Below are 57,671 nucleotides of genomic sequence, written 5' to 3'. Positions count from 1 at the left end.
TCAATATTAAGCTTTCATTATTTCCTCTATCATCTTTTTCAGCTGTGGCAATGCCTTAGAGCTGCTTTCCTGTACAGAGGTCTGTGTTTTCATTCCTCTCATGATATGGTGAAAATAAGTATTATCTTCAGGATTGATCATAACGATATGTTTTGCCCGGATTTTTACCGTTTCTACTATATTGACCGGCAACGTTGTGGAACCTGAAGTTCCTACCACGAACAGGATATCGGTATGCTCCGCAATGTCATAAGCGGTATCAAAATAATAATATTTCTCATTATAGGACTCGTCAAACCATAAGGTATGAGGTCTGAGCCAGTTTCCGCACTTTTTGCATTTTAATCCGTCTGTATCTTCAGGGGTAAGGTCTTCTGTATATTCTTTTTGTTTTACATTTTCCGGAAAATCAATGGGCTCGCTGCATTCTTTTGAACAGCGTACGGTCTGCTTGTTTCCATGAATTTCATAAACGTTCCGGGTTCCGGCTCTTTGGTGAAGACCATCTACGTTTTGGGTAATCAGCTTAAAGCGGTTTCCTAAAAGCTTTTCTATCTCTGTAAGGGCATAGTGGCCTTCATTCGGTTGTGCTTCAGCGATCAGTTTTTTCCAGAAAAGATTATACTGCCATACTTCTTCGGGTTCCTGGCTGAAATACCTGAAAGTTCCGAATTCCTCCGGACGATGATATTTCGTTCCTTTGATCCAGATCCCGTCTATGGAGCGGTAAGTTGGCAGACCGCTTTCTGCTGAGATTCCGGCTCCGGTGAGGAATGTGATATAGCCTTGCTTTTCTTTGATTATTGTATTTAAAATTGATTGTAATTCTTCCATGGTTTATTTTTTTAAAAAACAGAAACAGGCCGGTGCTGAACCTGCAATTCTCCTCTGAGTGGAGCGTTTTTCCAGTTAAACTACTGTTTCTGCAATATTTTACGATTCTGCTTCAAGAAGACTGAAATATTCATCAGCTGTTAAAGGTCTTACAGCTCCTTTCGGTACTACTTCTTTTTCCATTTCACAGATGAGCAGATCTCCCTGTCTTTTCAGGCATTTTATATGAGGAATAATATTCTCATGAATCCTGAATGTGGAAGCGATGGCAGTCAATGCATTGTTTTTATACCGGGATTCTATCCACAGCCAGTGTTCTTCTGCTGTAGACGGACACCAGCATTTTACCGCATATGAATACAGTTCCCTCATCCGGAAAGAGTGTCTGAATTTTGTATTCTCCACTTCATATACTTCATAATAATTGGTTCTGCGTACCGCTATTTTATTTCCGTCTTTATCATATTGAAAATAATTCACCAGAATCTTTTCCTGGTTGATCTTCTTTGCTTCAAGCTTTTTCATCAGGGTTCCAACACCAAAATAACTGAAACAGAAGAGTCTGAAATCCGTATCATAATGGGTAAAGAATTCTTCATAGGTAATGGGTTCTGTCTTATTCCATATTTTTTCTATGTTATTTAAAACCTTTACAAAGTTGGGTGAGTCGTAATTATTCCATTCTCTTTCGTATTCACGGGTAATAAAGTTCTGAAAACTTTTATGTCTCAGCTTTAAAATAGACACCAGTTTTTCCAGCGGGTGGCCAAAGTGTTGATATAGCTGATTCGACAGAATTCGTGAAATATAACATTTGTCTTTTGTTATATACATGTTATCCTTCACTTTAAAATAGATCCGGTCAGCCAGATTCTCAAAGCCATCATTCTTATTATAGAGATAATGTCCTATCCTTTTTAACGAAGGCAGTTTTGAGCTTTTCTGCTGGTCCTTCATCATATAGCCGATGTATTCCAGAGATTGGTAATTAAAGCCCATATTACTATCAACAAAACCGTTTATTTTCTTCAGATGATCAAATTCACAATATCTGCTCATCATTAAATTACCTACTTCCAGAATATTTTTAGCCAGAATCTGATGAGTAAAGAAGCTCCCTGTTACAATCTGTAATTCCGTCAGATAACAGGTTTCAAAACCATGATTCTGGAGACATCCGTTTACAACTCTCAAAACCGGAAATTCCGCTCCTGCATGCTGCCTGATAAGAATACTTCCTGATTTTTCCAATAAGGGAAATTTGACAAAAGAATTATTCCTGATCTCAATATTTCCTGTTAATTCTTTCAATTCAGGAAAACATACTTTGGTTTTATCTATGATCAGATTTCCGGTCATTTTTTTCAGAACCGGAAAATCATGCTCAAAATCCGGATATTTCTTCTTCCGGGGCTCTATTTTAAACCGGCCCTGGATACATTCAAGATTAGGAAAAGAAATATTTTCACCATAAAGACTGATTCTTCCCTGTATTTTCTGATGCTGAAAAACGATATCATCTGCGAAAACATCTACATTAAACACACCGTCTTTAGGCAGAAAATCTACCTGATACTGATGATTGACAGCAATTGTTCTTCTTACAGCTGAAAGTTTTTTATTTCCGGTATATACGGTTGCATTTTTGAGCTCAATACTTCCGTTAATTTTTATTGTGTTTTTAAATCCGAAATTGATAATGCATTTAAAGTCGCCTTTCACTTTTTCAAGCTTATCCAGCACTGCAGGACCATGCATGGCAAAACTTCCGCCTATTGTTTTAAGCCGGGGAAGTTCACAGTTTCCTGCGTCTATTGAAAGATTTCCGCTAATGCTCACCAAATCCGGGAACCTGCAGCCTTCGCCACGCAATATCAGATTACCGTCTATTTCCGTGAAAGCAAAAGTCATGTTTTTGGCATAGACCTCTATAGACGAATATTCACCCGGAAGTATTTTCTGCACATCTTCTGCAGAGAATATCTTATATCTTTTTATGGTATCAGTCGTATGCATTTTCGTTAATTTGGGTTATCGGGTTGTATTCCTGCTGAATATATTTCACAAAATACGGGCTCTCTATGCGTAGCATTCTATGTTCGTTATGGGTAATGAAAGCATCGTCTTTTATAAAAAACGTTTCAGTACTGTCATTACGGTCGATTACTTTATAGTCTGATACTTTCATCATATGCTGATTGCTCGTTTTTTCAAGGCAATATTCTTTGTAATCCTTTACGTGTGATTCAAAATCTTTGATTTCTTTTCTCTTCTCCCCGGTCTTTCTTTTGACCGTTATGATTTCAGGTTGGGTTTCGGGAGCTGTTTTTTCCTCTACCTTTTTCTCTGTTTTTTTCACCGGCTTCATTGGCTTCTGAACTGATCCACGTTTGATCGGGACAGGAACCTGAACTTCATCGATGATTTTAAAATACACTAATAATTTTCTAAACATGGCATTATTTTTTTAAAGGTAAAAGAAAACCGGGATCGAACCGATAATGTATTCCTTAGGAATAAGTTTTTCCCTTTTAAACTATTTCTTTTACTCTATAAGTTGGGAGACAAGCGGGATTCGAACCCGCATCGCTTCCGGGTAAGGAAATGTTTTTCCGTTAAACTATGATCTCCGTAATCGGGAGTACAGCAGGCACCGAACCTGCGACCTCTGCCGTGCAATGGCAGTATTCTTCCCTACTGAACTATGTACTCCTGTGAAACGTACGGGACTTGCACCCGTAACCTCCACCCTCAGGGGCAGTGTTCTTCATTAAACTATCGCTTCTTTATATGGCTGTCATCCTGTTTTTACCAGGTATGAATTTTATAATTCTTCAATAAAACTCCGCTGAAACATTTTCCATTAATACCTTCTATAACCGGATGTAAAATTCTCGCTGCTCCGTCTACAGAATCCAATGGCGGGATATATCCCTGCTCAAACTGTTTTTTTCTGAGACTTTCCTTAGCTCCTGTAGAAATCCATCCCACATCAACGGCTGTCATATAGATCTGATCGTTTTCAAATTCTCTGGCAGAGGTAAGCGTCATCATATTGAGTGCTGCCTTCGTCATATTGGTATGCGGGTGATATACCGTTTTGTTTTCATAGCTGAAGATTCCTTCTGAAGAGGTTACATTGATGATGAACTTTTCTTTATGGGATGAATTCTTCATCAGAGGCTTCAGTTCTTTGATCAGAAAATAGGGTGCTATATGATTGATGAGGTTTACTTCTACCAGTTCATACATAGAAACTTCTTCCAGTGTTGAATTCCAGCTCGTTTTCTCCCGGTTATCCACGGGTTGCCCGAAACGGGTAAGGGCCACCTGGGTCATTTCATTCTGTGCATATTCCAGTTTTGTCATTTCATGAGAAATTTCTGTACAATTCGGAACCAGGTTGTGAAGATCTTTAAAATCCATCAGTTTTTCTTTTTCACGTTGTACAACCGGAAGATAATATTCATCGGGATACTTAATCGTCTGAGCAGCATTATTGATCAGGATATCCAACGTGTCAAAATTGAATTTATAAAAGTCTGTAAACTCCTGAATCGCTTTAAGATTTCTAAGATCCAGCCCATAGATCCAGAGTCTGTCTTTCCAGTTTTCATAATCTGTTTCCTGCTGCATAAGTTCCATAGCCAATGCCGGGAAACGGGTTGTCAACACCAGATTGGCTCCACTTCTCAACAGCTTCAATGCTGTGGCAAAACCTACTTTTACTCTTCCGCCGGTAAGGATTACATTCCGCCACGTGAGGTCAGCTGTTTCAAACCGTTTTTCATAATTTTCTCCTGCACACTGAGGGCACAACCTTGAATAGAAAGAGTGGGCATACTGATAACTTTGGTTACAGCAGTAGCAGTTTTTAGGGATTTGAAGTTTAGTAAGTTTTACCTCATCCTTTTCATCATCATAAAAAGCGGAAACCCCGGCCAATGCTTTCTGCATCAGTACAGAGCCTGCATTCACAGCAAGATCATGAGACTTCATTTCCGAGTACAATTCATGACGGTTCTGTTTTTTGGCATTCTTATGAATTTTGGTAATCAGCCCTGAGAACGTTTTATTATCAGGATTCCGGAAAGGCTGATCTTTCAATGCATGAAGAACCTTGAGACATGCTTCCCATTCTTCGGCTGAAAATATTTGTTCTGAAAAATCCATAGTTTCCGTTTTTATATCTGCAAAACTATGAAAGTAGTGCGCAATGTTTTTACGCATTAAAAAAATATTCCTTAAAGGTTAAAAATAAAGCGATAAGCGCTCTTATTTAAACACTTCAGCGCAATTCAGAAATCGAAAATAATATGGGGAATAAGTTCACATAAGGAAATGAAGGCTAAGCACTTTCGTTAATGAACTTTTCGAGGAAACCAATCAGTTTTGTACCGCCATGACCCCAGCGGATTCCATGCCCATCTTTTTCCCTTGCTTCAAAGACAAGTTCGTGTTTGTAATGGAAAAATACATTCCACCAGGTAGTATGATCAAGGATCTGACGGATCTTTGCCATCACTTTCTCCTGTTTCTGCTGATTGTTTCCTTTAATTTCGCCCCAGAAACCGTCATCCATTCTTCCGATGTGTTTTTCCCACGCTCTCTGAGCAATTGTCATCTCGGAATTGAAGGGTTCTTCACAGGCTTTGATCAATACGCTCTTCAAAGGGGGAACTGCATTTTCATCCCGGATACTTGCTGAGGTAAGTCTTTGCCCAAGCACATTCAGCCAGTCCTCAAACGGAATTGCTTCCAGCATTCCCGCCTTCACCTGATCAGGGTTGTTGCTTTCCAATGCCGTAATGAATTTTTCAAAGCTCGCCTGTCTGTCAATTTTTATTTCTTCATTGAAATATGGCAGATCCCATTCTAAAATACGGTTTTTACCATGCTGTATATTGTCTTCCAGGTTTTTCAAATGCTCTTCTGCCAGAACAGCCTGGTATTTTTCTTTCCATGCATCTGAGATCAATGGAATATATTTTCTGATCTGATTCATTTTTACACCATTTTAATGAGGTTAACGGAAAGGTTTTCTTCTCTGATCAGATATCCGATGAGGTTAAACCATTCTCTGCAATGATCCAGGATCCATGCATCGGAAGAAATAATAATCCCTGCGCTTTCTGCCAGATATTTATCCGGATTATATTGTAATTCTGCTTCCCAGTTAAGCGTATTTTCTGCTGCAAAATCAAGAATGATCTGCCTGATTCTTCCACTGTTGGAAACCGGCTGATCAAAGATCCACACCAGCTTATGGATATGGTTTTTGTTAAAAAATGAGGCTACAGCTTCCACAGCTCTTAAGGTTTGATTTACCCTTTTATAAGTTCCATGAACACCGGAAAGGTCCCGGAAACAGCCGTCTGCACCTTCAAAAATATACGCTCCGGAAAGTAAGCTCTCCAGCAGGATCAACACATTGAACCCGTCAAGATAAACGGTCTTTTCTTTAAGATCTGAAGCTTCCAGCTGTTTTAATTTCCGGTTGTGGATCTGCATTTCTGAAGCTGATGCTCCTCTTAACGCCTGTATTTGCCGGGTCTTTAAGCGGTAGCGGTTTCCTACAAGTTCAGATGCCGCTTTTTCCGGATATTCTCTTGTCAGCAGATACTGCATATCCTGAACGGCAGCTCTCAGTTTGCTGAGTTGTTTTTCAGAAGCGAATAAAGTGTCGTCTCCTGTATTTTTTCCACGGTTCCTGTTATTCATGCTCAAAAATAGAGTTTTTGAAGAATTTTTAATATTTCATTGTAAAGATAAAGGTCTTTTACATAAAATTCCCCAACCCAGCCTTCGTCTGTGCAGATATCAGAAATGCAGTGTGGTAGTCACAAAGAATCTTTGGGTGACAGGCATACAATACGATTTCTTTCAACCCATGATCAGATCTGTTATATTTTCTACAACAAAAGAGAGGTTTTATACAATGGATTGATATTTATTCGGGATAAGTTTGCAGAGACTTAAAAATACCCTTATGAATACACTGAAAAAATTATGTTATCTGTCTGCAGCAATGCTTTTGTCAGCATCTTTTGTTGCATGTTCTGATAATGATGACGAAATGATCATTGAACAGCAGACCCCCTCACAGGTTTTATCTTCTACACCATGGGAAACCACAGGAGCTAAAGATAAGAATGGAAACAGCGTGGCTTTAACGGATGCCAGCGTTGCCGGATATGTTGGTTTTGCCTACTTCAAAGCTGATGGAAAATTTGCGATCTACGGGTTGAATGATGTATTGAGATCCAGAGGAACATGGTCTGTAGACGCACAGGGAAAAACAAGAACGATCGCTGCCTTGAATCCTGACGGAACGACTATTTTCACCCGTGATGTGGAAATCCTTGTATTGAATAAAAATGAATTTACATACAGAATCCGTCCTAACTCAGCTGACCCGTCTGTTTATTACGATATCATCCATACAAGAACTTCACATGCAGAACCGGGCAACGGTCAGCTTACTTTAGCTTCCACGCCATGGGAAACTACCGGGGCAAAAGATAAGAACGGGAATACTATTGTTTTAACAGATCCCAGCGTTGCCGGATATGTAGGATATTCTTACTTCAAAGCTAACGGAACTTTCAAAATCTTCGGTTTAAATGATGTGCTGAGATCTCAGGGAACATGGAGTATTTCTGCTGACGGAAAGAAAAGAACCCTTGTAGGCCTGGATAATAACGGAGCGGTTATTTTTACCCGTGTTGTGGATATTCTTGTCCTGAACGACACTACGTTCACCTACAGAATTACGCCTGACGCCACCAACAACCCAACTGTATTTTACGACATCATCCATACTAAAGTTGACCATAAGGAGCCTTAGTAGTGATTATTTTTTTGATAATAAGGAAAAACCTGCTTCATATGGAGCAGGTTTTATTTTATGAGGGTAATCAATTCAACAAATCATTACCGGCCAATTTCATTGCTTACATATAATCTTCCCACCATTTTTTCCAGGCGGTATTTCCAAGGTTTTTCAGATCTGCTTTTTCTCCTATTTTCGGGAGGGTAATTGGTATATCATTTTCTTCTGCATATTTTGCTGCCAGTTGCAAGGGTTCGTACCATGCATGCTGTGCCAGTTTGAACTTTGAATTGTGCACAGGGATAAAATTTTTGGCTCTCAGTTCCTGTATTTCAGTCATAAGCTGTTCCGGCAGGGTATGAATGTAAGGCCACTTTTCGTTGTACTGTCCGTTTTCCATCACGGCAAGATCAAACGGTCCGTATTTATTTCCGATTTCTGTAAAATGGTTTCCATATCCGCTGTCACCACCCAAAAAGAGGTTCATGGAAGGTGTTTTCAGTACAAAAGAGGTCCAGAGTGAGATGTTCCGGTTCAGCAGTCTTCCGGAAAAATGTCTTGAAGGGGTCAGGGTAATTCTGAAACCTTCTGCAATATCAATGCTTTCCCACCAGTTTTTTTCAATAATTGTATCGATATCCCAGCCCCAGTACTCAAAATGCTGTCCGGTTCCCAATCCACAGATCACCTTCCCCACTTTATTTTTTAGTGCCTGAACAGTTTTATAATCCAGATGGTCCCAGTGGTCATGGGAGATCAGCAGAAAATCTATCTCCGGCATATGTTCCGGCTTATAGTAGTCTGCTCCCTGAAAGGCTTTAATAGAGCCTGGCATCGGGGAAGCATTTCCACTGAAAACGGGATCAATCAGAAATTTTTTACCATCAACCTGTATGAAGTAAGAGCTGTGCCCAAACCAAACCAGAACATTTTCTTCCGGCTGAAGGTTCTTCAGGTCTGTTACTACAAAAGGAAGTGCAGTTGCCGGGGAAGTATTTTCGACTTTGCATAAGCTTTGAAGAAGTGCTTTCGTCATACTTTCCCCTTCCAGCAAAGGCGGGGTCGTCAATATATTCTGAAATCTTCCGTTAAGATAATTGGGAAGTGTGCTGAAATATTCTTTTCTTTTCTCATCGGGGAATTGCCCGAGTTGCTTTACTAAATTCATCTTGTTATTTTTTTACATTCTGAGTCTTTCTTCTTCCAGATCCAGCCTCGTCAGATAGTGTCTGATATATTCTTCATCAATATTCGGATTACGCCGGTTTTCTGCCCTGAGCCAGATACGCTGCTGTTCAAGGGTTTCAAAATAAATCTCTTTGGACTTGTCAGAGAACTTGTGAACGGAATCTTCTTTATCTTCCTGCTCCCAACGGTCCATCAGCCTGTTAAAATATTCGTTTTCACTTCTTCTTTCTTTATAATTTTCATTCAGATACCTTAAAGCAACACGGCGCATTTCTTTCCGCAAATAATGTTCTGATTCTTCTTCAGACATATATCCGCTTTCCGTATCAGATAATTTGAGTTTTTTGATCAGTGCCGGCAACGTCAGCCCCTGAATGATGAGTGTAGCAAGGATAACGATAAAAGTAATGAAGAGAATAAGATCACGATGGGGAAAAGGCTGTCCGTTTTCCATCACTACAGGAATGGATAATGCTGCAGCCAGGGAAACCACCCCCCGCATTCCGGTCCAGCTCATCAGGATGGGCGCTTTCATGCCCGGGTCTCTATCCGCCACATTAATAAAGTTTCTCATGATCAGGGTAACGAAGACGGCTCCAAATGAAGCCAGAAAACGTACAATAATCAATACTGCAGTTACTAATAGCCCATACCCTACTGCTTCAGACAAACCAATTCCTTCTTTATCCAATCCTACCATAATTTCCGGCAGGTCCAGCCCGATCAGCAGAAATACAATTCCATTGATCAGGAATACAAAGCTTTCCCAGACATTGGATCCTCTCAACCTGGATTCTGAGGTCCGGAATATTTCATGTCTTCTGACAGAAAGGAACAATCCTCCGCTTACCACCGCTAAAACACCTGATGAGTGAACTTCTTCAGCCGCAATATACATTACATAAGGGGCTACCAGACTGAGTATGGCATCCATATTGACATCGGTAGGAAATATTTTTTCTATTTTCAGAAAGATAAAAGCCAGTACAACGCCTATTCCCAGGCCTCCGAACACCATCCATCCGAAGCTTACTGCAGCATCCTGCCATATAAACTGTCCTGTGGCTACTGCTACCATAGCAAATCTGAAGATGATCAGAGAGGAAGCATCATTGAATAAGCTTTCACCTTCCAAAACGGTAGACATATTCTTAGGAACTTTTACAAATTTTAAAATAGCTCCGGCACTCACTGCATCCGGCGGCGATACAATACCACCTAAGACAAATCCTAATGCGAGTGAAAATCCGGGAATATAGGAATTGGCAACAAATGCCACTGATATGGCAGTGAGAAATACCACTATGAAAGCAAAGCTGGTAATGATACGCCTCAACTTCCAGATTTCTTTCCATGAAACAGCAAAAGCAGCTTCATACAATAATGGGGGAAGAAAAATAATGAATATGAGCTCAGGATCTATTGTAACAGCCGGAAGTCCGGGAATAAAACTGATCAGCAATCCTGCCACAACGAGTATAATGGGATAGGCCACCTTTAAGCGGTTGGCCAGCATAATCGAGCCGATAATCACCAGGACCAGTCCTAAGTAATAAATAAAGTTTTCCACCATGTTTTTTCAATTAATTTTTAAACCCGATTCCTGAGTTCTGTGTTTTTATCCGGTAACAAATTTTAATAGAAAAATAAATATAAGCATAAGATTTTGAGATTTGAAAATAAAATGAATCTGATTTACATTATCATTATTTTCTACCTCTTATTGACAATATATCAGCAGCCCGGTATCTAGAATTGTACAATGGCAAACATCAATCCTAAACTTATCAGCAATATAATGCCCGTTACGATGGCAGATTCCCCTACGTGTTTCAGATATTGTCTTCTATCAAATGTAAATTTTTCCGGATGAATGGAAAGTTCTTCAAATACAAAGGGATCTATTCTCAGATCCGGTCTGAAGCGAACGATCCCTTCTATGAAACGGGCTCTTAAAGCTCTGCTATTTTTGGTGTAATAGGAATATCCGGGATCCGTTTCGTTAAACAGAACTTTAGTTGTATCCCCATTCACTCCAAGAGTGATCACCCATGTTTTCCTGATCTCTGTAAGATGTACATCATAATCGTTTGAAAGGTACGATTGTCCCAGCTGACTGTAAAGAATCTCCTTTCTGCTTCCATTTAATTTGTCGTAATGAACACCTTTATCATCCACTGTAATTTTTATCACAGATTCTTTTCTTCCCTTTTGCATAAAACGGAAAAACCGGTACATTGCTACGGCCCAGACAGGATAGTACAGAATCGCCACCATTCCCAATACCGCAACTTTTTCGCAGACTAAAAAAGGAAGTACGGCCAATATTATAAACATCAGCAACAAAATGGCGATTCCGAAAATTCTTAACAGCCATGTCACGATCCATCCCGGTTGGGAAGCTAATGGCAAAAACTCTTCCCTTATATTCTCCTGCATCTGATCAATATAAGAAAAATAACAGAAATAAAAAAGAGCCGCAGCGGTACACTGATGCTCTTTGCTACAAAAATTGAAAATAAGATATGAAGATTGAAACTAAGAAATGGTATGTGTTTTTTCTGTAGTGACTGCATAGGTATCTGAGATCACATTATCTACAAACCTCCACTCTGCCACCGAATTTCCGGAAGTAAATTTCACATGCAGATATCCTCTTTTATAGAGATTGGCATAATCCAGATCGTCAATCAACAGGGAGAATGCATTAGCCAATTCTATAGCCTGAGACGGATCGGATGTTATTCCCAGATATCCTTCCAATCCCGGTGAAGACACTGAACTGCAGGCTAACTCGGTTCCTATAAAATTCCCCTGAGCATTGGTAAGTTTTCCTAACCAGGCATTGTGGGTATCACCAGCCAGGACTACAACATTTTTCCCTGCCAGCATAGCATACAGCTGCTCTCTTTCCATAAAGTAACCGTCCCAGGCATCCAGATTATAAGGTAATGTGGTGGTAATTCTTGCAATTTCCTGTGGAGTAAGCGTAGGATCCTGCTGCTGATGTCTTTTTTTCAGCACTATAAGTTGGGCCAATGTATTCTGAAGTGTCAGCATGGTAGCCGGCTGTGCGCTTCCCAGTTGCTTGATTTCTGCTAAAATACGGTTCAGCAGCATCAGCAATTCCGCAGGAACCATCATTTTAGTCATCAGGATCTGCTGCCCCAGAACTTTCCATTTGGCAGTATCTCCATTGATCTGGGATCCCAGCCATGTCATCTGCTCACTTCCGATCAGCTTTCTGCCTGTGCTTAAGAAATCTGTTTTAAATTTCACCTGGTCAAAATTTCCGGCACTATCCAGATAATCTGAATATTCCATCTGTCTATCTCTGGCGATCACTCTTGTATCCATCATATACAGCGTAAGAATGTTCCCGAAACTGAAACTTCTGTAAATTCTCAGATCTTTTCCTGTTTTAAGGGGAATATATTCACTGTAGGCCTGGAAAGCCGCCATTTTTCTCGCCTGGAAATCTCCTTCATCAGGCTGATGATTTTCGGCCCCTGACTTATAAGTATCATTAGCAAATTCATGATCATCCCATACACAGATAAAAGGCTTTTTCTGATGCAGCAGCTGCAGATTCTTATCGCTTCTGTATTGTCTGTATCTTTCCCTGTAATCGCTGAGGTTCAGGATTTCCCTAGCCGGCTGATGGGCTCTTCCCAGCTGGTTGGTGTAAGGATTGGTTCCGTATTGTCCAGGAGCATATTCATAGATATAATCCCCAAGATGCACCACTACATCTGCTTCAGATTTGGCAATGGCTCCATATACATTGAAAAGTCCGGCGGGAAAGTTGGAACATGATACCACAGCCATTTTCACCTCGTTTACAGTATCTGTCTTGGAAGGTAATGTCAGGGTTTCTCCCGTTACGCTGGCCTCCTTTGTTTTACCATTATAAAATCTATAGAAATATTTTGTATTGGAAGGTATATTCTGGACATCTACCGCTATCGTAAAGTCATTGACCGCCGTTGCACTGGCCTTTCCTTTTCTTACTATTTCTGAAAAATTACTGTTCCTGCTTATTTCCCAGGTAATTTCAGCATCTGCACCTGTTGAATATCGGGTCCAGATAATTACGCCTCCGGCTGTAGGATCAAAGCTTGCCACTCCGGATGCAAAGCCCCCGTTTTTAAGATCATCGGGAGCATTTTCGTTCCCGGTAAAATCATCAGTGCAGCTTTCAATCAATGGAGCAATAAAGATTCCTCCGGCTGCTAACAGTGTATTTTTAAGAAACCTTCTTCGGTTAAGTTGGTTGTTGTTTTTCATCATTACTTTTTTTGCAAAGCAACGTTATATGGAGAAGAAGACTGTTAACTGTATTTTAATTATTTCTTATGAAATTTTTAAACGTATGTTTGATTCCATATAATCTCAGAAGAGTTTCAGTTTACATTCTCAGTAATAAAACATTTTCCATTACAAAAATATAATCAGCATATTGCTCATTTTTATTCTTGATCAAATCAGTATAATTCTTTTTAATAAAAAATACCCACATTAAAGCGATCATCAGTCCAAACAAAAACAATACTTTTATGATTGACATGAGTGCTTCAAAATTTTCTGCAGAAAAGTCAGATTTACTATACAGCCCTATGAAAAAACCTAAAAAAAGTGTTATGAAATTTTTTCCGAAGAAACTTATAATGTTTTGAATATCCATAAATATTTCATTCTTATCTGTTCTTATTTTTTCTTTTGCCATACTTATTCTTTTCACAATAATATCATTAGTGGTATCCTCATAGAGCTTGCCTACCTCTCGGATTCTCATTCCATCATGTTCAGGAACTTTCCATTGGTAAAGCGATTTTGAAAAAGGTAAATTATTCATTTTTAATTCTTTATTAGCCTGTTTAGCTTTCACGAGAATAATGTAATAAAAGAAGACCAAAAAACTGGGTATTGCTAATATTAGTCCCCATTTCAAATAATTAAAACAAAGTAAAACACAACCCAAACATGCCAAAAAAAGGGGAATTAATAAAAGCCAATCCTTTTTATCCGGTGAAAAGGTTTCCTTAAGAAATATTTTTTCAAACGTACAATTTTGTCTAAAGTAATTAAAATCTTCATCAAAGGTTCTCATAATATATTTATTTATGGTTAATTGTCTTATGAATATCTTCTCAATATGCATTAAAGACACTCAATTTAAATAAATACCTCTAATACCCAATGCGTTTTCCCGTAATAGTAATTTTATTACGAAAGGAGAAAGTATTTCGAAAATGTAATAAGGAACTTAAGGATTAGTGTGTTTAAAATGATAGAAATAGAAAAGACTCTACTGAAATTATTCATTTTATAAATTCAAGAACAATATAAAAAAACCGCTCACATTTCTGTAAGCGGTTGATTTTCTGTGGTCCCACCTGGGCTCGAACCAGGGACCACCTGATTATGAGTCAGGTGCTCTAACCAACTGAGCTATAGGACCTCAAAACTTGGTTAAATTTTGTGTTTGCAAAAATAGTAAAATTTCTTTCACTACAAAATTTTTTATTGCTTTTCTTGGCAAAGTTCTACGAGTACGCCGTTGGTAGATTTGGGATGAAGGAATACAACTAATTTGTTATCAGCACCTTCTTTCGGTTCTTCGGAGATAAATTGAAAACCTTCTTTTTTCAGTCTTTGCACTTCTTGCAGAATATTTTCAACGCCAAATGCCAGATGATGGATGCCTTCCCCCTTTTTTTCGATGAATTTCGAGATCGGGCTTTCAGGATTACTGGCTTCAAGAAGTTCAATTTTACTTTCCCCGGTTTCATAGAAGGAAGTCACTACCCCTTCTCTTTCCACGGTTTCCTGTTTGTAGGAATCCTTTCCTAATAATCTGGCAAAAAGATTGTCGGAAATCCCTAAAGATTTTACGGCAATACCGATATGTTCTAGCTTCATAAATACTAATAAAATATAATTAAATCGTAAATTTGATACTATCACTGAATTTCAAAGTATCAATTCAAACAAAAGTACTAAATTTGCATAAATTATGGAAAGTAACAGACAAAGAAAAGTAGCACAGATCATTCAGGAAGACTTCGCAGAACTTTTCCGCAAGCAGGCTGCTGACAGCAAACAAAGTATATTGGTATCCGTTTCTGATGTAAAAGTAACGGCAGATCTGGGTATTGCTAAAATCTATTTGAGCATCTTCCCTCAGGAATACCGTACTGCTGTGATGAAGGAGATTGAAGAAAACAAACCTCAGTACAGAAACTTTATCGGCCAGAAAATGGCAAAGCAGGTGCGTATCATTCCACAACTCAACTTTTACTTGGATACAGCTCTTGATGATGTTGAAAAACTGGAAAGAGAATTAAGAGGCGAAGGCGACAATCCTGTATTATAGATCTTGAAGAATATTGCATTTTACATAGCATCCAGATACCTTCTGGCAAAGAAAGGCAGTACTGCCGTTACGTTCATCACGTGGCTGGCCGTAGGTGCCATGACGGTTGCTGTGGCTGCAATGTTCGTTATTATTTCAGTTTTTTCCGGACTTGAGGATCTGAATAAAGATCTTATTTCCAATCTGCATGCGGATCTGACGATAAAAAGTACTTCAGGAAAGACCATCAAAGATCTGGATAAAGTCAATACTGTTTTAAGCAGAACCAAAGAGATCAGCAGTTTTTCCCGCGTGATTGAGGAAAAAGTATATATCAGCTTCAATGGAAAAGGTGATATTGCCTATTTAAGAGGTGTTGATTCTGCTTATGTTAAGGTAAATCCCATCAATAAAGAAGTATTCTACGGAACTTATCCAAGCTTCAGATATTCCAATGAAGTATTGATGGAGAACAGTCTGGATAACAGATTATCTATTCCGGTCGATTCATCCAATCACTATGCAACGGTTTTTATGCCTAAGCCGGGAACCGGAATCATCAGTAAAGAAGAAGATATTTACAACAAAAGGGATATTCTGGTTACAGGAGTTTTTCCTGGAAAAGATCAGCTGGACAATTACATCGTTTCTCCTATTGAGCTGACGGAAGAACTATTGAATCTGCCTAAAAGATCAGCTTACCAGATTGTCATTAAATTAAAAAATCCGGAAAACGCAGACGCTGTAAAGCAAAGCCTGGTTTCTTCTCTGGGAAAAAATATTGAGGTCAAAACAAAAGAAGAGGAAAATGCCGCCTTCTGGAAGATGATCAATACAGAAAAACTGTTTATTTATCTGATTTTTGCCCTGGTGATCTTTATTACAACCTTTAATCTTGCCGGAGCGATCATCATCCTTCAGCTTGATAAAAAAGAACAGGCAAAATCTCTTATTTCACTGGGCTTTCCTTTAAGCCATTTAAGAATGACCTATTTCTATACTGGAATCCTTATTGTGGTTTCGGGAGTCATTACCGGTCTGATCTTTGGAACAGCACTCTGCTATTTCCAGCTTTACACCGAATTCTTCAGAGCCAATGAAGCGCTTCCTTTCCCGGTAAAAATCGTGGGAAAAAATTATCTCATCGTAGCGCTTACCGCTTCTATATTCGGAATCGCCATTTCCTGGTTCTTCTCAAAAATCAGCAAAGAGTATATTACTAAAAATTAATCTATTAAGTTTATAGATTTAACTGAAAAAAACTTTTTGGGTTTCATTTTTTTGTACCTTTACGCCCCAATTTTAAAAAAATGAAACGAATTTTATCTTTTTTTTTATTAAGCTTTGCATTTATATGTGGTCTGGCACAGATTCCTGCCGGATATTATGATAATGCAGCAGGTTTAACAGGTGCTCCGCTTAAAACAGCACTGAAGAATATAATAGAAAACGGACATGTTGACCATGGATATGATGGGCTGTGGACAGCTTACAATACCACAGATCGGGATTATTTCTATGAAAATGACGGAACAGTCCTGGATATTTACTCTGAGAACCCTAACGGTGCTGACCCATACAACTATACACCCGGCCTTAAAAAATGTGGAAATTACAGTAATGAAGGAGATTGCTATAACAGAGAACACATTATCCCTCAAAGTCTTTTCAATGAAGCTTCACCAATGGTTGCAGATGTTCACTTTATCCGTGCCACCGATGGAAAAGTAAATGGAATGAGATCCAGTTTCCCATTTGGAAAAGTAGGCGTTCCAACTTTTACTTCTCAAAACTTCTCCAAACTGGGTAATTCTGTTTCACAAGGCTATTCAGGAACTGTATTTGAGCCTATTGATGCATTTAAAGGAGATGTTGCCAGAATGATTTTTTATTTTGTAACAAGATATGAAACTAAACTTGCCAGCTTTTCTTCAGGAAATATGTTAGGAGGCTCTTCATTCCCCGGTTTACAGGCTTGGGCACTAAAACAGTATATGGAATGGCATATTATGGATCCTGTATCTCCGGAAGAAATTTCAAGAAATAATGCGTCATACAATTATCAGGGAAATAGAAATCCATTTATTGATCACCCTGAATATGCAGCCCAAATCTGGGGAACTCCGGTTCTGGACACTACGCCACCTACTGCTGCAACCAATCTGATCGCTAACAACCCTACTTCAAACTCTATTGCGGTAAGCTGGACAGCAGCTACTGATAATGTGGGAGTAGCATCTTACCTTGTTTATGCAAACGGCGTTTTAAAAGCTACAGTAAACGGAACCTCTACATCTACGGTAGTAACAGGATTATCTCCACTGACACAATATGTATTCTATGTGATAGCCAAAGATGCTGCCGGAAACTCTTCACCACAAAGTACGACTGCAACAGAAACTACTCTTGACGGACCTGTAGGAACAGGAGGCTGTGGAACTGAGGATTTCAGCACCATGCAGGATGGAACAAGCCAGGCAAGTTCATATGCTACCAGAACATGGACTAATAATAATATAACATGGACAGCAACTCTTGCAAGAACTGACGAAACCATTAATGGTAAAGCAGTTTGTACTCAAAAAGGTACATTAACAAGTTCTACAATTGCAGGAGGAGTTCAGGCTCTAACATTAACTACTCAACGTAAGTATGGTGGAAGCAACGGCACATTAAATGTTTTTGTGAATGATGTTTTGGTAGGTACGATTCCGTATACTACTACTGTAGCAACTAACACAATCAATGTGGGTGTAAGTGGTGATGTTGTGATTAAAATTGTAAATCCAAATAACGACAGAGTTGCAATGGATGATCTTACATGGACGTGTTCCACACTGGCTACATCTGAGGTTAAAAAAGACAAATCAGAGTTTACCATCTACCCTAACCCGGTAAGAAACAACGAACTGTTTGTAAAAGGAGAAAATCTTGGCAAAATTTCAAAGGCTGACATCTATGATCTTTCAGGAAAATTAATTGAAACAATTGCCAATCCTTTCAGACATTCAAACAAAATCAATTTAAAAGGATTAACAAAAGGAACTTACATTCTGAAAACAGATCATTTCTCTACTAAATTCATTGTAGATTAATTATTAAAAAATAATTCAAATCAAAGGCCGGATTTTTCCGGTCTTTTTTTTATTTTTGATCATATGGATTCCAACAAAAAATTAGGATTGATAGGACGGAATATTTCCTATTCTTTTTCTAAAAAATTCTTCGAAAATAAGTTTCAAAAGCTAATGCTGAAGGACTTTTCCTACGATATTTTTGACCTGAACGAAATCAATGAAGTTGAAAACCTCTTTTCTTCTCCGGAACTTCTGGGATTCAATGTTACGATTCCTTACAAAGAAAAAATCATTGATTATCTGGACGAATTGAGCGATGAGGCAGAGAAAATAGGTGCCGTTAACTGTGTGCTGATTCAAAACGGTAAAAAAACCGGCTATAATACGGATGCATTCGGTTTTGAAAAGACCCTTCTCCTTCATAAGAAACCTTCACAGGATAAAGCTTTAATTTTAGGAAATGGAGGTGCTGCAAAAGCCGTAAAATATGTTTTGGACAAACATCAGATCCCTTCTCAGATCATTTCCAGAAACTCAGAAGTCAACTTTGAAAACCTGGATGCTGAAACGGTCCAGGATCATAAAATCATCATCCAGTGCACACCGGTAGGAACATTCCCTAATGTGGATGACTGCCTGGACTTTCCTTTCGAAGCACTGTCTTCAGACCATCTGGTGATTGATTTAATATACAACCCCAACTACACCCGGTTTATCATCAACGCCTCTGAAAAAGGAGCAAAAACAGTAAACGGTTATTATATGCTTGAGCAGCAAGCAGAAAAAGCTTGGGAAATTTGGAATTTTCAAAAAAAATAACATAAATTAGTACTTTAATTGGCTTTACAGCTATATTTAAAAAGGATATTAACGCCACTCACATAAAAGATTTGCTATGATTACAGAAAACAATCTTTCTGAAAACGAAGAAAACAAGATTCCTAACGAAGTATCTCAGGAAACATCGGAAAACACAGCTTCTCATGATGCAGCTCCCCATGAAGATGACGCAGAACATATGGAGGAACATGAAGAGGTTGAGATTTCTCTGGCTGATGCTTTAAAGGAAATGGAAAAAATCATTAATACTCCCAACGCAGGCGAGAATTTTAAAAGATTCAACCAGTTGAAGGAAAAAGCAAGTCACTACATTCATGATGAAGTGGAGGATAAGAAACATGAGTACACCGATGCCGGAAATGCTCCTGAAAATTTCAGCTATGAACATCCTTCACAGGCAAAATATTCTGCTTTGGTCAATATTTTCAGGGAAAAGCATGACCACTTCCAGAAAGGACAGGAAGAGGAACAGAAAAAAAACCTGGAATACCGCCAGAACATTATTGAAAAACTTAAAAACCTCTATACCAATTCTGAGCCGGGAACCAATCTTTTCAAATCCATCCGTGAGATCAAGGAAGACTGGTCAAAAGCCGGACAGGTTGCCAAATCTGAGTTTAAAATTCTTAACAATAACTATTTCCACCACCTGAACCAATTCTATCAGATGCTGGATCTTAACAAAGAATTTCTTGAGCAGGAATACAGCCACAACCTGGAGAAAAGAGAACACATCATTGCCCGTGCCAAAGAACTGGAAAACGAACCTGTGATTCAGAAAGCACTGAATGAGCTTCAGTATCTTCATAAACTGTGGAAGGAAGAAGCGGAACCGGTAGCTGAAGAATTCCGTGAAAAAACATGGGAAGAATTCAAAGAAATCTCCAACAAAATTCACGAAAGAAAATCTGAGCTTTCCGCATCCATTGAAAAAGAGCAGGCCGCGAACCTGGAAAAGAAAAATGAGATCATCGCCGAGATCAAAAAACTTTCCGAGCCATCGGAAACGCCTAACCACAACTACTGGCAAAATGCCATTAAAAGAGTGGAAGATCTACGCTCTGAGTTCTTAAAGACCGGAAGTGTACCAAGAAAACTGTCTAACCAGAACTGGAATGACTTCAAAACAACGCTGAGAGGATTCAATACCACAAAAAACAATTATTATAAATCACTGAAAGGTTCTCAGCAGGCCAATCTGGAAGAAAAATTAAAACTGATCCAGACGGCGCAGGACAATATGAACAACGAAGAATGGGATATCTCCGTTCCGTTATTCAAAAAACTGCAGGAAGACTGGAAAAAGATCGGACATGTTCCTAAAAGCATGACCAATAAGATCTGGGATGAATTCCGTGATGCCTGTAATTCATTCTTCAATAATTACAGAGAAAAGAGCAATACCTCTACAGACAACTGGAAAGAAAATTATAAAAATAAAAAAGCTCTTCTTGATGAACTGAAAATGGTTTCCAACGACGAAGGAAGCATTGAGAAAATCGAAGCGATCAAAACAGCCTGGAATAATATCGGTAAAGTACCAAGAGATAAAATTTCTATCAATTCTGAATTTAACAAGACATTAAGAGATAAATTAAAGATCAATAAGATCAACGAGCTTGAACTTAAAGAAGAAGGATTATCAGAAAACCAGCTTACAGATAAAGCAAGGAAGATCAAAAACCAAATCTCTGATCTTGAAGCTGAAATCGTTAAGCTTGAAAACAACCTTTCTTTCTTCAACAAACCATCAAGAGAAAATCCTCTTCTGAGAGACACGTACAATACGATTGATGAAAAGAAAGCTCATCTGGAAACATTAAAACAGAATCTCCACAACATCATTACCGGAGAATAAATCTTAACACAATAAATAAAGGCGGAGCAAAGCAATTTGTCTTCGCTTTTTCTTTTTACAGATATGAATAACGACGAACTTTATATTAAAAGATGTATTGAGCTGGCTCAGAAAGCACTGGGCAAAACCTATCCCAATCCCCTTGTTGGCAGCGTAATTGTGCACAACGGAAAGATCATTGGTGAAGGATACCATCATAAAGCGGGAGAAAACCATGCAGAAATCAATGCTATCAATTCCGTTGAAAATAAAGAGCTGATTCCGGAATCCACTATTTATGTTTCCCTGGAGCCTTGTGCACACTATGGAAAAACACCGCCGTGTGCTTTAAAGATCAAAGAGCTTGGCTTTAAAAAAGTAGTGATCGGAGCAATGGACTCTCATGACAAAGTAAACGGCAAAGGAAAAAAAATCATTCAGGATGCGGGAATTGAAGCCGTATCAGGAATTCTTGAGCAGGACTGTATAAACCTGAACAAGCGCTTTTTCACCTATCATGAAAAGAAAAGACCTTATATTATTCTGAAATGGGCAGAATCCGGCGATGGATTTCTGGATAAGGACTTTAAACCTACTCCAATTTCAAATTCTCTGGTCAATCAATTCGTACATCAGTTAAGAGCCGATGAACATGCCATTTTGGTAGGAACACAAACCGCATTAAATGACAATCCCGGTTTAACGGTGCGCAATGCTGAAGGCACAAATCCTGTCAGAATCCTGATCGATTTCGATTTAAAAGTTCCTCAGCACTTTAAGATTTATAATGACGAAGCAAGGACATTGGTTTTAAATTCCGTTAAAGAAGGAACAGAAAACAATATTCAGTTTATTAAGATCAATAAAGAAAATTTCCTGCACGAATTGATGGATGCCCTATATAAAGAACAGATACAGTCCGTAATTATTGAAGGTGGCAGATTTACATTACAGCAATTCATTGATTCCGGTCTTTGGGATGAAGCAATAGTCATTAAAAATGATGGTTTATTACTTGAAAACGGAACCAAAGCTCCTGAATTCAGTCATAAAGCAATCAAAACAGAAACATACAGAGATAATTTAATTTCATTTTTCAATGTAAAATAATCTGAATCCGGACTGAGGAAATTATAAACATAAAAGCCGGGAGCCTGTGGTTCTGCTTTTGTACCTTCATAGCATCCGGCACCAGACTTCCTAACCCGACTAAAATCAGAAAGATATCTTAAAATTATTCCATTTTATCACCCTCAAATGAAATAATATCTTTACATTAGTAATTACAAAAGAATTACTATGAAAAATTTAAAGAAAATCTCAAGACCAAAACTGAAAGAAATGAAAGGAGGAAATGCTCCTGAATGCTGTTCTTTTTATCCGCCATCCCTGCAGCACTGCTGTGCAACACCTTCAAGCATGAGTTGTCCGCCACCTTGGGAAGTCGGATCATTCCCTTGCTAAATTTCTGAGCCCGTACCGACTACTAACCTATAAAAATCAAGCTATGAAAAATTTGAAAAAAGTATCCAGAGCCGGACTAAGAACCATTCAGGGAGGTGTTTTTGTAACCTGTACATTACCGAACGGAGAACCTACCAGATGCAGAGACAGATGTCCTCAGGATTTTTGTGGCCCTACAAGCTATATGTGCCTCATTCCAATGGATCTCTGCGGAGATGGAATTTAAAAACAACTTTTACATTAAAAAAACAGGTAAGCCGTCATATTTTTGACGGCTTACTTTATGATCATGATGCAGATTAATAAAGCATTTAATATTTTTGCATCAATAAAGCCGGAATTCAGAATGACGTTTGAATACAAAACCATAGAAAAACCCATAGAAAATACTTTATTAAAGGAAAAAGGAAGCAAGTTCTTAGGATTTGCCTACCCTGTCAATAATGAACGTGAGCTGAAAGCTGCCCTGGAAAAAGTAAGGGAAGAACATCCCAAGGCAACCCACCACTGCTATGCTTTCAGAATGGGATTAAATGGCGAAAATTACCGTGCCAATGATGACGGTGAACCTTCGGGAAGCGCCGGACTGCCTATTTACAATCAACTCTTAGCCAATGAAATAACGAATGTGCTTGTCATTTCAGTCCGTTATTACGGGGGAACCAAACTGGGCGTTTCAGGTTTGGTAAAAGCTTATAAAGAATCTGCCAAAATCACCTTAGAAGAATCCCATATCATTACAAGAGAACTGGAAACTGAAATTGAAATTCACTTCAATTTCAATCAGCAGAATACGATCTTTACTTTGCTTTCGAAGTTTGATGCCAAGGTCCTGAATTTTGATGCCAACGAAAACTGTGTGCTGACAGCCTCCCTGAAACTGGCACAAAAAGAAAACATCTCGGAAAAACTTTCCGAGATGCAATATGTTTCATTTGAATTTAATGATTAATCCCTTCTTCCACCGAGAAGCAAAGAGCCCCAGTAAAGAAGCTGAGCAAGAGAACCTAAAGCGGCAACCACATAAGTTCTGGCAGCCCATTTCAGACTGTCCTGTACCCCTACGAATTCTTCAGCAGTAACAGTTCCTGTATCTTTAAGCCACTTCATTGCTCTGTTACTCGCATCGTATTCCACCGGCAATGTTACAAAGGCAAAAAGTGTAGTCACAGCAAACATGGCTACTCCAATTGCCAGCACCGTTGTGTTTCCATTTGGATTTTCAATACTTCTTGATGCCGCCATCACCGCAATACCTGCGATAAGGACAAACTGCATCAGGTTGGAGCTTATATTAACAATAGGAACCAGTTTTGAACGTAAATTCAACATAGAATATCCTACTGCATGTTGTACTGCGTGTCCGCATTCGTGTGCTGCCACAGCTGCTGCGGCCGCATTCCTCTGCATATAAACCCCTTCAGAGAGGTTAACCGTTTTATCTGCCGGATTATAGTGGTCCGTCAACTGCCCGGGAACTGATATTACCTGAACATCATTGATCCCGTTATCTCTCAACATTTTTTCCGCTACTTCTTTTCCCGAAAGTCCGTTTCTAAGATGTACATTGGAATAATATTCAAATTTTGATTTCAATCTGGACGAAACCCACCAGCTCACCAGCATTGAAATACCAATAATGATATAATAACCCGCCATTTTATATAGATTTTGTGTTCATTTTTTACCCATAATGATATAAAAACTGTGCCAAAGTATAAGATTTTATTATTTATATTTGTCCTCTAATTACGCTCAAAAAACATGTCTACAGTTTCAATTATTGAAGTTAAAACTCCCGCTCAGCTCAAGCAATTTGTAAGATTTCCGATGGATCTGTACAAAAATAACCCGTACTACGTCCCATCCTTTATCAATGATGAAATCAATATTTGGAATGCTGATGAAAATCCGGCCCTTCAATATTCTGAAGCCAGACAGTATCTCGCCTATAAAAACAACAGTATCGCCGGTAGAATTGCTGTTCTGATCAACCATAAGGAAGAAAGAGAATTAGGGATCAGAAAAGTACGTTTCGGATGGATTGACTTTATTGATGACGAAGAAGTTTCAAAAGCGTTATTAGAAAAGGCCGTTGACTATGCCCGTGAAAAAAATATAGACACCATTGAAGGTCCTATGGGTTTCACCAATCTTGATAAAGCAGGAATGCTGATCCAAGGGTTTGACCAATTGGCTACCATGATTGGAATATACAATAATCATTACTATCCAAAACATCTTGAAAAACTGGGATGGGTAAAAGAAAAAGAATGGGTAGAATTTGAAATCCAGTTCCCGGAATCTTTACCTGAAAAAATTCACAAATTCAATGCACTGATTTCTGAGAAATACAAGCTGAGAGTCTTAAGATTTAAAAACAAGGAAGAAATCCTTCAGTATGTGGATCCTATGTTTGATCTTTTAGATGAAACCTACAAACATCTTTCCACTTACACCCCTATTTCTGACGAACAGCGTAAAACCTATAAGGAAAAGTATTTTAAACTGATTGATAAAGATTTTATCGTTTGTATCGTTGATGAGCACAATCATCTGATTTCGTTTGCGATTACTATGCCTTCCTATTCCAAAGCCTTACAGAAGTCAGGAGGAAAACTTCTTCCGTTCGGATGGTGGCATTTCTTAAAAGCCGGAAGAAAGAACGACAGGGCTAATTTTTACCTGATTGGAATTCATCCCGATTATCAGAGAAGAGGGGTAACTTCCATTATTTTCAAAGAAATCTTTGATGTCTTTAAGAAAAAAGGAGTAAAATTCCTGGAAACCAATCCTGAGCTTGAAGAAAACAAAAGTATTCAACTGCTATGGCAGGATTACAACCCGGTAAATCATAAGAGAAGAAGAACTTATTCGATGACGATAAATGAGTAATAAAAACAGAGATCAATCAAACGTACACTTTAATACTCTCCCACCCTCAAACCTTTCACTTATGAAACCACAGCTCATTATTTTTGCCATTCTCATCGCAGGATTTATCTCTTACAATCTGTTTTTTCAGTCTCAGGATGATAAGACCAACACAGCGGTCAACATTGTTTATGCCAGTGTTCTTTTTGGTTACATTTCATTTATGGCCTATTCTCTCCTTAAAAAAATGAAGAAATAACCCGTTATTTTTATTGATTCTAAATTGTAAGTTTTGCCCATTTTCATCCTACTTTTAAGCTGATAAATTTCATGCTTTCTTGTTTATTCGCTAAATTTGCAAATTGAGATAATAATGCAAAAATGAATTTACCTGAAAGTTATATTCCAATCCTTATCCAGGCAGGTGTAGCAGTAGGATTTGTCGCTGTTTCTTTGCTTGGAGCACATTTTTTAGGTCCACAACAGAAAAAAGGAAATTCTGTAAAAAACCAAAGTTGGGAATGTGGGGTTCCTGTAGAAGGAAATGCAAGAACACCGTTTTCTATCAAGTACTTCCTGACTGCGGTATTGTTCGTACTATTCGATATTGAAATCGTATTTTTTTATCCCTATGCAGTAAACTTCAGAGAATTCGGTTTAGAAGGATTCCTTGCGGTGCTTACGTTCGTTGCGATCTTCTTCGTAGCGTTTTTCTATGTTTGGAAACGTGGCGCATTAGATTGGGATAAATAAATTTTAACATTAAAAGATTGAATGTATTTAAGTAATTTAAAGATTGTAAAGATCTTATTTTCTAATCTTTAAATATTTTAATCTTTAAATATTTACTAAAAATGTCAGATAAAAAACCAGTAATAAGAACAGATGCACCTGCTCCCGAAGGCTATGAAGGAGAAGGGTTTTTCGCAACAAAACTGAGCAGTGTAATCGGGATGGCAAGAAAGTTTTCACTTTGGCCATTGCCATTTGCTACCTCTTGTTGCGGTATCGAGTTTATGGCTACCCTGAACCCTACTTATGATGCTTCAAGGTTTGGTATGGAAAGAAACTCTTTCTCACCAAGACAGGCAGATATGCTGATGGTTTGCGGAACTATATCAAAGAAATTAGGACCAGTCCTTAAGGAAGTGTACACTCAGATGGCAGAGCCTAAATGGGTGGTGGCAGTTGGAGCTTGTGCTTCCAGCGGTGGTATTTTTGATACCTATTCTGTACTTCAGGGAATAGATAAAATTATTCCGGTAGACGTATATGTTCCGGGATGCCCTCCAAGACCTGAACAGATCATTGAAGGGGTAATGCAGGTACAGGCTCTTGCAGAAAGCGAAAGCATCAGAAGAAGAGACATGCCTGAATATCAGAAATTATTAGATTCTTACAACATAAGCAACTAAACGGAAATGACAAACGAATTTGTATTAGAAGCAATCACAAGAGAATTTCCGGAATCTGTTATTTCAAGCTCAGAACCTTATGGGATGCTGACGATCGAAGTAAAGAAAGAAGATATCAAGAAGATCATTCATTATCTGAAAGATTCATCTCTGGAGATCAATTTCCTTACGGATGTCTGCGGAATTCACTATCCTGAATTCCCGGAAAAGGAAATAGGAGTTGTGTACCATCTGCATAATATGATGACCAATTTCAGATTACGTCTGAAAATCTTCATGTCCAGAGAAAATATTGAGGTAGATTCTCTTACGGATCTATACGCAGGTGCCAACTGGATGGAAAGAGAAACGTATGATTTCTATGGAATTAAATTTAAAGGTCACCCGGATCTGAGACCGATCCTGAATATGGAAGATCTTGGATACCATCCAATGTTGAAGGAATATCGACTTGAAGACGGTACAAGAACCGACAAGAACGATAGTATGTTCGGAAGATAAAAAATAATGCAATAAGCAGTAAGCAGCAAGCAGTAAGCTTAAAGCCTAGAGCCTATAGCCTAAAGCATTTAAATTATGAAAGATAACTCATTATCTAATATACTAAACCAGTACGAAAGTAAGGAACAGATTGACGGGCAACTATACACCCTCAACTTAGGGCCTACCCACCCTGCCACTCACGGGATCTTCCAGAATATCTTAACGATGGACGGAGAAAGAATCCTTCATGCTGAGCAAACGGTAGGATATATCCACAGAGCATTTGAGAAAATCTCCGAAAGAAGAAACTATTCTCAGATCACTACCCTTACGGACCGTATGAACTACTGTTCTGCACCGATCAATAATTTAGGCTGGCACATGACAGTAGAGAAACTGATTGGCGTTGAAGTTCCAAAACGTGTAGACTATATGCGTGTTATCCTGATGGAACTGGCGAGAATCGGTGACCACCTGATCTGTAACGGGGTAACCGGAATGGACTCAGGAGCGATTACAGGTCTTACTTATATGTTCATCGAAAGAGAACGTATTTATGATATGTATGAGCAGATCTGTGGGGCAAGGATGACAACCAATATGGGAAGAATCGGAGGATTTGAAAGAGATTTCACTCCTAAATTCCATGAATTGATCAAGGACTTCCTGAAGACTTTCCCACCAAGATTCAAAGAATTCTGTACCCTGTTGGAAAGAAACAGAATTTTCATGGACAGAACCATCGGTACAGGAGCCATTTCTGCCGAAAGAGCATTAAGCTACGGTTTCACAGGTCCAAACTTACGTGCAGCAGGTGTAGATTACGATGTAAGAGTTGCACAGCCTTATTCCTCATACCAGGATTTCGACTTTATTATTCCTGTAGGAACTTCAGGAGATACTTACGACCGTTTCATGGTTCGTCAGCAGGAAATCTGGGAATCTATCAAAATTATCAAACAGGCATACGAAAATCTTCCGGAAGGGCCATTCCATGCGGATGTTCCTGATTTCTATCTTCCTGAAAAGGCAGATGTATATCAGAAAATGGAAGCACTGATCTACCATTTCAAAATTGTAATGGGAGAAACTGATGTACCGAAAGGAGAAGTTTATCATGCTGTAGAAGGCGGAAACGGAGAATTAGGTTTCTATCTTGTGAGCGACGGAGGAAGAAGCCCTTACAGGCTTCACTTCAGAAGACCATGTTTCATTTACTATCAGGCATATCCTGAAATGATTACAGGTTCTGTAATTTCAGATGCCATTGTAACGATGTGTAGTATGAACATTATTGCGGGAGAATTAGACGCATAAAAAATAAGTTGTCACACATCAGATTTCAGATGTTGGACACTTAGCTTTACCTATAAATTTAAAATCTGATGTCTGAAATCTGACATCTGAAATCTTAGATAAAAAATGAGCGAAACAATAGCTTTTAAACCGGAAAGTTTAGCACAGGTACACAAAATTATCGCAAGATATCCTGAAGGAAGACAGAAATCTGCTCTTCTTCCTGTACTTCACCTGGCACAGAAAGAATTCGGAGGATGGTTAGATGTTCCTGTGATGGATTATGTTGCCGGACTATTAAGTATCCAGCCGATCGAAGTATATGAAGTGGCTACTTTCTATACCATGTTCAATATGAAGCCGGTAGGTAAATATGTTCTGGAAGTTTGCAGAACAGGACCTTGTATGGTTTGTGGCAGCGAAAAGATCCTTAACCATATCAGAACGAAACTGAACATTAAAGACGGGGAAACTACTGAAGACGGTATGTTCACTTTAAAGCCTGCTGAATGTCTTGGAGCATGTGGTTATGCCCCAATGATGCAGCTTGGAAAGTTCTTTCATGAAAATTTAACGATAGAAAAAGTAGACGAAATCCTTGAGCTTTGCAGACAGGGACAACTTGCTTTAGACTAATAGAAATTTTAAATTCTACATGTTAGATTTTAAATTATTCAGTTATTTTTTTTAATAATTATAAAAGCTAGAAGCCAAAAGCCAATAGCGAAAAGCATAATAAACAATGAGTAAAAAACTTTTACTTAAAGACGCACATATAGAAGGCATCCGCTACTTTGAAACCTACCGTAAGCAAGGAGGTTACACTGCAGCTGAGAAAGCCTTGAAAATGACTCCTGACGAAATTCTTGAAGAAGTAAAAACTTCAGGATTAAGAGGTCGTGGTGGAGCTGGATTCCCTACAGGGATGAAATGGAGCTTTCTGGCAAAACCAGAAGGCGTTCCGAGACACCTTGTGGTAAATGCGGATGAATCTGAGCCCGGAACATTCAAAGACAGATATCTGATGGAGTTCCTTCCTCACCTTTTGATTGAAGGAATGCTCATTTCATCTTACTGTTTAGGTTCCAACACTTCTTATATCTACATCCGTGGAGAATATTCATGGATCCCGGATATTCTTGAAGAAGCTATTGAAGAAGCTAAAGCAGCAGGATTTTTAGGTAAAAATATTTTAGGAACCGGTTTCGATCTTGAAATCTATGTACAGAGAGGTGGTGGAGCTTATATCTGCGGTGAAGAAACTGCATTGCTTGAATCCCTTGAAGGAAAAAGAGGTAATCCGAGATTAAAACCACCATTCCCGGCTGTAAAAGGTCTTTGGGAGAGACCAACGGTAGTAAACAACGTTGAATCTATTGCAGCAATTGTTCCGATCATTGATATTACAGGTGCTGAGTATGCTAAAATCGGGGTAGGAAGATCTACAGGTACGAAGCTGATTTCGGCTTGTGGAAACATCAACAAACCGGGAGTATACGAAATTGATATGACGATCACTGTAGAAGAATTTATCTATTCTGATGAATATTGCGGTGGTATTAAAGACGGAAAAAGATTAAAGGCTTGTATTCCGGGAGGAAGTTCCGTTCCTATTGTTCCTGCAAATTTATTGCTGAGAACGGTGAACGGAGAGCCAAGATATATGAACTATGAGTCATTGGCAGACGGTGGTTTTGCTACCGGAACCATGATGGGTTCAGGAGGTTTCATCGTATTGGATGAAGACCAGTGTATTGTAGAACACACCATGACATTGGCAAGATTCTACAACCACGAAAGTTGCGGACAATGTACTCCTTGCCGTGAAGGTACGGGATGGATGTACAAGATTTTAAAGAAAATCGAGAAAGGAGAAGGAAAAATGGAAGATATCGATCTGCTTTGGGATATCCAGAGAAAGATCGAGGGAAATACGATTTGTCCGTTGGGTGATGCAGCAGCCTGGCCGGTTGCAGCAGCGATCCGTCACTTCAGAGATGAGTTTGAGTGGCACGTGAAAAACCCTGAGTTGTCTCAGACACAAAATTATGGATTGGCACATTATGCAGATCCTATCCCGGCTGTAGAAAAGAATGCGTAGGTAGAAAATGAAAAGATTATTGGTTGTCGGCTTAATGATGTCGAATTTTGTGTTTGCACAAAATAAGAAAATTGACACTGCAAATTATAACAGATCCGTAGAAGAGGATTTGTCATATGTAGCGAGTGAGAAACAGAAGATCAAAGCTGAAAAAAAAGAAAAGCCTTTACCATTAAACAAAAAAGGTCAGGTTTTTGTGTTTTACGGGTGGAACAGAGCGGCTTACAGCAATTCTGATATCCATTTTACCGGAAACGGATACGATTTCCAGCTGAATAATGTAACGGCACAGGACAGGCCTACAAAATTTGGAATTGTGTATTTTGATCCAAGCTGGTTTACCGTAACGCAGTATAACTTCAGATTAGGGTATTTTATTAAAGATAACTTAGCCCTTGTTTTAGGGATCGACCATATGAAATATGTGATGGATCAGAACCAGACCGTTAACTTCAAAGGTCATATTTCAGATCCTGAATATGCAGCAATGGTACAAAACGGGCAGGTAAATCTTGCAGATCAGAAGTTCCTTACTTTCGAACATACGGACGGACTTAATTATGAAAATTTAGGTCTTGAGAAATACAGAAATCTTGTTCATAAGAAAAATATAGATTTGGTATGGTCTTATGGAGCCGGAATCGGATTTATGTTTCCAAAAAGTAATGTAAAGCTTTTTGGGAATGAAAGAAGTGACCGTTTTCACGTTGCAGGGATGGGAACCGATATCAGATCCAGTCTTAACCTTGTTTTCTGGAAAAACTGGATGCTGAGAGTAGAAGGAAAAGCCGGTTATATCAATATGTGGGACATTAAAACCACATTAAACAACAAACCGGACAAAGCACGTCAGGATTTTGTTTTCGGACAGGTTCTCGGAGGTATCGGATATACATTTAATACGAAAAAGTATAATTAAAATATAGCTTACAAGCATAAGCGAAAAGCATAGAATATGAGCGAAGAGGTTAAAAAATTCAAAATAACTATAGACGGACAGACGACTGAAGTTTTGCCTGGGACTTCTATTCTGGAAGCTGCAAGACAAATCGGTGGAAAATCTGTACCTCCTGCAATGTGCTACTACAGCAAATTGGAAACCAGTGGAGGAAGATGTAGAACTTGTCTTGTGGAAGTTTCCAAAGGATCTGAAGCAGACCCACGTCCTATGCCGAAATTGGTGGCAAGCTGCAGAACCAATGTAATGGACGGGATGGAAGTAAAAAACCTTACTTCTGAGAAAGCTCAGGAAGGAAGAAAAGCGGTTACTGAATTCTTATTGGTCAACCACCCGCTGGACTGCCCTATCTGTGACCAGGCAGGAGAATGTCATCTTCAGGACTTAGGATATGAACATGGTGTGGAGAATACAAGAACAGAATTCGAAAGAAACACTTACGAAGCTGATGATCTTGGACCGAACATCAAATTGAACATGAACCGTTGTATTCTTTGTGCAAGATGTGTATTAGCAGCAAACCAGCTGACAGGCCAAAGAGAACACGGTATCCTTTTCAGAGGAGATCACGCTGAAATTTCAACGTATTTAAATAAAGCTTTAGACAATGACTTCATCGGAAACGTGATCGACGTTTGCCCGGTTGGAGCACTAACAGACAGAACTGCCCGTTTTGCAAGCAGAGTGTGGTTTACAAAACCAATGAACGCTTCATGTAAATGTGATAAATGTTCAGGAAAAGCTGTAGTATGGATGAAAGGTGATGAGATTGTAAGAGTAACTGCAAGAAAAGACCAGTGGGGTGAAGTGGAAGAATTCATCTGCGATACATGCCGTTTCGAAAGAAAAGCTTTATCAGACTGGAACATCGAAGGTCCTAGACATATCGACAGACACTCTGTAATTTCATTAAATCACTATGAAAAACCTAAGGATGAACTAAGAGTTTTAGACAATCCTATGGCTAAAGAGATCAGTGAAAAAGACGAAAAATAAAATTTGAAAATTTGATAATGAGTTAATTTGAAAATGAGAAACTTTGGTCATGTGATTGTTATAACTTACATCTTCCAGCTTCCATTTTCATAACTTCTAACATCTATAACAATAAAATGGATTTACTTACATTTAAACTTATACTTGTACTAGCACTTTTCCTGCTGTCGTTGACGATTGCAGCCTACTCTACCTGGGCAGAAAGAAAAGTGGCCTCTATCATGCAGGATAGAATTGGTCCGAACAGAGCCGGACCTTTCGGATTGCTGCAGCCTCTTGCTGACGGTGGAAAATTCTTCTTTAAAGAAGACTTTACGCCTGCCAATGCAGAAAAATTCCTTTTCGTATTGGGACCGGCTTTAGTAATGTTTATTTCATTGATCACAGGAGCAGTTATTCCTTGGGGTAAAAGTTTAAATATTGCAGGTACTTCTTTTGATCTTCAGGTAGCCAACATTGACGTTGGGGTACTTTTCATCATCGGAATGGCTTCCATCGGTGTTTACGGAATTATGATCGGAGGCTGGGCTTCCAATAATAAATATTCATTATTAGGTGCTATCCGTGCTTCTTCTCAGATGATTTCTTATGAGTTGGCAATGGGATTGGCCCTTCTTTCTATCATTATGATGACAGGAAGTTTAGATCTGAAAGAAATTACAGAAAGCCAGACGGGTGGAAAACTTTGGGGAGTGATTCCTTGGGTTTCAGGTATGAACTGGAACATTTTCTACCAGCCAATTGCTTTTCTTGTATTCTTTGTAGCAGCTTTAGCTGAAACAAACAGACACCCGTTCGATTTACCTGAATGTGAATCTGAACTGGTAACAGGGTACTCTACAGAATACTCTTCCATGAAGTTAGGGCTGTATATGTTCGGGGAATATGTGAACATGTTTATTTCCAATGCTTTCATGGTGGTGCTTTTCTTCGGAGGTTACAACTATCCTGGTATTGAATGGGTAACTCAGAACTGGGGAGAAAACGTTGCAGGAATCTTAAGTATCGTAGCATTCTTAACGAAAACCGTAATCGGAATTCTGATCTTCATGTGGATCAGATGGACGCTTCCAAGATTCAGATACGACCAGTTAATGCACTTAGGATGGAAAACTTTAATCCCGATGGCATTGGTAAACCTTTTAATTACAGGAGCTGTAATTTTAGCGTTTGGAAATTAAATTATCTAAACCTAACAGGTTTTTGAAACCTGTTAGGTTTGTGTGAATATTGAATATTAAAAATTAAGATAACAGACAAGATTAGTCTAAAATCTGGTGTCTAACATCTAATATCTATAATTAAATGAAACTTACAAACAGATCAAAAGTTGTTTCCAATAAAGAAATGACCCTTGCTGAAAAAATCTACCTTCCTGCCATCTTTACAGGGATGGGGATTACATTTAAGCATGCTGTAAGAACCGTGATAAAGGGTGCTCCCGCAGTATATTCGTATCCGGAAGTACAGAAGCCGAGAACTACCATCTGGAGAGGTCAGCACGTTTTGAAAAGAGACGAGGAAGGCAGAGAAAGATGTACAGCTTGCGGACTTTGTGCGGTAGCTTGTCCTGCAGAAGCCATTACGATGACTGCTGCTGAAAGAACTAAAGAGGAAAAAGATCTTTACAGAGAAGAAAAATATGCTTCAGTATATGAAATCAATATGCTGAGATGTATTTTCTGCGGTATGTGTGAAGAGGCCTGTCCTAAATCTGCCATTTATCTTACCGATAGGCTGGTAGATGTAGAGACTAACAGAGGTTCTTTCATTTACGGTAAAGATAAATTGGTTGAAAAAATAAATGAAAGGATTGACATCACGACAAGACAATCCGAGAAACAAAAAAATGCGGTAAAATAATGGATCAGTTTTTATTTTTCTTGGTGGCGTTTTTAGCAGTGGCAAGTGCGGTTTACTTTGTATTTGCAAAAAATCCTTTATATGCTATTCTGTCATTAATTGTTACGATGTTTTCAATTGCCGGCATGTACATTCTTCTGAATGCCCAGTTCCTGGCAATTATCCAGATTATAGTGTACGCAGGTGCCATCATGGTATTGTTCCTTTACATCCTGATGATGCTTAACCTTAATAAACAAGACGAAAGTAAGAAGGGAAATACTTTAAAATTTGTTGGAGTATTTACCGCAGGTCTTCTTTTGGTAGGAGTATTAGGGGTATTCAGAGGAGTAAGAGACAACCATATTGTAGTGGAGAATGTAGACAGAGGTGTAGGTCTTACCAAGAATCTGGGCAGACTTTTGTTTAATGAATATGTTTTACCGTTTGAGCTTGCTTCTATCCTGATTTTAGCAGGTATCGTAGGTGCGGTATTAATCGGTAAAAAAGATTTATAAAATTATGGGAGAAGTAAATACATTTATACAAAGCATCCCTTTGGACTACTTCATCATCCTTTGTTCAGTATTGTTCTGTTTAGGGGTAATGGGCGTATTGCTTAGAAAAAATGCTATTGTGATGCTGGGCTGTGTAGAGCTTATGCTTAATTCTGTAAACCTTTTATTAGCTGCATTTTCAGCATACAAAGGCAACGGGGACGGACAGCTTCTGGTGTTCTTCATTATGGTGGTTGCTGCTGCTGAAGTGGCGGTAGGCCTGGCAATTATTGCTATGCTGTATAGAAATACCCGTTCTGTAGATGTAAGTATATTTAATAAATTAAGAGGATAAGAATGGAGAATTTAGTATATGCAATAGTACTTTTACCACTTTTAGGGTTTCTTATTAACGGTTTATTCGGGAAAAATCTTCCAAAAATTGTGGTGGGTTCTTTGGCTACGGCAATGGTTTTCGGATCGTTCTGTATCGCTGTAAGTCTTTTCATGAATTTCAGCTCTGAAAGCCAGCCTGTAATCGTAAAAGCTTTTGAATGGTTTAGAGTAAACGGAGTTCAGATCAATTTCGGATTCCAGATCGATCAGCTTTCTTTAATGATGGTGATGATCATCACGGGTATCGGCTCACTGATCCACTTATACTCTATCGGATATATGAGTCATGACAAAGGATTCTATAAGTTTTTCACTTACCTGAACCTTTTCATCTTCTCGATGCTGCTTTTAGTAATGGGAAGCAACTACCTGATCCTTTTCATCGGATGGGAAGGTGTAGGTCTTTGTTCTTACCTGTTGATTGGATTCTGGTATACCAACGAAGAATACGGTAAGGCAGCAAGAAAAGCTTTCATTATGAACAGAATCGGTGACCTTGCGTTATTGATCGGTATCTTCATGATCGCTTCTCAGACCAATGCTGTAGATTACCTTTCTGTAGCAGAAAACGCTTCAAAATTTGAACTGGACGGAACCGTGATCATCTTTATCACAGCGAGTTTATTCATCGGTGCTACCGGTAAATCTGCTCAGGTTCCTTTATATACATGGTTACCGGATGCGATGGCCGGGCCAACTCCTGTTTCTGCTTTAATTCACGCAGCAACAATGGTAACAGCGGGTATCTATTTAGTAGTAAGATCTAACTTCTTATTTACTTTAGCACCAACTGTACAGGGAGGAATTTTATTCATCGGATTCTTAACTGCGGCTTTAGCAGGATTCTATGCATTACGTCAGAACGACATCAAAAAAGTATTGGCATACTCTACCGTTTCACAGCTTGGATTTATGTTCATTGCTTTAGGACTTGGAGCTTATACAACTGCCATGTTCCACGTAATGACACACGCTTTCTTTAAAGCTTTATTATTCTTAGGTGCAGGTTCTGTAATCCACGCGATGAGCAACGAGCAGGATATGCGTTTCATGGGAGGGCTTAAAAAATATATTCCTCTTACGCACGCTACATTCCTGATCGGAACATTAGCTATTTCAGGTTTCCCTTTATTATCGGGGATGATCTCCAAAGACGAAATTTTAGTAGCAGCTTTCGCTAAAAATCCGGTTTACTGGGTAATCTTATTTGTTTTGGCGGCAATGACTGCAACGTATATGTTCAGACTGTATTATTTGACATTCCACGGAGAATTCAGAGGTACTGAAGAACAGAAACACCACTTACATGAAAGCCCGTCTAATATGACATTACCATTGATCGTATTGGCTGTTCTTTCTGTAGTAGGAGGTTTCATTAACTTGCCACACTTCATCGGCCATGGCCACTATGCTAAACTGATGGAATGGTTAAAGCCTGTTCTTACGGAACAAAGCTACAGCCAGATGGAAGCTACTCTTTCAGGAGTGCCTTTCAATACAGAAATGATCTTACTGGCAGCTACAGTATTGATGTTCTTCTCAGTATGGTTCATCGTCAGAAACACTTACGTGAAAAAGAAAAAGATGGCTGTTGCAGAAGAAAACTATACCGGATGGGAAAAGCTTTCTGCTAAGAAATTATATGTTGACGAACTTTACAACGCATTGATTGTAAAAACTGTTGAAGGATTAGGACGCGGAGGAAAAATGTTTGATAAGGGTATCTTGGATCGTTTTGTAAACTTTGTAGGTGATGGTGCTGAAGACAGCGGAAAAGCCATGAAGCGTGTACAGAACGGAAATGTAGAGACGTATATTCTTATCATGTCTTTAGCTGTGGGAATTATATTAATTGTTAACTTTTTATTACAATAATAATGTCTTGTTTATTATTAACATTATTACTATTACCTCTAGTAGGTTCGGGATTAGTTTTTGCCTGGAAGAGTAATTCCAGCAAATATTTGGCACTTGGGATCGCATTGGTACAGATGCTCCTTACGTTCTATGTACTTTCGGATTTTGATTTTACTCCGACTGTAGACAGCGTATTGCAGCACGAGATCAATTATCCGTGGTCACAATTTATGAAGAGCTCACTTCACTTCGGAATCGATGGGATGAGCATGCTTCTTTTACTGCTGACAAACATTTTAGCGCCAATCATCATTTTATCTTCTTTCAATGAAAATGTAAACTACAGAAATACATTCTACGGACTGATTCTGTTGATGCAATTCGGTCTTGTGGGAGTGTTTACTTCTTTAGACGGATTATTGTTCTATATTTTCTGGGAAGTAACTTTGATTCCCATTTGGTTTATTGCCGGACTTTGGGGACAGGAGAATAAAAGGTTTGAATTCACTACGAAATTCTTCGTATATACATTCGTAGGATCTTTATTTATGTTAGCCGGACTGATCTATGTGTACAACCACTCTGCATCGTTCGCTTTAACGGATCTTTACAATGCACAACTGAACGAAACACAACAGACTGTGGTATTCTGGTTTATCTTCTTTGCATTCGCAGTGAAATTACCGGTATTCCCTTTCCATACATGGCAGCCTGATACATATACCTACTCTCCTACTCAGGGATCGATGCTGTTATCCGGGATCATGCTTAAGATGGCAGTGTACGGTGTAATGCGTTATTTGCTTCCGATCACTCCGCTTCCTATTGCAGGAATTTCAGGACAGATCGTGATCATCCTTGCTATTGTGGGAATTGTACACGGAGCATTGATTGCCATCATCCAGACGGATATGAAAAGAATCATTGCCTATTCATCTTTCTCTCACGTAGGATTGATGGTAGCCGGTATCTTCGCTTCAGCAGTAGTTACTTTGAGAGGAACTTTCAACGTGGAAGGTGCTGAAGGAGCTTTGGTACAGACATTCGCTCACGGTATCAACGTGGTGGGATTATTCTACTGTTGTGATATTTTATACAAGAGATTTAAATCAAGAGACATCAGACAAATGGGTGGTTTGGCAAAAGTTGCTCCTAAGTTTGCGGTGTTATTCCTGATCATTATATTAGGTTCAATGGGTGTTCCATTAACCAATGGATTCATCGGGGAATTTATCCTGTTAAAATCTGTATATGATTTTAACGGAACAGCAGCAGTCATTGCTGGTCTTACGGTAATTCTTTGTGCAGTGTATTTATTGAGATTCTACGGAAAAGCAATGTTCGGGGAAGGAGATGAAGCAGTTTTAAGTACAGCAAAAGATTTATCAGGTGTAGAATTTTCTGTATTGGCAAGTTTAGCGGTTTTTGTGATTTTACTGGGTATTTTCCCACAACCGGTAATCGACATGGTGAGTAGTTCGGTGAAGTTTATCTACCAATCAATGGTAAGTTAATTTGATATTTTAAGAAATGAGTGTTTTAATTATTGTTTTCCTAACGGCAGTTATTGCGTTATTTTCAGGAGTTTTTGAACAAGGAAAATTCGCAAGATACATTGGGATTTTGGGATTAATCATCGCATTGTATGTAAGTTTTATGCCGGAATGTTCGTTCTTCGACCATTACAAGCATATGTATGAATACAGTGCCAATACTGCATTATTCACTAAAATATCAATCGTAACAACTTTATTGTTATTCTTCCTGGGAGGTTTTGCATTCAGCAATCACAGAAGCCACCAGTCAGAATTATATGCATTGATGCTGTTTGCATTATGCGGAGGGATCGTTCTTTTCGGATACCAGAATATGGTAACCCTATTCCTGGGAGTTGAGATTCTTTCTATTCCGTTATATGTAATGGCAGGTGCCAACAAAACTGATCTAAGATCCAACGAAGCTTCAATCAAGTATTTCTTGATGGGTGCATTTGCAACAGGTTTCCTATTGTTCGGTATTGCATTCATTTACGGAAGTGCGGGAAGTTTTGATCTTTACAAAATCCATGATTTCGGAGTGGCAAATTCTGGAAATGTAATGTTCATTTTAGGAGTATTGCTGATCCTTTGTGCATTGGCATTCAAAGTAGCATTAGCGCCTTTCCATATGTGGAGCCCTGATGTATATGCAGGTTCACCTTCACTGATCACAGCTTTCATGGCGAGTGTGGTAAAGATCTCAGGATTCTTTGCTTTATTCAGACTGATGACGATCGGGTTTGCAGGCGTTACCCATGAGTGGATCAATGTTTTAGGAGTATTCCTGATCATTACCTTACTTTTGGCCAACGTGATGGGTCTTGCCCAGACCAATGCAAAAAGAATGTTGGCTTACTCTTCAGTTTCCCATGCAGGATACATCGGATTGGTATTCTTCGGAATGACAAGTCTTTCTACCTATAACTTAGCATTCTATTTATTTGCTTATGCTTTATCTACAGTAGGAGTTTTCATGTGCCTGATCTGGGTAGAGAAATTAAAGAGAGAAACTTCTTTCGGAGCCTTCAAAGGATTGGCGAAAACTGAACCTTTATTAGCTACAGCAGCTACAATCTCTATGCTTTCAATGGCAGGAGTTCCGCTGACAGCCGGATTTATGGGAAAGTTTGCTTTATTCTCCCAGGCAATGAATGGTGCGGCTTTCCTGGTATTAGTAGCCGTTTTAGGTTCTGCGCTATCGATCGCTTATTATTTAAGACTGATCATTGCAATGTTCTTCTTTAAAGAATCTACATTCAAATCATCAGAAAAAGTAACACTAACTTACAACATCATTGCAGTAGTGGTAATTGCAGCAATTATCATCCTGGGAATCTTCCCGGATCTGTTTGCAAGAGTGTTCGGATTATAGAACGTATATTAAAAATATATTACAAAGACCTTTCAGAAATCTGAGAGGTCTTTTTTTTATGAGATTTTTTATAAATTACACCCCTGGAAACTTATTCCGGTTCCTGAAACTATAATCATGACTTTTAATCATTAAACACCTATCACATGATCACCTACATGACACTTCCGGGCGATACTTTAGAAAAGATTGCTGCCGATCTGAAAGTAGAAAACCCCGCATACCTTAAAGAATTTCATAATACATACTGTGCCCTCCACAACAGGCTTGCTGAACCTGTGCATCTGAAACCCGGAACTCTTCTTCATATTCCTTTCGGGAATGAGATCAGTATCCTTAACCAAAAGATCAGTGATAACGGAGACAGCTTATATTACCATCCCCCTCAGGGCAAAATTACTTACCCCATTCCTTTACTCGGCGGTATGTATACTGTAAGACAACTGAAGTATCAGGATGGAAGACAGCAGGCAAGCTATCAATACCAGACAGAGCTGAAGTATCTCAGGGCCGAAAAAGATGATCACTTTTTTTCATTGCAGATCTTTGGGTCCCGTAAAAATGGTGAGGAATCAGACAGTAAAATATCCAGTCTCGCCAAAGCCTGTGCTGCAATCCTGTTTCCTGTAGAGATCAGGGTAAGCTCAGCAGCTCAACTTAAGGATGTAAAATTCTATCATCCCGAATCAACCATTAAAAATGAGCTGGAAGCATTGAAAAGATATTTCACGGATGATATTTCTGCCTCGTATATTGATCAGATGAAAAAAAAGACGGAAGATAAGGGGCATATACTGACAAGTATCCGCCATATGCTGCCTGTACAGTTTCTCTTTGGTGCCTTTTACAGGGCAAAGTATGATGGCTGGACAGACTCAGGAGTTTATCATGAATTTATCCCCTGGCTGACCCATGCGTCCCCTATCCGTTTTGAGCTTTATAACCGGATCTTACCCAAAGAACAGAATGAAACCGATGAACCTCTGAAAATCATCCAAAGTGGAAAATCCTGTGATTACCGGAATCTCAATCAGCTTTATGATAAAAGCTATCCGTACCAGGAACAGGCTTCTTTTAACAGCCGCTCCGTTTCCTGCAGCCATGAAGCTGAATATATTTTTGACCGCACTGACCTGGTCATTCGGAAGATCACCGGAAGTTTTGAAATCCGGATCGGCGATGTAACTGAAAAAGATGTTTTAATGATGGAAAAGGAATGATATAAAATGAGACTGGAAGCTTGGAAAACTGAAATTGGAAGTTATCATTAAAGGCTTTAATTTGATGATACCACATTTTAAACTTCTGATCCCATGAAAAATAAAAATGTGCTGTACTGAATTCAGGTTAATTTACTATCTTTGAAACAACACCAAAAAAACGCAAAATATGTCCGGATCCGCATCACCACATGACGGAAAACATCTCGTCATACAGAAAGGAAAAGCCCAATGTAATCAGGGCGATCTGTTTCCGCAATTTAAAGTAACTTCTCATCAGAAACATTATTGGAATAATGAAGAGGGGCAGGCTGATTATCTGGCTGTCACCGAGGATGATCTTCAGTTTAATCCACAAGGGCCGAGCTTTGGAAAATGCAAACTGAAACCAACACCGGGCGGATACCTGCCCTGCGCCTACGCACCTGCCGGAAAATGGCAAAAAACCTATGAAAAAATAAAGGTTATGGGTAAAAGCTGTGTCACTGAAATTTCCGAACTCATGTGCTCTACAGGCGGAAAAATCACGATCATGGAACATGGGCAGACCGCAGCGATGAGCCCGCAAAATGTAAAAAATGCAGATCCCCAGGAACAGCATCATATCAATCCTTTTGTAGATTTCAAAGAGTTCCAGAAAGAGACAGAAGGTGATGAAGTAGATGCCTATTAACCTAAAACTAAGCCACCATGTCAAAACAAGGAATTTATAAAATATCGGGAAATACAAAACCAAAAGTTGGCGAATTGGTTACCTATAAAATTGATGAATGGTATCCGGCCACCCCAGCAGCAAAAAGAAATCCTGCCCACGTTACCTGGCACCTGTTCAAAAAGGTGAACGGGAAATTTGTACCCACTAACATTAAGAAAGTTGGGGTAAGCAGTTTTACGTTTAATACAACCGCCTATAAAGATACTTTCAGAATAGAGGCTTATCTTCATAATCCGGAAGGGAGAACACCCATGGCCCTTGAGATACAGCCCCAGCCCAGTGACGTCCCAAGAATCAATAAAGTTGAATTAAAATATATAGATGATACCCCAGGCACAGTTTTCAGCTTTACTGAAAAACTGGTTGCAGAAGCCAGGTGTATGAACCTGGAAGCTGAGTATCTTCTGTTTACTCTTTGGGAAGATGATGCCAGAGACTCAGGACACAGCACAGGCAATACTCCTATAGACAGCAAAAAGGAAAAGGTAAAAAACGGAATTGCCAGAGCAGAATTTATGCTGACAAAAGCCCTCATGAGAAAAGCAATGCAGGGAGAAACAGATCCCCAGCAAATGGAGTTCTATGTAACCGTAGAATATTATGCCCATAAAAAGCATGCGACCAACAATGTAAATGTCAGTACTCCTGACGAATTACGCCCTGCGTCCGGGCAACCACAACCACAACCACAACCACAACCACAGCAACCTCAACAGCCACAACCTGCACCAGCTCCGACACAACCTGAGCCTGAGCCACAGTCAGCTCACGGAACTGCCCATAATACCCAGCCGGCAACCTCTCCCCCTCCGGGAGGCGTCTCTCCTACCACAGTAAATCCGGTAAAAGCAGAAGACCTTCTGGATGCTTATTTTGCAAAAAAAGAATATACAAAACAAACCGGCGAAGAAGATGGTACGCATACCTACACTTTCGGAGGTACTAAGAGTGGTAACAAAACAGGAACTGCCGAAGAGAAAAATAAAGTGGCACAGACCATTCTTGGTAAAATTAAAGACAGCCTGAAATCTCAGAAAAAATATGCTACTCTTGAAGTGATTGCCGCAGCACTAACTGCTGAAGCTTACGGTAAAGATACTGTCAATCAGAAAACTGTTACGTTTAAAACCTTTAAACTGGGGCCAGACTTCAAAAAAGTAGACAGTGCACCATTAGACGATAAACTGTATCTGGTAGCCAGAACGATGATGCTGGAAGGAAAACAGGTCACCATCTCCATCAAAGAAAAAGACGGAATCATCAAAGGTGCAGCAGATGCTGTTCTTCCTGTTCTGGAAATTACCGAAGAACAGATGGAACAAAAAACACCTGCCGGACAGGCAGTTCCGGGAACTGAAAAAACAGTATTCACGGGAACGGTAAAAGATAATATGGTTAAAATCCCTATTCATCTCCGCCCTAAATCCGAAGAAGAACTGAAACAATGGAAAGACAAGATCAGCAAAGGAAAAGAAGACGGAACTTACACGTACACCTTCGGAGGTGCCACAAATATAGATAATGAAGCCAAAAAGGCTTCCATCGCTAAGACCATCCTCGAAAACGCCAAAAAAGGAAATGCCAGAAATCCTAAAATAGAAAACGGTAAAACTTCCAGTGAAGAAGAAATAAAAAAAGTTTTAGCCATAAAAAATTATCAGCCCGGAGATACCATTACGTTCAAACTCCTGAAAAAAGTCCCGGAATTCCTGTATCTTCACGCCAAAGCGCAGGGAGAAAAACAGCATGATAAGAAGTTCCTGAATAAGGATGGGGCGTACTTCCAGATTGGGAATAAGTGTCCGAGATGTGAGGCGGAGATAACATTTGAACAGATAAAAGAAGTCTTCCCAGCTGCTGCAAATAATGAGACCTTGGCAAAGCTACTGATAAAAGAACTTAATGATATAAGACTGAAATACGAGATCAACACATGTAGAAGGAAAGCTCATCTAATTACTCAGATGGGTTCTGAAACAGAGTTCCGAACACTTCTTGAAGAAATCGGAAACTACAGTGTCTCTACATTAAAAGCTCTGTTCGGATATTTTAAACGACATCCAAATGAGGCAGAACTTTATAAAGGAAATACTTATGAATTAGCAATAAGAGCCTATGGTTTAAGAAATGTTGATAATGAAAAAGATATAGTTTCTTGTAGTGTTTCAAGAGTTAATAATTGTAACGATCTAGGTAATGAAACTAAACAAGAAGGATATAAATATATTGGACGTGGTCTTATTCAGTTAACAGGAAAATATAATTATACTCAAATAAATTCAGAATTTCAGAAAGCTTTCCCTGGTCAAGGAAATTTGATTACAAATCCTGAATTACTGGAGCAGCCTAAATATGCAGTTATGTCAGGGCTAAGCTATTGGATTAACAATAATCTCAATAAGAAAGCCGACGAAGGAACTTCTGATGATGTTGTAAACTCAATAACAAGGATAATTAACCGAAATCTAGATCAAACACATTATACAAGACGTAGGAATTTCTTCAAAAAAGCAGTAACCGCCTTTAAAGTTGATGAATGTACACCTGATGAAGGTAGTAACAACAGTACATGGCATGATCCACTTGCGTCTTCACAAAGAACATATTATAATTCCGAAGGTAATCATGCTGAAAAAAATGGTGCATTTGGAAAGGTACGAAACGGTGGAACAAAAAACCATCAAGGGCTGGATCTTTTCGCTACACCAGGAACTCCAGCTGTAGCATGTCTGGACGGTATCGTTGTAGAAGTAATGGAAAGCCCTTCCTATGGTACGATTCTTATTCTTGAAGTAAAAGGTGACGATCTTCGTGCTGCAAAGCGGAATTATACATTGCAGTTTACCGGAGAAATTGAAAATGGTGCAGGGTTTGATGCCAATGCCTCTAAGTATTATCTCAGATATTGTCATTTAAGCTCTGTAGAAGTAAAAAGCGGAGAAGTAGCTGCAGGAAAAACAATTTGTTATACTGGTGAAAGCGGCAATGCAAAAGGAGTCCCAAATCCACATTTACATTTTGAAATCGGAAGTAATAAATATCCTGGAAGCAAAGAGGGTACTAATAACAGAACGAATCCTGCATTTTATGTAAATTTAAAACCTATAGATGAACCTAAACAAACAAGCGTTAAAAATGCAAGAAGCTAGAAGTAAAAAGTTAATATTATTCGCTTTTATAATTTTTTTTACATTCTTTGGGCAGTGTAAAGAAAAACCTGTTGAAAATATTATAACGACAAATTTTAAGTTTGAAGGTAGTTTTACAACGAATGATGAACTTGTTTTCAAATTGAATAAAACCACCCTAAGATTATTTTCTGATCAACCCAATCATATAGAAATACTAACTAATGAAGGTAATAAAATTGATGTTACAGAAGAAAATCATTGTAAAATGGACGCTGTAGGAGTTTCTGCCTATCAGTTTACTAATTCAATTGACCCTAATCTTAGAATAATACTTATCGAAGATTACCAGGATATTCTTACAGGAAGTATGTATGCTATTCTCATTGATAAAAACCAACTTATCAAAACTTTTAGATTTTGTGGTCCACAATACAATTATGAAAAATATAATATTAAAGAAGTACTATCGATCAAAAAATCAGAAAATAAAATCTCATTTACTTTTGATCCGAAAAAAATAGTAACAAAAAACAAAAAGGAACAACATGTATTTGATTTTGCAGTTGTTGCTACTAAAACAAATCCTTCCATCATAAAGAAAGATATTAAACCTATAAAAAATAATCTTTCAAATCAAGTAACAATAGATAGTTTGATTTTTGATTTTAATAATGATAAAATAAATGATAAGGTTTTAATACGAGCTAACCCAAAGGAAGAAAATGTTATGGGTAATGAATATTTTGATAATATCAATTCATACTTTAGAACACTAGATGTTTTCATAGGTAAAAACAGTAATAATTATACTCAGATTACTAATAATAAAAATATTATTCCTTGCTTAAGATGTAATGAACCAATGAATTCTTACTCGGATTTCAAACAAATTGGTAAAAATTCATTTTCAGTAGACGTAATAAGTAAAGCAGAAAATTCTATTTACCAATTAGTATTTGAATGGAAAAAAGATAATTTTTATTTGTCCCAGATTGGCGTCAAAAGCTTTTATGAAGAAACGGGTAAAACTATTAAATTAAAACATTTCATAAGTTTAAATGATATAAAAATTGAAGATATTCAAAAATACATTAACCAGAAATAAAATTCATAAGAATAACATAGAGATTAAAGCCAATGCATCAATAACACATGATGATAAGAAATTGTTATATACTTAAATATCCCGTTTTACTATTAGCTTTTTGTGCTTTATTATTAAATTGCAATAAATCTGAATCACAGAAAATCTTAGAGAAAACAGGTTTATTCATTAATTGTAAAGGACAGGAACATCATATTATTGGTGAAAAATTTAGAGTTGAAGATTACGGTAAAGTTACATATAACAATGGAGTTAAGATTCTTGATTCAGAAATCCTTAAGAAACTATTCAATGAGAAAAAACAATTTTTTATAGAAAAAGGATGGCAAAATATCGAAGATAATACATCAATAATTGAATTTTCTCCAATTGATAAAGGCAAAAATACATTTGTAGAATACGATAATAAATATCTTTTCATTATAAAAGATAGTATACTAAGAGACACATTGAAAATTAAAAAAGATTATTACTATTCAATTTGTCAACTAGATAAGCAAAACAGTAAACATGGTATTGCCATTGGAAAATATATAATAAATAACAATGACGATTTTTTTGAAATACATCAGGTCTATTCAATTGGTAATGGAAAATTAAGAAAAGAAAATTTAGATATAAAAATATATGATTGTCCTGCTCCTACAAATTATATAAGAGATGAGGAACCAAATTCTTATAAATTTGGAATTTTGAATGGGGAAAAATTAGAAAGATTTTGGTATCAAAATACTCCTGAAAAGAAACTCAATGATAATTTCAATAACACTTTACAAGATTGGGAAGGTGTTTATCTTAATTCAGATGATAAGAACCTAAAAACTTACCAGTCAATAATCGATAAAGTAGGTTGGTTCAAATTAAAAATCACAGCCCATGAAATACTATTTTCAGCAGACACAAGAATGAGGGATGATTATCCACAATCTGATCCAGGGGGAGTATATTTAAGAAAAAAGTGTGATTATTACATATTCCCGAACGAGGATAAAATAGAAATTTATAGTAAGAAATATGATGATCCCAATAGTAGCCCTGTTAATATTAGAGGTAACAAAAAGGACTTATTGATTACATTATATAAAAAAGATAAAGTATTTTATGGAACAGCTAATGTTATAGAAGAATCCGAACAATATGATAATTCTGCAAGAATAAAGGGTAAGACACCCTATCAATTTTATAAATTCTCTCTAGAAGAAGATAAAGATTGAACTTCTCAATCTTTATTGTTTTTTTATAAAGGTAGATCAATTCTATGTAAAAGAACCAAGATCAAATTCTGAGAATACGGAGATTGGAGATTTTATAAAAACTTCTATGAAAAATAATATGCTTACGTTAAAATTCAGAAAAGATAAAGTTGCTGGATATTCTAAAAATACAGGAAATTTAAAAAAGTGATAATAAATATTTTTACGTATAATTCACTAAATAGTACACCATAAAATTTATATGAAAAACCTTTTAATCTTACTTTTATTGGTATGTATTTCTTGTAAAAAAGCTAAATCATTAAACACGGCAAATGAAAAAGCTAGTATAGTAAGTGTTACAAATAATACAAAGGAGAACTTATATACAGAAGTTTTAAATATTAATAAAGAAGCAGATTACAATCTAAACAAACAGGTTCAAAAGCTAGATTTAAATTATAAATCACTTATTGTAAAAATCAGATATATCTCCGAAAGAGCTTATATTTCTATTGAAAATAATAAAAAGGAATTTGTTTCCTGGAAGCCTGTTCATATCAACTTTTTTTATGATATCTCACCTGAACTTGCAGAAAAAGACATCCATATTTTGTTGAAAGAAAATGATCCTTCTGAAGGATATTTGTTATTTCCTTCGTTTACAGAACAGTTTTCTACTTATTCCCTTTATCATTTTAAGAAAGATTCATTTAATTTTATAGGAACATATGAAGTTTCAGAATTTGTGAAAGGTACTTTTTCTTTTGATGAAAACTTTAAAGATGTATTTATACATTCTTCTCCTTCTAAAAAATTAAAACTTAGCCATATTGAGCAAAATCAAGACGAAAAATTTGATAATATGGATGAGGATATCAAACTATTAAATGGAAAAGTAGAAGAAAACCGTCTTCCGGGTATAATCTTATTATAAATAAAGCTGTTCCGGGTGAAAAAACACCGTGATGAAAACAGAAATCATTATGAATTATAATCTTATGAAAATTTATACTCCCCTGGTCTTTACCACAACAGCTATTCTTTCCTTTTCATGTGTAAAGAAAGAGGAGAAGGCAGATCCGGCACAACCGGTCATCGCAACTCAGCCGTCTCAGAAAACGCCAGTTAAAAAAGAAAAGAAATACAGTTCCTGCGAAGAGTTCATTACTGCTCTGGTAAAATCCAGTAATGCTTCTGCTCTTAAAACGTTCAATGATCCCCGGATCAGAATTGAAGAGATAACTTCTGAAAAGATCGTCATTGAAATTTATGTTTCCAATGATATTTCTGAAGATCCTGCTGTACAACAAATAACAGATCACGCTGTAGGATGGCTTGAATATTTTCCTGCATCAGAAAAACTTCAGGATATTACTGCAGATCCTGAAGAACCGGAGATTCTGAAATACGACCATTCTGTTTTAGACCAAAAAGAAATTATGGCCTTATGCTTTCCCAACTAAAATCAAAAGAAACCTGAAAAACATTCATTTCTATTGATATTCAGACTAAAAAGAAAAAATCTGCCATGCGATTTATTAATCGTAATACGAAAAATACATCCTGTCAGAAAAAGGCAATCATTTTTCAGATATAATACAAAGTTCTTTGAAACATCCGCAGATTACAGACAATAAAATAAAATTTCCGGTACATCAATATTCTGCTTTTTTCATAACTTTACTTTAAATTTCAGCTCTTGGCTAATCTTTACAAAAAAGACTCCCCCTTTCAGGTTTATATATCATTCAAAAAATATTTGGATGTATTGGAACATATCCGTTATAATGACCGCCTGGAATACAGGGTCAGCTATGCAGAATCACTTATTGACAGCACCCGGAATTTCAAAGAGCTCCGGGAGGGTTTTCAGGATACCACATTGCTGGAAAAATATGAGGACCTCATCAGGACCCTTCTGGCAGATCTCTTCCCTACAGGGCTTACGAAGAATGAAATAAAAGCGGCCAGTATTCCCCTTTCCAATATTACCTTCAACTATACCGAAAGGTTTAAGAATATCCTTAAAGACGCCGGAAAAGATTTTGAAATAGAGCTCAGGAACATCACTGACGATGAGTTTTACGTGTTCTGCTGCTGCCTGATCCTTCAGAGCTACTTCAAAAAAGATATCAAGAGTACAATTCCTCTTTATTATGATATCCCGAATAAACAGGGAATCATCAAACATTATAAGATCACGGTAAACTCAGATTTTACAGAAATTATTCCCACAGAAACAGCGAAAATACCTGATGACGATATTCTGGATATGCTTCTGGAAAACCTGGATGACTTTCAGCTGTGGAAAAAGTATTTCCCTTCTCAATCATGGATTCTGAAAGGCTTTACCATTATCTCCCTGGTAGACTGTACCTCAGAAGTTGCTTTGTCTGACCTGAAATCAAGCATGATCGAAATTGATCCGGAAAATTTAAATCCGAACGAAAATCTTACCGAGATCTTCAAATCCTATTTCGATGTCCCGGAGCTCAGCTTCGGACTGATGACCTTCAACAAAAAGGAACAGAAACTGGATAAACTGCCCATTTATGAAAGTCTTCTCACCAATCATATCCTTGATTTCTGGATCAATACTTTTGATGAGCAGACCCGCAAAAATACCTTCAATAATTTAAGCCATAACTCAAAACCTGTTGTGGTTTCCAATGTGAACAATCTGGATGAACATATTCAGCAGCTTCCTTCGTTCAGAATTTTAAAAGATAATAATATTAACAGTTTCATGGTGATTCCGATCATGAAAGACAGTGAGCTGTTGGCCATCATGGAATTCACCTCTCCTATTGCCGGGAGTTTTAACGGTTTAAAACTCAAAAAAATGGAGTTTTTTACAGATATGGTCCTTTTCTCACTCAGCAGATTTTATTTTGAGAAAAACTACCAGATCGAAGCTATTATACAACGGGAATATACCACCATCCATGACAGTGTGATCTGGAAATTCAGAAATGAGGCTGAAAAATACTTTACAGCATCTCTTGGCAAGAAGATCCATACCTTAAAAGAAATATCATTTAAAAACCTTACCCCGTTGTTTGGTGTATCAGATATCCGTTCTTCCTCAGAAAAGCGCTTTAATCTGATGCTGCAGGATCTTAATCACCAGATTGAAAGACTCATTGAGATCCTCACGCTCACGAATTCAGATTCAGAAAAATTTCTGCTGGCACTGGATGTTTTTGAAAATGAACTGAACAATGAGATCAAAGCGGATACCGAACAGCGTTTCCAAAGGTTGCTGAGGGAAGAGATTCATCCATTCTTACAGGGAAAACTGGAAATCAAAACCTCCAGGGAGATCAAAACTAAAATCAAAGAGTATTTTGCTCAGGTGATGGCTCAAACCGATCTTTTTTACAGCCACAGAAAGAATCTGGATGACTCCATAACGCTTGTCAACAGGAAACTTGCAGATATGCTGGATGAAAGCCAGGTGAAAGCCCAGGACATTTTTCCACATTATTATGAAAGATTTAAGTCTGACGGGGTGGAACATAATCTCTATATTGGCCATTCTATTGCTCCGGAGCTGCATTACACCTTCAAAGTAGTTCATAAATTGAGGTACTGGCAGCTGAAAACCATCTGTAAAATGGAACTGGAATTCCAGTCATTTAAAAAAGCCCTTCCCGTTCAGCTGGATATCGCTTCCCTGATCTTTGTATATAACGAAAAGATAGACATCCGTTTCAGAATGGATGAAAAACGTTTTGATGTAGACGGAGCCTACAATTCCTATTATGAGATCATCAAAAAACGCTTAGATAAAGCCCATATCAAGGATTCTGCAGAACGTATTACCGCTCCCGGAAAGATTACCATCGTCTATTTCGGAATGGAAAACCAGAAAGAATATCTGGATTATATCTCCAAACTGCAGAAAAAAGGCATTCTGCAACATGATATAGAATTCCTCAGGGTAGAAGATCTCCAGGGGATTACCGGACTCTTGGCGTTGAGGGTTTCCATCAGTCACAATCAAGATCAATAAAGAAAAAAAGCCGGACAAAGAAAATTGTCCGGCTTTATAATAATATATTGTTTTCGTTTAAAGGCTCAGAAAAGCAAAGCCAAAAGACAGCACGGAAATAATAATCCCGGCCATAAAGATCTTATACGTGATCGATAAAAGCTTGTATTTACGGTCAAGAACTTTTCCCAGATAATACAGGTCTTTGACCATAGAGTCATAAATATAATCCCTGTCTTTGATCAGGTCTTTCATGGCGTTATGGTATTCATCAAACTGCATCTGCTGGAAGTTTCCAAAGAACAGCAGATTGACTTTTCTGTTGATAATATCCTGGGCTGAAAATGTTGTTTTGGTTACATTGGGCTTTGTAGAAAGGATCGCAAATATAATCGTCAGTACACTTGACAACAATAAGATAAAACTGGGAAGGATCAGGTGGGAATTTTTCGGGGCATCCAGCTTGGGAACCAAAACGGACAGACAGACTGAAATAATGATGGCGTTTACAGACAGTAGAATATTCGCTTTGCTGTCTGCAATGTCACTGAGTCTCGTATGATTATTTAATGTAACCCTGAAGAGCGTGTCTACACTCCTGTCTGATTTTTCCTTTTCTTTTTTTCCTTCAGATTTACTTTCGGCGGTCTCTTTTTTATCCTCTTCCTTATTCAATTTCTTCTCAATCTTTTTAATGTTCTTCTTTTTTAGAGGTTCCCAGTTTTCCTTGGCGTAATCTGTATAGTAAGTATGTTTATTTTTCAGCATATCCAGATTACCGGCATTCCATTCATCATTGGAAAAACACCTCACGTTCGTCAGTTCCCATTCTTTTCTCAGCGCATCGGAAATATCATTGTAGTCATGACCTGCAAAGTGGCTGAAATCGGCATCTTTTACTATTTTCTCCAACAGATTCTGTGGTTCATAGGTAATTTTTGTTGCCAGGATCAGCTTTTCAACATCTGAAATATAGTTTTCAGGATAGTTTTCCTGGTGCAGAAACTCTTTCATAATCTCCACACTTCTTTCCTCATGATTCTTGGCACATTCTATATATCCGGTATCATGAAACCATAATGCTACGAGTACTTTCTCCTGATCATCATCTGAAACAGGAGTATTTTTCATAATTTCCTCTGCCTTATTCACTGTATAGGCAGTATGGATAAAATTATGATAAAAATATACTGAAGATAACTTATCTTTGAATAAGATTTCAACATAATTTTTAGCTTTGTGTAGAATGCTCATCCCTGAAATTTTGTTAATGTAAATTTATGAATTTATCCTTTAAAACTCATCTAAAAAATACTTCTGTTGTTCTGAGAACAGTAATGTCCGCCGGAGCCCTTTACTCCTGCGCTACATATAACGTACAAAAGGGCAAAAACTTATTTGAAGTAAAAAATTCTGACATTAAATCTGAAAGTGATTTTAAACTGTTCCTGATTGGAGATGCCGGAAATGCAGATGAACCCCAGGCAAAAAAGACCTTAAATTTACTGAAAGGCAAGCTGGACTCCGCAGATAGCAATTCTATGCTGATCTTTTTAGGTGATAACATCTACCCTAACGGAATGCCTAAAGAAACTGATAAAGATTATGATTCAGCAAAAATAAAACTTGAAAATCAGCTCGCCATTACCAGGAATTTCAAAGGAAAAACATTGGTGATTCCGGGAAATCATGACTGGTACAGTGGACTGGAAGGGCTCAACACCCAGGAAGGACTCGTCAAAAAATATTTTGATGACAAAAAAGCTTTCCTTCCAAAAAACGGCTGCCCTATTGACGATATCAACATATCCAAAGACATCAAGCTGATCGCCATTGATACGGAATGGGTGATCACCAACTGGGATAATTACCCGGGAATCAACAAAAACTGTAATATCAAAACCCGTGAGGATTTCTTTACCGAATTTAAAGATCTTATCATCAAAAATCAGGGTAAAAGAATTATTGTTGCCCTGCACCATCCTATCATCAGCAGCGGAACCCATGCAGGTTTCAGTTCGGCCAGATCCCATCTTTTCCCTTTCAACAGTAAGGTTCCTGTTCCCGTTGTAGCAAGCTTTCTGAATGTGTTGAGAAGTTCATCAGGCGCAAGCCCCGCAGATATCAACAACCGGCATTATGCAGACCTCGCCAACAGGCTGAAAAGTATTGTTCAGGATAAGGAAAATATTATTTTCGTGTCCGGACATGACCATAATTTACAATATCATGAAGATGGAAATCTGAGGCAGATCATCAGCGGAGCCGGATCTAAAGTTGACCCGTCCACTATAATTGAAAAAACAGACTTTTCGTACGGTGGCAGCGGATTTGCTGTTTTAAATTTCAGAAAAGACCAGAGTACGGATGTTGAATATTTTTCCACAAAAGATGCTCAGCTTCAAAAACTCACCCATATTTCAGTGATATCGAAACCGGATGTATTTGTGAATAATTTTCCCAATTCTTTTCCGGCTACATTCTCTTCTACCATTTATCCGGTACAGCTTACCCAGAAAGGGAAATTTTACCGCTGGCTCTGGGGAGACCACTACAGAAAATATTACGGAATTCCTATTGAAGCACCTACGGCCAACCTTTCTGAACTGAATGGCGGCTATGTCCCTTTCAGAGAAGGAGGAGGAAACCAGTCTAACAGCTTAAGGCTTAAAGCAGCTGACGGACAGGAATTCGTAATGCGGGGCGTGAAAAAAAGTGCCATCCGTTTCCTGAACAACATGGCTTTCCAGAAAAGTACATTGGGAGAAGAACTGACCGATACGTTTCCGGAAAAATTCTTATTGGATTTTTATACTACCAATCATCCGTTCACTCCATTTACCATCGGGAATATGTCAGAAAAGCTGAATATTTTCCATAGCAATCCGAAATTATATTTTATTCCCAAACAGCAGGCTTTAGGAAGATATAACGAAAACTATGGTGACGAAATGTATATGATTGAAGAACGTTTTTCTTCTGATCCTAAAACATTAGCCTCATTAGACAATGCCAAAGATATTGTTTCAACAGATGATGTTCTGAAGAATCTTTCCAAAAGCAACAAATATTCGGTAGATAAAGAATCCTACATCAGGGCAAGGGTTTTTGATATGCTGATCGGTGACTGGGACAGACATTCCGATCAGTGGAAATGGGCAGAATATGAAGTGGGAGACAGGATCATCTACAAGCCTATTCCTAAAGACCGGGATCAGGCTTTCAGTAAATATGACGGTGCTGCTTTTAAAATTATTATGAACGTTCCTGCAATCCGTCATATGAAAACCTTTACAGAAGATATCAGCAGTGTCAAATGGCTTGCAATGGAGCCCTATCCTATGGATCTTGTCTTTCTGAAAGGAGCAACCCAGGAAGACTGGGAGACACAGGCCAAATACATTCAGGAGCATTTAACGGATGCCGATATTGATGATGCCTTCCATAATCTTCCGAAAGAAGTACAGGATGAAACAATAGATGATATCCAGAGAAAACTGAAAATCCGCAAAACCAAACTCCAGGGATATGCGTCTCAGTATTATGATGTATTGCAGAAAAAAGTTCCTTTAGCAGGAACAGTGAACCCGGATAGATTTGTCATTACCAAAAACGGACATTCTGTACAGGTGCAGCAATATAAATTAGGTAAAAATAAAGATCAGAATGAACTTGTTTTTGAGAAAACCTACCATGATTCAAAAACAAAAGAATTATGGATCTACGGGCTGGAGGACGATGATATCTATGAGGTAGTGGGTACGGGAAATCCTAAAATGACCATCAGGCTGATAGGCGGATATAATCATGATACGTATAATGTAGCCGACGGAAGAAAGGTAAAGATCTATGATTTTAAATCGCAGAAGAATACTTATAACGCAGGTAATGCTACGAAGAACATTACCGATGATTATGATATCAATTCATACAATTACAAACATCCGAAATACAGTGCTTTTGCCGGTTACCCTAATGTAGATTACAACCCGGATGACGGAGTGATCATTGGCGTACTGGCTAATTACACGGTGAATAATTTTATCCGTGATCCTTTTACACAGAGACATAGCTTAAAAACCAATTTTTATACGGCTACAGCAGGTTTCAGTGTAGAATATAAAGGAATTTTCAAGAAAGCTATTTCCGGATGGGACCTTAATTTAGATGCCTTCTATACCACGCCAAGGTTTTCCCAGAATTTCTTTGGGCTGTCTAATGAAAGCCCGTATGACAAAGAAAATACGGAAAGAGAATACAACAGGGCAAGAATTTCGAAATTCAGTTTTGCACCATCCATTGCTAAAAAGAGCTGGATGAACCTCAGCCATCAGATCCAGCTTACTTTTGAAGACAATAAGGTACAGAGAAAAGAAGGCAGATTCATCAACCTGTCTCCGGATGTAAGTCCGGAAGTATTCAACAGCCAGCAGTTTGTGGGAGCCAATTATACTTTTGGCTATAAAAATGCAGACAATGCAGCCTTCCCTACTCTTGGACTGGAGTTTATGCTGAATGCCAACTGGAAAGCTACCCTGTCAGATTTCAACAGAAATTTCCTGACTTTAAAAGGTAGATTAGCCATTGATCACAGAATTGACAAAAAGGGAAATTTTGTTTTTGCCAATTCCAGCAACGTGATGTGGATCAACAATAATCATTTCGAATTCTATCAGGCTGCTGCTATTGGAGGAAATAACGGAATGAGAGCCTTCAGGAACGAGAGATTCTCCGGAAGATCCTACTTTATCAATAACTCAGAAATACGATGGGATTTCGGCAGAATAAGAAACAACATTGTGCCTGCCAATATGGGAATTCTTATCGGCTACGACATTGGCCGTGTATGGAATGACAATGAAAATTCCAGAAAATGGCATCAGTCTGCCGGTGCCGGAGTCTGGCTGAGTATCGTAGAAATGATGTCTGCACGTCTGAACTATTTCTACGGTGCAGACGGAGGAAGGGTTTCTGCAGGAATCGGGATGAAATTCTAAATAATGCAGGTTTTAAAAAGACAAAATAATTCTAATTTTATACATTAGAATTATTTTCAATAAATTAGTTATAAAACATTAAAAATCAAAACATTACAACAGCAAAAAGAATTAACTATTAAAAAAATGTAATTTAAAATAAAATTAATAATTCTAATTTTTTGATTCATATTTTCACCAATAAAACAAATATGGCTTTTAAATAAGGGCCATATTTTTATACCTGTAGATCAAATATATAAATTGCTCAATATGTTTGTCAATTCATTAAAAAACAGACATTTAAAAAACATTCTATATTTGCCCCAACAAACAAAACAAATCTACAATTGAATGAAAAAGAAGCTGTTATATATGGCATTATCTGTCATGTTTATAAGTCTACATGCCCAAGTAGGGATAAAAACTCCCACACCTCAAAATACTCTTCATGTCAACGGCTCCCTTCAGGTGGTAAAGGACCTGAATGTAGGGGGTGATGCACAATCAAAAGGATATTCAGGTAATAAGGGCGAATTTTTAATGTCAAACGGAACCGGAAATGCACCGGTATGGAAAAGTATTGAATCAGAGAACTTTTTAAAAGTGATCTATGTGGGCAACAAAAATAACATCAGCCCGGCCAGCGGAAGCTATACCGGTACCCACAGCACTCCGGTCAGTACTCATGAAGACTATTCCCAAACCTACATCTTTAATGTGAGCAATAAAATTGATACGGCTTATTTAACCTATAACTCCTCTACAGGACTTTTCACAGTGGTTAAACCCGGATTCTACAATATTGTTCCTTACGTGACCTATGATCTGAATTTAAATCCCACCGGACAAACGGCAGGAACGGCCAACTCTTATATTCAAAGGGTTTCACCGACACTCACTACTTTAGCCGGAATTTCCACAGGACACGGTGAACGTACCACAGGGCTCAATCATAATCTGTCCTCTATCAATTTCTTTAATGCAGGTGATACATTCAGGATACGCTGCCGATATACCCAGGATTTCAGGTTGTCAAGCGGCAATATTCATATATCTTATCTTACTCCGTAATACAATAAATTAATCATTTTCAATTTCTACTCTATTATTAAAAAAATCCACAGATATGCTCTGTGGATTTTGATTTATTACAGCTTTTTAAGTGGATAATATAATAATATCTGGCCATTGGAATCGTAATTGTAAGACCATTGATCCTTTGCATATCCCGGTGGATAGTTCGTATTACCATTGGCAGGAGTGGGCAGATATTGACTTA

The 57,671-nt window shown here is 38.1% G+C and carries 52 protein-coding genes and 3 tRNA genes (1 of these 55 running past the window's edge); 37 read left to right on the top strand and 18 right to left on the bottom strand.

What is annotated here, in order from left to right:
* Positions 1–6: 6 nt before the first annotated feature.
* The 8 genes from BBI00_RS19555 to BBI00_RS19520 form a co-directional block, all read right to left on the bottom strand.
* On the bottom strand, positions 7–834 hold the full coding sequence (locus BBI00_RS19555; protein ID WP_065400535.1) for an SIR2 family NAD-dependent protein deacylase: 828 nt from the start codon (positions 832–834) through the stop codon (positions 7–9).
* 99 nt (positions 835–933) lie between these two features.
* Complete coding sequence (locus tag BBI00_RS19550) at positions 934–2,850, bottom strand: hypothetical protein (RefSeq protein ID WP_065400534.1); 1,917 nt, start codon at positions 2,848–2,850, stop codon at positions 934–936.
* A complete protein-coding gene (locus BBI00_RS23000; protein WP_083988594.1) occupies positions 2,837–3,289 on the bottom strand; it encodes a hypothetical protein in 453 nt (150 codons plus the stop codon). The genes BBI00_RS19550 and BBI00_RS23000 overlap by 14 nt, the downstream gene beginning before the upstream one ends.
* 104 nt (positions 3,290–3,393) lie before the next feature.
* Positions 3,394–3,465, bottom strand: a tRNA-OTHER gene (locus tag BBI00_RS19540).
* Between the two features lie 7 nt (positions 3,466–3,472).
* Positions 3,473–3,546, bottom strand: a tRNA-Ala gene (locus BBI00_RS19535).
* Between the two features lie 96 nt (positions 3,547–3,642).
* The gene (locus tag BBI00_RS19530) at positions 3,643–5,007 is read right to left on the bottom strand and encodes an SDR family oxidoreductase (protein WP_065400533.1); all 1,365 of its coding nucleotides are present in this window, start codon (positions 5,005–5,007) and stop codon (positions 3,643–3,645) included.
* A gap of 175 nt (positions 5,008–5,182) precedes the next feature.
* Positions 5,183–5,839, bottom strand: a complete 657-nt coding sequence (locus tag BBI00_RS19525) for a hypothetical protein (protein ID WP_065400532.1) — start codon at positions 5,837–5,839, stop codon at positions 5,183–5,185.
* A 2-nt stretch (positions 5,840–5,841) separates the two neighbouring features.
* Positions 5,842–6,555 carry a DUF434 domain-containing protein gene (locus tag BBI00_RS19520; RefSeq protein WP_065400531.1) on the bottom strand — a complete coding sequence of 238 codons (714 nt, stop codon included), beginning with the start codon at positions 6,553–6,555 and terminating at the stop codon, positions 5,842–5,844.
* Positions 6,556–6,823: 268 nt separating this feature from the next.
* On the opposite strand from BBI00_RS19520, the gene BBI00_RS23605 reads away from it, so the two are divergent.
* Positions 6,824–7,681 (top strand): DUF4822 domain-containing protein, encoded by an 858-nt coding sequence (locus tag BBI00_RS23605; RefSeq protein WP_065400529.1) that lies wholly within the window; start codon positions 6,824–6,826, stop codon positions 7,679–7,681.
* A 106-nt stretch (positions 7,682–7,787) separates the two neighbouring features.
* Here the strand turns inward: BBI00_RS23605 and BBI00_RS19505 are convergent, their stop codons facing one another.
* The 7 genes from BBI00_RS19505 to mce all read right to left on the bottom strand — a co-directional run bounded on the left by BBI00_RS19505 (position 7,788) and on the right by mce (position 14,776).
* Complete coding sequence (locus tag BBI00_RS19505; RefSeq protein WP_065400528.1) at positions 7,788–8,834, bottom strand: MBL fold metallo-hydrolase; 1,047 nt, start codon at positions 8,832–8,834, stop codon at positions 7,788–7,790.
* 12 nt (positions 8,835–8,846) lie between these two features.
* Entirely contained in the window at positions 8,847–10,427 is a 1,581-nt protein-coding gene (locus BBI00_RS19500; RefSeq protein WP_065400527.1) for a Na+/H+ antiporter, read from the bottom strand.
* A 176-nt stretch (positions 10,428–10,603) separates the two neighbouring features.
* Positions 10,604–11,293, bottom strand: coding sequence for a hypothetical protein (locus tag BBI00_RS19495; protein WP_065400526.1), 690 nt, complete (start codon positions 11,291–11,293; stop codon positions 10,604–10,606).
* 99 nt (positions 11,294–11,392) lie between these two features.
* Complete coding sequence (locus BBI00_RS19490; RefSeq protein WP_083988592.1) at positions 11,393–13,144, bottom strand: alkaline phosphatase D family protein; 1,752 nt, start codon at positions 13,142–13,144, stop codon at positions 11,393–11,395.
* A 118-nt stretch (positions 13,145–13,262) separates the two neighbouring features.
* Positions 13,263–13,964: a hypothetical protein gene (locus tag BBI00_RS19485; protein ID WP_123902324.1), complete on the bottom strand. Its 702-nt coding sequence runs from the start codon at positions 13,962–13,964 to the stop codon at positions 13,263–13,265.
* Positions 13,965–14,241: 277 nt separating this feature from the next.
* Positions 14,242–14,315: transfer RNA gene (locus BBI00_RS19480), tRNA-Ile, on the bottom strand.
* 62 nt (positions 14,316–14,377) lie between these two features.
* Complete coding sequence (gene mce, locus BBI00_RS19475) at positions 14,378–14,776, bottom strand: methylmalonyl-CoA epimerase (protein WP_065400523.1); 399 nt, start codon at positions 14,774–14,776, stop codon at positions 14,378–14,380.
* 94 nt (positions 14,777–14,870) lie between these two features.
* On the opposite strand from mce, the gene rbfA reads away from it, so the two are divergent.
* From rbfA to BBI00_RS19435, 9 genes are all read left to right on the top strand, one after another.
* Positions 14,871–15,230, top strand: a complete 360-nt coding sequence (rbfA, locus tag BBI00_RS19470; RefSeq protein ID WP_065400522.1) for a 30S ribosome-binding factor RbfA — start codon at positions 14,871–14,873, stop codon at positions 15,228–15,230.
* 3 nt (positions 15,231–15,233) lie between these two features.
* Positions 15,234–16,439, top strand: a complete 1,206-nt coding sequence (locus tag BBI00_RS19465) for an ABC transporter permease (RefSeq protein ID WP_065400521.1) — start codon at positions 15,234–15,236, stop codon at positions 16,437–16,439.
* Between the two features lie 80 nt (positions 16,440–16,519).
* Complete coding sequence (locus tag BBI00_RS19460; protein ID WP_065400520.1) at positions 16,520–18,304, top strand: endonuclease; 1,785 nt, start codon at positions 16,520–16,522, stop codon at positions 18,302–18,304.
* A 63-nt stretch (positions 18,305–18,367) separates the two neighbouring features.
* The gene (locus tag BBI00_RS19455; protein ID WP_065400519.1) at positions 18,368–19,105 is read left to right on the top strand and encodes a shikimate dehydrogenase family protein; all 738 of its coding nucleotides are present in this window, start codon (positions 18,368–18,370) and stop codon (positions 19,103–19,105) included.
* Positions 19,106–19,181: 76 nt separating this feature from the next.
* Positions 19,182–20,984 carry a DUF349 domain-containing protein gene (locus BBI00_RS19450; protein ID WP_065400518.1) on the top strand — a complete coding sequence of 601 codons (1,803 nt, stop codon included), beginning with the start codon at positions 19,182–19,184 and terminating at the stop codon, positions 20,982–20,984.
* A 63-nt stretch (positions 20,985–21,047) separates the two neighbouring features.
* Positions 21,048–22,073, top strand: coding sequence for a bifunctional diaminohydroxyphosphoribosylaminopyrimidine deaminase/5-amino-6-(5-phosphoribosylamino)uracil reductase RibD (ribD, locus tag BBI00_RS19445; protein WP_065400517.1), 1,026 nt, complete (start codon positions 21,048–21,050; stop codon positions 22,071–22,073).
* 189 nt (positions 22,074–22,262) lie between these two features.
* Positions 22,263–22,427: a hypothetical protein gene (locus BBI00_RS23440; RefSeq protein WP_165602568.1), complete on the top strand. Its 165-nt coding sequence runs from the start codon at positions 22,263–22,265 to the stop codon at positions 22,425–22,427.
* A gap of 43 nt (positions 22,428–22,470) precedes the next feature.
* Positions 22,471–22,653, top strand: coding sequence for a bacteriocin-like protein (locus BBI00_RS19440; protein ID WP_065400516.1), 183 nt, complete (start codon positions 22,471–22,473; stop codon positions 22,651–22,653).
* Positions 22,654–22,719: 66 nt separating this feature from the next.
* Positions 22,720–23,379: an IMPACT family protein gene (locus BBI00_RS19435; RefSeq protein ID WP_228394808.1), complete on the top strand. Its 660-nt coding sequence runs from the start codon at positions 22,720–22,722 to the stop codon at positions 23,377–23,379.
* On the opposite strand, the gene BBI00_RS19430 is transcribed toward BBI00_RS19435, so the two are convergent.
* Positions 23,376–24,086, bottom strand: a complete 711-nt coding sequence (locus BBI00_RS19430) for a zinc metallopeptidase (RefSeq protein ID WP_027373527.1) — start codon at positions 24,084–24,086, stop codon at positions 23,376–23,378. The two genes, BBI00_RS19435 and BBI00_RS19430, sit on opposite strands and share 4 nt — an antisense overlap.
* 105 nt (positions 24,087–24,191) lie before the next feature.
* Here BBI00_RS19430 and BBI00_RS19425 point away from each other — a divergent pair, with 105 nt between their 5' ends.
* The 25 genes from BBI00_RS19425 (at position 24,192) to BBI00_RS19310 (ending at position 51,434) form a co-directional block, all read left to right on the top strand.
* On the top strand, positions 24,192–25,322 hold the full coding sequence (locus BBI00_RS19425) for a GNAT family N-acetyltransferase (RefSeq protein ID WP_065400515.1): 1,131 nt from the start codon (positions 24,192–24,194) through the stop codon (positions 25,320–25,322).
* A gap of 61 nt (positions 25,323–25,383) precedes the next feature.
* Positions 25,384–25,560, top strand: a complete 177-nt coding sequence (locus BBI00_RS23435) for a hypothetical protein (RefSeq protein WP_165602567.1) — start codon at positions 25,384–25,386, stop codon at positions 25,558–25,560.
* Between the two features lie 122 nt (positions 25,561–25,682).
* Complete coding sequence (locus BBI00_RS19420) at positions 25,683–26,054, top strand: NADH-quinone oxidoreductase subunit A (protein ID WP_065400514.1); 372 nt, start codon at positions 25,683–25,685, stop codon at positions 26,052–26,054.
* Positions 26,055–26,155: 101 nt separating this feature from the next.
* Complete coding sequence (locus BBI00_RS19415; protein WP_002983540.1) at positions 26,156–26,716, top strand: NADH-quinone oxidoreductase subunit B; 561 nt, start codon at positions 26,156–26,158, stop codon at positions 26,714–26,716.
* Positions 26,717–26,722: 6 nt separating this feature from the next.
* Positions 26,723–27,217 (top strand): NADH-quinone oxidoreductase subunit C, encoded by a 495-nt coding sequence (locus tag BBI00_RS19410; protein WP_065400513.1) that lies wholly within the window; start codon positions 26,723–26,725, stop codon positions 27,215–27,217.
* Between the two features lie 75 nt (positions 27,218–27,292).
* Positions 27,293–28,516: an NADH dehydrogenase (quinone) subunit D gene (gene nuoD, locus BBI00_RS19405; protein WP_065400512.1), complete on the top strand. Its 1,224-nt coding sequence runs from the start codon at positions 27,293–27,295 to the stop codon at positions 28,514–28,516.
* Positions 28,517–28,621: 105 nt separating this feature from the next.
* The gene (locus BBI00_RS19400) at positions 28,622–29,131 is read left to right on the top strand and encodes an NADH-quinone oxidoreductase subunit NuoE family protein (protein ID WP_065400511.1); all 510 of its coding nucleotides are present in this window, start codon (positions 28,622–28,624) and stop codon (positions 29,129–29,131) included.
* A gap of 106 nt (positions 29,132–29,237) precedes the next feature.
* On the top strand, positions 29,238–30,596 hold the full coding sequence (gene nuoF, locus BBI00_RS19395) for an NADH-quinone oxidoreductase subunit NuoF (protein WP_065400510.1): 1,359 nt from the start codon (positions 29,238–29,240) through the stop codon (positions 30,594–30,596).
* A gap of 7 nt (positions 30,597–30,603) precedes the next feature.
* Complete coding sequence (locus BBI00_RS19390; protein WP_123902323.1) at positions 30,604–31,515, top strand: hypothetical protein; 912 nt, start codon at positions 30,604–30,606, stop codon at positions 31,513–31,515.
* A 36-nt stretch (positions 31,516–31,551) separates the two neighbouring features.
* Positions 31,552–32,550, top strand: coding sequence for a 2Fe-2S iron-sulfur cluster-binding protein (locus tag BBI00_RS19385; protein ID WP_062702155.1), 999 nt, complete (start codon positions 31,552–31,554; stop codon positions 32,548–32,550).
* A 116-nt stretch (positions 32,551–32,666) separates the two neighbouring features.
* Positions 32,667–33,731, top strand: a complete 1,065-nt coding sequence (gene nuoH, locus BBI00_RS19380; protein ID WP_065400509.1) for an NADH-quinone oxidoreductase subunit NuoH — start codon at positions 32,667–32,669, stop codon at positions 33,729–33,731.
* Positions 33,732–33,855: 124 nt separating this feature from the next.
* Positions 33,856–34,413: a NuoI/complex I 23 kDa subunit family protein gene (locus BBI00_RS19375; protein WP_065400508.1), complete on the top strand. Its 558-nt coding sequence runs from the start codon at positions 33,856–33,858 to the stop codon at positions 34,411–34,413.
* Positions 34,413–34,910, top strand: a complete 498-nt coding sequence (locus tag BBI00_RS19370) for an NADH-quinone oxidoreductase subunit J family protein (RefSeq protein ID WP_065400507.1) — start codon at positions 34,413–34,415, stop codon at positions 34,908–34,910. The genes BBI00_RS19375 and BBI00_RS19370 overlap by 1 nt, the downstream gene beginning before the upstream one ends.
* Before the next feature lie 4 nt (positions 34,911–34,914).
* On the top strand, positions 34,915–35,244 hold the full coding sequence (gene nuoK / locus BBI00_RS19365) for an NADH-quinone oxidoreductase subunit NuoK (protein ID WP_047096014.1): 330 nt from the start codon (positions 34,915–34,917) through the stop codon (positions 35,242–35,244).
* 2 nt (positions 35,245–35,246) lie between these two features.
* The gene (gene nuoL, locus BBI00_RS19360) at positions 35,247–37,160 is read left to right on the top strand and encodes an NADH-quinone oxidoreductase subunit L (protein WP_065400506.1); all 1,914 of its coding nucleotides are present in this window, start codon (positions 35,247–35,249) and stop codon (positions 37,158–37,160) included.
* Between the two features lie 2 nt (positions 37,161–37,162).
* Positions 37,163–38,656, top strand: a complete 1,494-nt coding sequence (locus BBI00_RS19355) for a complex I subunit 4 family protein (RefSeq protein ID WP_065400505.1) — start codon at positions 37,163–37,165, stop codon at positions 38,654–38,656.
* A gap of 16 nt (positions 38,657–38,672) precedes the next feature.
* Positions 38,673–40,052, top strand: a complete 1,380-nt coding sequence (locus BBI00_RS19350) for an NADH-quinone oxidoreductase subunit N (RefSeq protein WP_065400504.1) — start codon at positions 38,673–38,675, stop codon at positions 40,050–40,052.
* Positions 40,053–40,198: 146 nt separating this feature from the next.
* On the top strand, positions 40,199–41,272 hold the full coding sequence (locus tag BBI00_RS19345; RefSeq protein WP_065400503.1) for a hypothetical protein: 1,074 nt from the start codon (positions 40,199–40,201) through the stop codon (positions 41,270–41,272).
* Positions 41,273–41,441: 169 nt separating this feature from the next.
* The gene (locus tag BBI00_RS19340; protein ID WP_065400502.1) at positions 41,442–41,945 is read left to right on the top strand and encodes a DUF4280 domain-containing protein; all 504 of its coding nucleotides are present in this window, start codon (positions 41,442–41,444) and stop codon (positions 41,943–41,945) included.
* A 17-nt stretch (positions 41,946–41,962) separates the two neighbouring features.
* A complete protein-coding gene (locus tag BBI00_RS19335; protein WP_065400501.1) occupies positions 41,963–45,136 on the top strand; it encodes a peptidoglycan DD-metalloendopeptidase family protein in 3,174 nt (1,057 codons plus the stop codon).
* Positions 45,096–46,223 (top strand): hypothetical protein, encoded by a 1,128-nt coding sequence (locus BBI00_RS19330; protein ID WP_065400500.1) that lies wholly within the window; start codon positions 45,096–45,098, stop codon positions 46,221–46,223. The genes BBI00_RS19335 and BBI00_RS19330 overlap by 41 nt, the downstream gene beginning before the upstream one ends.
* Before the next feature lie 47 nt (positions 46,224–46,270).
* Positions 46,271–47,437 carry a hypothetical protein gene (locus tag BBI00_RS19325; RefSeq protein WP_065400499.1) on the top strand — a complete coding sequence of 389 codons (1,167 nt, stop codon included), beginning with the start codon at positions 46,271–46,273 and terminating at the stop codon, positions 47,435–47,437.
* A gap of 241 nt (positions 47,438–47,678) precedes the next feature.
* On the top strand, positions 47,679–48,353 hold the full coding sequence (locus BBI00_RS19320) for a hypothetical protein (RefSeq protein ID WP_065400498.1): 675 nt from the start codon (positions 47,679–47,681) through the stop codon (positions 48,351–48,353).
* A gap of 31 nt (positions 48,354–48,384) precedes the next feature.
* Entirely contained in the window at positions 48,385–48,882 is a 498-nt protein-coding gene (locus BBI00_RS19315) for a hypothetical protein (RefSeq protein ID WP_065400497.1), read from the top strand.
* A gap of 296 nt (positions 48,883–49,178) precedes the next feature.
* Positions 49,179–51,434, top strand: coding sequence for a GAF domain-containing protein (locus tag BBI00_RS19310; protein ID WP_228394800.1), 2,256 nt, complete (start codon positions 49,179–49,181; stop codon positions 51,432–51,434).
* Positions 51,435–51,491: 57 nt separating this feature from the next.
* Here BBI00_RS19310 and BBI00_RS19305 read toward each other — a convergent pair whose 3' ends face one another.
* On the bottom strand, positions 51,492–52,667 hold the full coding sequence (locus tag BBI00_RS19305; RefSeq protein ID WP_065400495.1) for a Pycsar system effector family protein: 1,176 nt from the start codon (positions 52,665–52,667) through the stop codon (positions 51,492–51,494).
* Positions 52,668–52,693: 26 nt separating this feature from the next.
* On the opposite strand from BBI00_RS19305, the gene BBI00_RS19300 reads away from it, so the two are divergent.
* Together BBI00_RS19300 and BBI00_RS19295 are read left to right on the top strand one after the other, a co-directional pair.
* A complete protein-coding gene (locus BBI00_RS19300; protein WP_065400494.1) occupies positions 52,694–56,410 on the top strand; it encodes a metallophosphoesterase in 3,717 nt (1,238 codons plus the stop codon).
* A 333-nt stretch (positions 56,411–56,743) separates the two neighbouring features.
* Positions 56,744–57,463 (top strand): hypothetical protein, encoded by a 720-nt coding sequence (locus BBI00_RS19295; RefSeq protein WP_065400493.1) that lies wholly within the window; start codon positions 56,744–56,746, stop codon positions 57,461–57,463.
* A gap of 77 nt (positions 57,464–57,540) precedes the next feature.
* On the opposite strand, the gene BBI00_RS19290 is transcribed toward BBI00_RS19295, so the two are convergent.
* Positions 57,541–57,671: the final stretch of a hypothetical protein gene (locus BBI00_RS19290; RefSeq protein ID WP_123902322.1), read on the bottom strand. The gene runs 682 nt beyond the window's last position; the window shows 131 of its 813 coding nt (coding positions 683–813); the start codon falls outside the window, past its right edge; its stop codon occupies positions 57,541–57,543.

Source organism: Chryseobacterium arthrosphaerae (assembly GCF_001684965.1).
Taxonomy (GTDB): Bacteria; Bacteroidota; Bacteroidia; order Flavobacteriales; family Weeksellaceae; genus Chryseobacterium; species Chryseobacterium arthrosphaerae.
Note: the sequence above shows the minus strand (reverse complement) of the source record. Positions and strands in the feature narration are given on the sequence as shown.

What these genes read in the sequence shown, in the direction of transcription:
- nuoK (WP_047096014.1), top strand. Translation starts at nt 34,915, where the DNA reads ATGGGAGAAGTAAATACATTTATACAAAGCATCCCTTTGGACTACTTC.
- BBI00_RS19455 (WP_065400519.1), top strand. Translation starts at nt 18,368, where the DNA reads ATGGATTCCAACAAAAAATTAGGATTGATAGGACGGAATATTTCCTAT.
- BBI00_RS19420 (WP_065400514.1), top strand. Translation starts at nt 25,683, where the DNA reads ATGAATTTACCTGAAAGTTATATTCCAATCCTTATCCAGGCAGGTGTA.
- BBI00_RS19390 (WP_123902323.1), top strand. Translation starts at nt 30,604, where the DNA reads ATGAAAAGATTATTGGTTGTCGGCTTAATGATGTCGAATTTTGTGTTT.
- BBI00_RS19350 (WP_065400504.1), top strand. Translation starts at nt 38,673, where the DNA reads ATGAGTGTTTTAATTATTGTTTTCCTAACGGCAGTTATTGCGTTATTT.
- BBI00_RS19495 (WP_065400526.1), bottom strand. Translation starts at nt 11,293, where the DNA reads ATGCAGGAGAATATAAGGGAAGAGTTTTTGCCATTAGCTTCCCAACCG.
- BBI00_RS19335 (WP_065400501.1), top strand. Translation starts at nt 41,963, where the DNA reads ATGTCAAAACAAGGAATTTATAAAATATCGGGAAATACAAAACCAAAA.
- BBI00_RS19355 (WP_065400505.1), top strand. Translation starts at nt 37,163, where the DNA reads ATGTCTTGTTTATTATTAACATTATTACTATTACCTCTAGTAGGTTCG.
- BBI00_RS19500 (WP_065400527.1), bottom strand. Translation starts at nt 10,427, where the DNA reads ATGGTGGAAAACTTTATTTATTACTTAGGACTGGTCCTGGTGATTATC.
- BBI00_RS23435 (WP_165602567.1), top strand. Translation starts at nt 25,384, where the DNA reads ATGAAACCACAGCTCATTATTTTTGCCATTCTCATCGCAGGATTTATC.
- ribD (WP_065400517.1), top strand. Translation starts at nt 21,048, where the DNA reads ATGAATAACGACGAACTTTATATTAAAAGATGTATTGAGCTGGCTCAG.
- BBI00_RS19555 (WP_065400535.1), bottom strand. Translation starts at nt 834, where the DNA reads ATGGAAGAATTACAATCAATTTTAAATACAATAATCAAAGAAAAGCAA.
- BBI00_RS19300 (WP_065400494.1), top strand. Translation starts at nt 52,694, where the DNA reads ATGAATTTATCCTTTAAAACTCATCTAAAAAATACTTCTGTTGTTCTG.
- BBI00_RS19425 (WP_065400515.1), top strand. Translation starts at nt 24,192, where the DNA reads ATGTCTACAGTTTCAATTATTGAAGTTAAAACTCCCGCTCAGCTCAAG.
- BBI00_RS19315 (WP_065400497.1), top strand. Translation starts at nt 48,385, where the DNA reads ATGAAAACAGAAATCATTATGAATTATAATCTTATGAAAATTTATACT.
- BBI00_RS19460 (WP_065400520.1), top strand. Translation starts at nt 16,520, where the DNA reads ATGAAACGAATTTTATCTTTTTTTTTATTAAGCTTTGCATTTATATGT.
- BBI00_RS19415 (WP_002983540.1), top strand. Translation starts at nt 26,156, where the DNA reads ATGTCAGATAAAAAACCAGTAATAAGAACAGATGCACCTGCTCCCGAA.
- rbfA (WP_065400522.1), top strand. Translation starts at nt 14,871, where the DNA reads ATGGAAAGTAACAGACAAAGAAAAGTAGCACAGATCATTCAGGAAGAC.
- BBI00_RS19450 (WP_065400518.1), top strand. Translation starts at nt 19,182, where the DNA reads ATGATTACAGAAAACAATCTTTCTGAAAACGAAGAAAACAAGATTCCT.
- BBI00_RS19345 (WP_065400503.1), top strand. Translation starts at nt 40,199, where the DNA reads ATGATCACCTACATGACACTTCCGGGCGATACTTTAGAAAAGATTGCT.
- BBI00_RS19550 (WP_065400534.1), bottom strand. Translation starts at nt 2,850, where the DNA reads ATGCATACGACTGATACCATAAAAAGATATAAGATATTCTCTGCAGAA.
- BBI00_RS19375 (WP_065400508.1), top strand. Translation starts at nt 33,856, where the DNA reads ATGAAACTTACAAACAGATCAAAAGTTGTTTCCAATAAAGAAATGACC.
- BBI00_RS19435 (WP_228394808.1), top strand. Translation starts at nt 22,720, where the DNA reads ATGCAGATTAATAAAGCATTTAATATTTTTGCATCAATAAAGCCGGAA.
- BBI00_RS19485 (WP_123902324.1), bottom strand. Translation starts at nt 13,964, where the DNA reads ATGAGAACCTTTGATGAAGATTTTAATTACTTTAGACAAAATTGTACG.
- BBI00_RS19400 (WP_065400511.1), top strand. Translation starts at nt 28,622, where the DNA reads ATGAGCGAAACAATAGCTTTTAAACCGGAAAGTTTAGCACAGGTACAC.
- BBI00_RS19440 (WP_065400516.1), top strand. Translation starts at nt 22,471, where the DNA reads ATGAAAAATTTGAAAAAAGTATCCAGAGCCGGACTAAGAACCATTCAG.
- BBI00_RS19490 (WP_083988592.1), bottom strand. Translation starts at nt 13,144, where the DNA reads ATGATGAAAAACAACAACCAACTTAACCGAAGAAGGTTTCTTAAAAAT.
- BBI00_RS23440 (WP_165602568.1), top strand. Translation starts at nt 22,263, where the DNA reads ATGAAAAATTTAAAGAAAATCTCAAGACCAAAACTGAAAGAAATGAAA.
- BBI00_RS23000 (WP_083988594.1), bottom strand. Translation starts at nt 3,289, where the DNA reads ATGTTTAGAAAATTATTAGTGTATTTTAAAATCATCGATGAAGTTCAG.
- BBI00_RS23605 (WP_065400529.1), top strand. Translation starts at nt 6,824, where the DNA reads ATGAATACACTGAAAAAATTATGTTATCTGTCTGCAGCAATGCTTTTG.
- BBI00_RS19330 (WP_065400500.1), top strand. Translation starts at nt 45,096, where the DNA reads ATGAACCTAAACAAACAAGCGTTAAAAATGCAAGAAGCTAGAAGTAAA.
- BBI00_RS19520 (WP_065400531.1), bottom strand. Translation starts at nt 6,555, where the DNA reads ATGAATAACAGGAACCGTGGAAAAAATACAGGAGACGACACTTTATTC.
- nuoH (WP_065400509.1), top strand. Translation starts at nt 32,667, where the DNA reads ATGGATTTACTTACATTTAAACTTATACTTGTACTAGCACTTTTCCTG.
- mce (WP_065400523.1), bottom strand. Translation starts at nt 14,776, where the DNA reads ATGAAGCTAGAACATATCGGTATTGCCGTAAAATCTTTAGGGATTTCC.
- BBI00_RS19525 (WP_065400532.1), bottom strand. Translation starts at nt 5,839, where the DNA reads ATGAATCAGATCAGAAAATATATTCCATTGATCTCAGATGCATGGAAA.
- nuoF (WP_065400510.1), top strand. Translation starts at nt 29,238, where the DNA reads ATGAGTAAAAAACTTTTACTTAAAGACGCACATATAGAAGGCATCCGC.
- BBI00_RS19370 (WP_065400507.1), top strand. Translation starts at nt 34,413, where the DNA reads ATGGATCAGTTTTTATTTTTCTTGGTGGCGTTTTTAGCAGTGGCAAGT.
- BBI00_RS19385 (WP_062702155.1), top strand. Translation starts at nt 31,552, where the DNA reads ATGAGCGAAGAGGTTAAAAAATTCAAAATAACTATAGACGGACAGACG.
- BBI00_RS19340 (WP_065400502.1), top strand. Translation starts at nt 41,442, where the DNA reads ATGTCCGGATCCGCATCACCACATGACGGAAAACATCTCGTCATACAG.
- BBI00_RS19325 (WP_065400499.1), top strand. Translation starts at nt 46,271, where the DNA reads ATGATGATAAGAAATTGTTATATACTTAAATATCCCGTTTTACTATTA.
- BBI00_RS19505 (WP_065400528.1), bottom strand. Translation starts at nt 8,834, where the DNA reads ATGAATTTAGTAAAGCAACTCGGGCAATTCCCCGATGAGAAAAGAAAA.
- BBI00_RS19410 (WP_065400513.1), top strand. Translation starts at nt 26,723, where the DNA reads ATGACAAACGAATTTGTATTAGAAGCAATCACAAGAGAATTTCCGGAA.
- nuoD (WP_065400512.1), top strand. Translation starts at nt 27,293, where the DNA reads ATGAAAGATAACTCATTATCTAATATACTAAACCAGTACGAAAGTAAG.
- BBI00_RS19295 (WP_065400493.1), top strand. Translation starts at nt 56,744, where the DNA reads ATGAAAAAGAAGCTGTTATATATGGCATTATCTGTCATGTTTATAAGT.
- BBI00_RS19320 (WP_065400498.1), top strand. Translation starts at nt 47,679, where the DNA reads ATGAAAAACCTTTTAATCTTACTTTTATTGGTATGTATTTCTTGTAAA.
- BBI00_RS19305 (WP_065400495.1), bottom strand. Translation starts at nt 52,667, where the DNA reads ATGAGCATTCTACACAAAGCTAAAAATTATGTTGAAATCTTATTCAAA.
- BBI00_RS19430 (WP_027373527.1), bottom strand. Translation starts at nt 24,086, where the DNA reads ATGGCGGGTTATTATATCATTATTGGTATTTCAATGCTGGTGAGCTGG.
- BBI00_RS19530 (WP_065400533.1), bottom strand. Translation starts at nt 5,007, where the DNA reads ATGGATTTTTCAGAACAAATATTTTCAGCCGAAGAATGGGAAGCATGT.
- nuoL (WP_065400506.1), top strand. Translation starts at nt 35,247, where the DNA reads ATGGAGAATTTAGTATATGCAATAGTACTTTTACCACTTTTAGGGTTT.